56 protein-coding genes, 11 tRNA genes, 3 rRNA genes and 1 other RNA gene (1 of these 71 cut by a window edge) are annotated in these 56,305 nt (G+C 44.7%); 32 read left to right on the top strand and 39 right to left on the bottom strand.

Features of this window, described 5'->3' with window-relative positions; translation table 11 throughout:
- From CWO13_RS23550 to CWO13_RS21475, 6 genes are all read left to right on the top strand, one after another.
- Positions 1-994, top strand: a 23S ribosomal RNA gene (locus CWO13_RS23550); the annotation flags it as partial.
- Positions 995-1,126: 132 nt separating this feature from the next.
- A 5S ribosomal RNA gene (gene rrf / locus CWO13_RS21455) occupies positions 1,127-1,242 on the top strand.
- A 74-nt stretch (positions 1,243-1,316) separates the two neighbouring features.
- Positions 1,317-1,393, top strand: a tRNA-Thr gene (locus tag CWO13_RS21460).
- Between the two features lie 42 nt (positions 1,394-1,435).
- Positions 1,436-1,551: ribosomal RNA gene (gene rrf, locus CWO13_RS21465) — 5S ribosomal RNA — on the top strand.
- 30 nt (positions 1,552-1,581) lie between these two features.
- Positions 1,582-1,658, top strand: a tRNA-Asp gene (locus tag CWO13_RS21470).
- 956 nt (positions 1,659-2,614) lie between these two features.
- Positions 2,615-3,010 (top strand): DUF2391 family protein, encoded by a 396-nt coding sequence (locus tag CWO13_RS21475; protein WP_017060180.1) that lies wholly within the window; start codon positions 2,615-2,617, stop codon positions 3,008-3,010.
- Between the two features lie 345 nt (positions 3,011-3,355).
- Here CWO13_RS21475 and CWO13_RS21480 read toward each other — a convergent pair.
- From CWO13_RS21480 to mutY, 13 genes are all read right to left on the bottom strand, one after another.
- Positions 3,356-3,431: transfer RNA gene (locus CWO13_RS21480), tRNA-Asn, on the bottom strand.
- A 29-nt stretch (positions 3,432-3,460) separates the two neighbouring features.
- Positions 3,461-3,536: transfer RNA gene (locus tag CWO13_RS21485), tRNA-Thr, on the bottom strand.
- Positions 3,537-3,572: 36 nt separating this feature from the next.
- Positions 3,573-3,648: transfer RNA gene (locus CWO13_RS21490), tRNA-Asn, on the bottom strand.
- A 24-nt stretch (positions 3,649-3,672) separates the two neighbouring features.
- A tRNA-Thr gene (locus CWO13_RS21495) sits at positions 3,673-3,748 on the bottom strand.
- Positions 3,749-3,804: 56 nt separating this feature from the next.
- Positions 3,805-3,880: transfer RNA gene (locus tag CWO13_RS21500), tRNA-Phe, on the bottom strand.
- Between the two features lie 235 nt (positions 3,881-4,115).
- Positions 4,116-5,741 (bottom strand): methyl-accepting chemotaxis protein, encoded by a 1,626-nt coding sequence (locus tag CWO13_RS21505; protein ID WP_102530121.1) that lies wholly within the window; start codon positions 5,739-5,741, stop codon positions 4,116-4,118.
- Positions 5,742-6,135: 394 nt separating this feature from the next.
- Positions 6,136-6,211: transfer RNA gene (locus tag CWO13_RS21510), tRNA-Asn, on the bottom strand.
- A gap of 56 nt (positions 6,212-6,267) precedes the next feature.
- Positions 6,268-6,343: transfer RNA gene (locus CWO13_RS21515), tRNA-Phe, on the bottom strand.
- 7 nt (positions 6,344-6,350) lie between these two features.
- Positions 6,351-6,426 (bottom strand) — tRNA-Thr (locus tag CWO13_RS21520).
- A gap of 74 nt (positions 6,427-6,500) precedes the next feature.
- Positions 6,501-6,576: transfer RNA gene (locus CWO13_RS21525), tRNA-Phe, on the bottom strand.
- 103 nt (positions 6,577-6,679) lie between these two features.
- Positions 6,680-7,813: a membrane-bound lytic murein transglycosylase MltC gene (gene mltC, locus CWO13_RS21530; RefSeq protein ID WP_048659428.1), complete on the bottom strand. Its 1,134-nt coding sequence runs from the start codon at positions 7,811-7,813 to the stop codon at positions 6,680-6,682.
- A gap of 69 nt (positions 7,814-7,882) precedes the next feature.
- The gene (locus tag CWO13_RS21535; RefSeq protein ID WP_010435637.1) at positions 7,883-8,155 is read right to left on the bottom strand and encodes an oxidative damage protection protein; all 273 of its coding nucleotides are present in this window, start codon (positions 8,153-8,155) and stop codon (positions 7,883-7,885) included.
- 28 nt (positions 8,156-8,183) lie between these two features.
- Positions 8,184-9,245 (bottom strand): A/G-specific adenine glycosylase, encoded by a 1,062-nt coding sequence (mutY, locus tag CWO13_RS21540; protein WP_048659427.1) that lies wholly within the window; start codon positions 9,243-9,245, stop codon positions 8,184-8,186.
- A gap of 165 nt (positions 9,246-9,410) precedes the next feature.
- Here mutY and trmB point away from each other — a divergent pair, with 165 nt between their 5' ends.
- Both trmB and glsB read left to right on the top strand, forming a co-directional pair.
- Positions 9,411-10,130, top strand: coding sequence for a tRNA (guanosine(46)-N7)-methyltransferase TrmB (gene trmB, locus CWO13_RS21545; protein WP_010435641.1), 720 nt, complete (start codon positions 9,411-9,413; stop codon positions 10,128-10,130).
- A 185-nt stretch (positions 10,131-10,315) separates the two neighbouring features.
- Positions 10,316-11,236: a glutaminase B gene (gene glsB / locus CWO13_RS21550; protein WP_108083458.1), complete on the top strand. Its 921-nt coding sequence runs from the start codon at positions 10,316-10,318 to the stop codon at positions 11,234-11,236.
- Between the two features lie 111 nt (positions 11,237-11,347).
- Here glsB and hemW read toward each other — a convergent pair whose 3' ends face one another.
- The 7 genes from hemW to CWO13_RS21585 form a co-directional block, all read right to left on the bottom strand.
- Positions 11,348-12,535: a radical SAM family heme chaperone HemW gene (gene hemW, locus CWO13_RS21555; protein ID WP_108083459.1), complete on the bottom strand. Its 1,188-nt coding sequence runs from the start codon at positions 12,533-12,535 to the stop codon at positions 11,348-11,350.
- Positions 12,535-13,134 carry an XTP/dITP diphosphatase gene (locus tag CWO13_RS21560; RefSeq protein WP_108083460.1) on the bottom strand — a complete coding sequence of 200 codons (600 nt, stop codon included), beginning with the start codon at positions 13,132-13,134 and terminating at the stop codon, positions 12,535-12,537. The genes hemW and CWO13_RS21560 overlap by 1 nt, the downstream gene beginning before the upstream one ends.
- A 46-nt stretch (positions 13,135-13,180) precedes the next feature.
- The gene (locus CWO13_RS21565; RefSeq protein ID WP_108083461.1) at positions 13,181-13,612 is read right to left on the bottom strand and encodes a DUF4426 domain-containing protein; all 432 of its coding nucleotides are present in this window, start codon (positions 13,610-13,612) and stop codon (positions 13,181-13,183) included.
- 28 nt (positions 13,613-13,640) lie between these two features.
- Complete coding sequence (gene yggU / locus CWO13_RS21570) at positions 13,641-13,931, bottom strand: DUF167 family protein YggU (protein ID WP_009847703.1); 291 nt, start codon at positions 13,929-13,931, stop codon at positions 13,641-13,643.
- Between the two features lie 29 nt (positions 13,932-13,960).
- Positions 13,961-14,518, bottom strand: a complete 558-nt coding sequence (locus CWO13_RS21575) for a YggT family protein (RefSeq protein ID WP_017067798.1) — start codon at positions 14,516-14,518, stop codon at positions 13,961-13,963.
- A gap of 76 nt (positions 14,519-14,594) precedes the next feature.
- Positions 14,595-15,413, bottom strand: a complete 819-nt coding sequence (gene proC, locus CWO13_RS21580; RefSeq protein ID WP_108020953.1) for a pyrroline-5-carboxylate reductase — start codon at positions 15,411-15,413, stop codon at positions 14,595-14,597.
- A 76-nt stretch (positions 15,414-15,489) separates the two neighbouring features.
- Positions 15,490-16,194, bottom strand: coding sequence for a YggS family pyridoxal phosphate-dependent enzyme (locus tag CWO13_RS21585; protein WP_108020954.1), 705 nt, complete (start codon positions 16,192-16,194; stop codon positions 15,490-15,492).
- 26 nt (positions 16,195-16,220) lie between these two features.
- Here CWO13_RS21585 and CWO13_RS21590 point away from each other — a divergent pair, with 26 nt between their 5' ends.
- The gene (locus CWO13_RS21590; protein WP_048659419.1) at positions 16,221-17,258 is read left to right on the top strand and encodes a type IV pilus twitching motility protein PilT; all 1,038 of its coding nucleotides are present in this window, start codon (positions 16,221-16,223) and stop codon (positions 17,256-17,258) included.
- A gap of 14 nt (positions 17,259-17,272) precedes the next feature.
- Positions 17,273-18,382, top strand: a complete 1,110-nt coding sequence (locus CWO13_RS21595; protein ID WP_055319637.1) for a PilT/PilU family type 4a pilus ATPase — start codon at positions 17,273-17,275, stop codon at positions 18,380-18,382.
- Between the two features lie 69 nt (positions 18,383-18,451).
- Here CWO13_RS21595 and CWO13_RS23535 read toward each other — a convergent pair whose 3' ends face one another.
- The 9 genes from CWO13_RS23535 to metK form a co-directional block, all read right to left on the bottom strand.
- Positions 18,452-18,610, bottom strand: coding sequence for a hypothetical protein (locus tag CWO13_RS23535; protein WP_165886710.1), 159 nt, complete (start codon positions 18,608-18,610; stop codon positions 18,452-18,454).
- Between the two features lie 98 nt (positions 18,611-18,708).
- On the bottom strand, positions 18,709-19,131 hold the full coding sequence (gene ruvX / locus CWO13_RS21600; RefSeq protein WP_048659417.1) for a Holliday junction resolvase RuvX: 423 nt from the start codon (positions 19,129-19,131) through the stop codon (positions 18,709-18,711).
- A gap of 55 nt (positions 19,132-19,186) precedes the next feature.
- Positions 19,187-19,750 (bottom strand): YqgE/AlgH family protein, encoded by a 564-nt coding sequence (locus CWO13_RS21605; protein ID WP_048611435.1) that lies wholly within the window; start codon positions 19,748-19,750, stop codon positions 19,187-19,189.
- 104 nt (positions 19,751-19,854) lie between these two features.
- Positions 19,855-20,805 carry a glutathione synthase gene (gene gshB / locus CWO13_RS21610; RefSeq protein ID WP_108020956.1) on the bottom strand — a complete coding sequence of 317 codons (951 nt, stop codon included), beginning with the start codon at positions 20,803-20,805 and terminating at the stop codon, positions 19,855-19,857.
- 9 nt (positions 20,806-20,814) lie between these two features.
- Positions 20,815-21,546 (bottom strand): 16S rRNA (uracil(1498)-N(3))-methyltransferase, encoded by a 732-nt coding sequence (rsmE, locus tag CWO13_RS21615; protein ID WP_055319636.1) that lies wholly within the window; start codon positions 21,544-21,546, stop codon positions 20,815-20,817.
- Positions 21,547-21,698: 152 nt separating this feature from the next.
- A complete protein-coding gene (locus CWO13_RS21620; RefSeq protein ID WP_102321472.1) occupies positions 21,699-22,430 on the bottom strand; it encodes an endonuclease in 732 nt (243 codons plus the stop codon).
- A 151-nt stretch (positions 22,431-22,581) separates the two neighbouring features.
- Entirely contained in the window at positions 22,582-23,082 is a 501-nt protein-coding gene (locus tag CWO13_RS21625) for a SprT family zinc-dependent metalloprotease (protein ID WP_102321473.1), read from the bottom strand.
- 80 nt (positions 23,083-23,162) lie between these two features.
- On the bottom strand, positions 23,163-23,960 hold the full coding sequence (locus tag CWO13_RS21630; RefSeq protein ID WP_017067802.1) for a DUF2189 domain-containing protein: 798 nt from the start codon (positions 23,958-23,960) through the stop codon (positions 23,163-23,165).
- Positions 23,961-24,329: 369 nt separating this feature from the next.
- Positions 24,330-25,484 carry a methionine adenosyltransferase gene (gene metK, locus CWO13_RS21635; RefSeq protein WP_017062234.1) on the bottom strand — a complete coding sequence of 385 codons (1,155 nt, stop codon included), beginning with the start codon at positions 25,482-25,484 and terminating at the stop codon, positions 24,330-24,332.
- 358 nt (positions 25,485-25,842) lie between these two features.
- On the opposite strand from metK, the gene tkt reads away from it, so the two are divergent.
- The 6 genes from tkt to CWO13_RS21670 all read left to right on the top strand — a co-directional run bounded on the left by tkt (position 25,843) and on the right by CWO13_RS21670 (position 33,880).
- Positions 25,843-27,837 carry a transketolase gene (gene tkt / locus CWO13_RS21640; RefSeq protein ID WP_048605833.1) on the top strand — a complete coding sequence of 665 codons (1,995 nt, stop codon included), beginning with the start codon at positions 25,843-25,845 and terminating at the stop codon, positions 27,835-27,837.
- 213 nt (positions 27,838-28,050) lie between these two features.
- Positions 28,051-29,100, top strand: coding sequence for an erythrose-4-phosphate dehydrogenase (gene epd, locus CWO13_RS21645; protein WP_107899467.1), 1,050 nt, complete (start codon positions 28,051-28,053; stop codon positions 29,098-29,100).
- Between the two features lie 166 nt (positions 29,101-29,266).
- On the top strand, positions 29,267-30,430 hold the full coding sequence (locus tag CWO13_RS21650; RefSeq protein WP_017059064.1) for a phosphoglycerate kinase: 1,164 nt from the start codon (positions 29,267-29,269) through the stop codon (positions 30,428-30,430).
- A 155-nt stretch (positions 30,431-30,585) separates the two neighbouring features.
- On the top strand, positions 30,586-31,662 hold the full coding sequence (fbaA, locus tag CWO13_RS21655; RefSeq protein WP_060982706.1) for a class II fructose-bisphosphate aldolase: 1,077 nt from the start codon (positions 30,586-30,588) through the stop codon (positions 31,660-31,662).
- Between the two features lie 376 nt (positions 31,663-32,038).
- The gene (gene mscS, locus CWO13_RS21660) at positions 32,039-32,905 is read left to right on the top strand and encodes a small-conductance mechanosensitive channel MscS (protein WP_102431282.1); all 867 of its coding nucleotides are present in this window, start codon (positions 32,039-32,041) and stop codon (positions 32,903-32,905) included.
- 453 nt (positions 32,906-33,358) lie between these two features.
- The gene (locus tag CWO13_RS21670; protein ID WP_102431280.1) at positions 33,359-33,880 is read left to right on the top strand and encodes a TetR/AcrR family transcriptional regulator; all 522 of its coding nucleotides are present in this window, start codon (positions 33,359-33,361) and stop codon (positions 33,878-33,880) included.
- Between the two features lie 66 nt (positions 33,881-33,946).
- Here the strand turns inward: CWO13_RS21670 and CWO13_RS21675 are convergent, their stop codons facing one another.
- On the bottom strand, positions 33,947-34,576 hold the full coding sequence (locus CWO13_RS21675; protein ID WP_102431279.1) for a LysE/ArgO family amino acid transporter: 630 nt from the start codon (positions 34,574-34,576) through the stop codon (positions 33,947-33,949).
- Between the two features lie 142 nt (positions 34,577-34,718).
- Between CWO13_RS21675 and CWO13_RS21680 the strand changes: the two genes are divergently transcribed.
- A complete protein-coding gene (locus CWO13_RS21680) occupies positions 34,719-35,615 on the top strand; it encodes a LysR family transcriptional regulator ArgP (RefSeq protein WP_102478912.1) in 897 nt (298 codons plus the stop codon).
- A 111-nt stretch (positions 35,616-35,726) separates the two neighbouring features.
- On the top strand, positions 35,727-36,440 hold the full coding sequence (locus tag CWO13_RS21685; RefSeq protein ID WP_048611414.1) for an oxidative stress defense protein: 714 nt from the start codon (positions 35,727-35,729) through the stop codon (positions 36,438-36,440).
- A 117-nt stretch (positions 36,441-36,557) separates the two neighbouring features.
- On the opposite strand, the gene serA is transcribed toward CWO13_RS21685, so the two are convergent.
- From serA to zapA, 5 genes are all read right to left on the bottom strand, one after another.
- Positions 36,558-37,787 (bottom strand): phosphoglycerate dehydrogenase, encoded by a 1,230-nt coding sequence (gene serA / locus CWO13_RS21690; protein ID WP_055319631.1) that lies wholly within the window; start codon positions 37,785-37,787, stop codon positions 36,558-36,560.
- 261 nt (positions 37,788-38,048) lie between these two features.
- Complete coding sequence (gene rpiA, locus CWO13_RS21695) at positions 38,049-38,705, bottom strand: ribose-5-phosphate isomerase RpiA (protein WP_048605825.1); 657 nt, start codon at positions 38,703-38,705, stop codon at positions 38,049-38,051.
- Positions 38,706-38,807: 102 nt separating this feature from the next.
- Entirely contained in the window at positions 38,808-39,407 is a 600-nt protein-coding gene (locus CWO13_RS21700) for a 5-formyltetrahydrofolate cyclo-ligase (RefSeq protein WP_102431719.1), read from the bottom strand.
- Between the two features lie 6 nt (positions 39,408-39,413).
- Positions 39,414-39,596: non-coding RNA, 6S RNA (ssrS, locus tag CWO13_RS21705), on the bottom strand.
- An 11-nt stretch (positions 39,597-39,607) separates the two neighbouring features.
- Positions 39,608-39,916: a cell division protein ZapA gene (zapA, locus tag CWO13_RS21710; protein ID WP_004735366.1), complete on the bottom strand. Its 309-nt coding sequence runs from the start codon at positions 39,914-39,916 to the stop codon at positions 39,608-39,610.
- A gap of 308 nt (positions 39,917-40,224) precedes the next feature.
- Here zapA and CWO13_RS21715 point away from each other — a divergent pair, with 308 nt between their 5' ends.
- The 3 genes from CWO13_RS21715 to CWO13_RS21725 are packed head-to-tail and all read left to right on the top strand — an operon-like array spanning position 40,225 to position 43,237.
- Entirely contained in the window at positions 40,225-40,800 is a 576-nt protein-coding gene (locus CWO13_RS21715; protein ID WP_107899444.1) for a YecA/YgfB family protein, read from the top strand.
- A gap of 23 nt (positions 40,801-40,823) precedes the next feature.
- Entirely contained in the window at positions 40,824-42,002 is a 1,179-nt protein-coding gene (ubiH, locus tag CWO13_RS21720) for a 2-octaprenyl-6-methoxyphenyl hydroxylase (RefSeq protein ID WP_107899445.1), read from the top strand.
- 11 nt (positions 42,003-42,013) lie between these two features.
- Positions 42,014-43,237 (top strand): FAD-dependent 2-octaprenylphenol hydroxylase, encoded by a 1,224-nt coding sequence (locus CWO13_RS21725; protein WP_108083462.1) that lies wholly within the window; start codon positions 42,014-42,016, stop codon positions 43,235-43,237.
- A gap of 99 nt (positions 43,238-43,336) precedes the next feature.
- On the opposite strand, the gene CWO13_RS21730 is transcribed toward CWO13_RS21725, so the two are convergent.
- The 3 genes from CWO13_RS21730 to ygfZ form a co-directional block, all read right to left on the bottom strand.
- The gene (locus tag CWO13_RS21730; protein ID WP_009847660.1) at positions 43,337-43,543 is read right to left on the bottom strand and encodes a DUF1107 domain-containing protein; all 207 of its coding nucleotides are present in this window, start codon (positions 43,541-43,543) and stop codon (positions 43,337-43,339) included.
- A 562-nt stretch (positions 43,544-44,105) separates the two neighbouring features.
- Positions 44,106-44,567 carry an aminoacyl-tRNA deacylase gene (locus CWO13_RS21735; RefSeq protein ID WP_107899447.1) on the bottom strand — a complete coding sequence of 154 codons (462 nt, stop codon included), beginning with the start codon at positions 44,565-44,567 and terminating at the stop codon, positions 44,106-44,108.
- Between the two features lie 4 nt (positions 44,568-44,571).
- A complete protein-coding gene (ygfZ, locus tag CWO13_RS21740; protein ID WP_108083463.1) occupies positions 44,572-45,543 on the bottom strand; it encodes a tRNA-modifying protein YgfZ in 972 nt (323 codons plus the stop codon).
- Positions 45,544-45,711: 168 nt separating this feature from the next.
- Here ygfZ and CWO13_RS21745 point away from each other — a divergent pair, with 168 nt between their 5' ends.
- Positions 45,712-45,972 (top strand): FAD assembly factor SdhE, encoded by a 261-nt coding sequence (locus CWO13_RS21745; protein WP_004735374.1) that lies wholly within the window; start codon positions 45,712-45,714, stop codon positions 45,970-45,972.
- Entirely contained in the window at positions 45,920-46,339 is a 420-nt protein-coding gene (locus CWO13_RS23790) for a protein YgfX (RefSeq protein ID WP_307862880.1), read from the top strand. Before CWO13_RS21745 ends, CWO13_RS23790 begins: the two co-directional genes overlap by 53 nt.
- A gap of 118 nt (positions 46,340-46,457) precedes the next feature.
- On the opposite strand, the gene nadB is transcribed toward CWO13_RS23790, so the two are convergent.
- Positions 46,458-48,074 (bottom strand): L-aspartate oxidase, encoded by a 1,617-nt coding sequence (gene nadB / locus CWO13_RS21755; RefSeq protein ID WP_019826282.1) that lies wholly within the window; start codon positions 48,072-48,074, stop codon positions 46,458-46,460.
- Between the two features lie 389 nt (positions 48,075-48,463).
- On the opposite strand from nadB, the gene rpoE reads away from it, so the two are divergent.
- From rpoE to recO, 9 genes are all read left to right on the top strand, one after another.
- Positions 48,464-49,042 carry an RNA polymerase sigma factor RpoE gene (rpoE, locus tag CWO13_RS21760; RefSeq protein ID WP_008223963.1) on the top strand — a complete coding sequence of 193 codons (579 nt, stop codon included), beginning with the start codon at positions 48,464-48,466 and terminating at the stop codon, positions 49,040-49,042.
- 26 nt (positions 49,043-49,068) lie between these two features.
- Positions 49,069-49,692 carry an RseA family anti-sigma factor gene (locus tag CWO13_RS21765; protein ID WP_048659401.1) on the top strand — a complete coding sequence of 208 codons (624 nt, stop codon included), beginning with the start codon at positions 49,069-49,071 and terminating at the stop codon, positions 49,690-49,692.
- On the top strand, positions 49,689-50,651 hold the full coding sequence (gene rseB / locus CWO13_RS21770; RefSeq protein WP_048659400.1) for a sigma-E factor regulatory protein RseB: 963 nt from the start codon (positions 49,689-49,691) through the stop codon (positions 50,649-50,651). The genes CWO13_RS21765 and rseB overlap by 4 nt, the downstream gene beginning before the upstream one ends.
- Positions 50,648-51,118 (top strand): SoxR reducing system RseC family protein, encoded by a 471-nt coding sequence (locus CWO13_RS21775; protein WP_048605807.1) that lies wholly within the window; start codon positions 50,648-50,650, stop codon positions 51,116-51,118. The genes rseB and CWO13_RS21775 overlap by 4 nt, the downstream gene beginning before the upstream one ends.
- 137 nt (positions 51,119-51,255) lie before the next feature.
- Positions 51,256-53,049, top strand: a complete 1,794-nt coding sequence (lepA, locus tag CWO13_RS21780; RefSeq protein ID WP_048615653.1) for a translation elongation factor 4 — start codon at positions 51,256-51,258, stop codon at positions 53,047-53,049.
- Between the two features lie 245 nt (positions 53,050-53,294).
- The gene (gene lepB, locus CWO13_RS21785; RefSeq protein ID WP_108083464.1) at positions 53,295-54,191 is read left to right on the top strand and encodes a signal peptidase I; all 897 of its coding nucleotides are present in this window, start codon (positions 53,295-53,297) and stop codon (positions 54,189-54,191) included.
- Between the two features lie 26 nt (positions 54,192-54,217).
- Complete coding sequence (gene rnc, locus CWO13_RS21790) at positions 54,218-54,895, top strand: ribonuclease III (protein WP_017059043.1); 678 nt, start codon at positions 54,218-54,220, stop codon at positions 54,893-54,895.
- Positions 54,888-55,859: a GTPase Era gene (gene era, locus CWO13_RS21795; protein WP_108083465.1), complete on the top strand. Its 972-nt coding sequence runs from the start codon at positions 54,888-54,890 to the stop codon at positions 55,857-55,859. The genes rnc and era overlap by 8 nt, the downstream gene beginning before the upstream one ends.
- A gap of 102 nt (positions 55,860-55,961) precedes the next feature.
- On the top strand, positions 55,962-56,305 hold the 5' end (the start) of the coding sequence (recO, locus tag CWO13_RS21800; RefSeq protein WP_048659398.1) for a DNA repair protein RecO. Its footprint extends 385 nt past the window's final position; 344 of the gene's 729 nt are visible here — the first part of the coding sequence; the start codon lies at positions 55,962-55,964; its stop codon lies off the right edge, out of view.

The raw sequence follows: 56,305 nt of genomic DNA on the forward strand, positions 1-56,305 counted from the left end.
TACTATAACGGTCCTAAGGTAGCGAAATTCCTTGTCGGGTAAGTTCCGACCTGCACGAATGGCGTAATGATGGCCACGCTGTCTCCACCCGAGACTCAGTGAAATTGAAATCGCTGTGAAGATGCAGTGTACCCGCGGCTAGACGGAAAGACCCCGTGAACCTTTACTACAGCTTGGCACTGAACATTGAACCTACATGTGTAGGATAGGTGGGAGACTTTGAAACCGCGTCGCTAGATGTGGTGGAGTCGTCCTTGAAATACCACCCTTGTAGTTTTGATGTTCTAACGTTGGTCCCTGAATCGGGATTACGGACAGTGCCTGGTGGGTAGTTTGACTGGGGCGGTCTCCTCCCAAAGCGTAACGGAGGAGCACGAAGGTGGGCTAAACACGGTTGGACATCGTGTGGTTAGTGCAATGGCATAAGCCCGCTTGACTGCGAGAATGACAATTCGAGCAGGTGCGAAAGCAGGTCATAGTGATCCGGTGGTTCTGAATGGAAGGGCCATCGCTCAACGGATAAAAGGTACTCCGGGGATAACAGGCTGATACCGCCCAAGAGTTCATATCGACGGCGGTGTTTGGCACCTCGATGTCGGCTCATCACATCCTGGGGCTGAAGTCGGTCCCAAGGGTATGGCTGTTCGCCATTTAAAGTGGTACGCGAGCTGGGTTTAGAACGTCGTGAGACAGTTCGGTCCCTATCTGCCGTGGGCGTTGGAAAATTGAAAGGGGCTGCTCCTAGTACGAGAGGACCGGAGTGGACGAACCTCTGGTGTTCGGGTTGTCATGCCAATGGCATTGCCCGGTAGCTAAGTTCGGAATCGATAACCGCTGAAAGCATCTAAGCGGGAAGCGAGCCTTGAGATGAGTTTTCCCTGACGCTTTAAGCGTCCTAAAGGGTTGTCGTAGACTACGACGTTGATAGGCAGGGTGTGTAAGTGCTGCGAGGCATTGAGCTAACCTGTACTAATTGCCCGTGAGGCTTAACCATACAACACCCAAGGGGTTTTGTGGACTCAAAGAAATACCAAACGCTTGAATGAGTTTGAAGAGACTTTTAAATCAGTTTTCCAGATTATTTTGCCTTCAGTTTTTAAAAAACTGAAAGTAAAAGCAAAATTTGCTTGGCGACCATAGCATTGTGGACCCACCTGATTCCATGCCGAACTCAGAAGTGAAACACAATAGCGCCGATGGTAGTGTGGGGCTTCCCCATGTGAGAGTAGGACATCGCCAAGCTCCAAATTTATTTTCACTTTTTAAAAAGTGAAGACAAAAAGTTTTCAGAATCGTTTTTAAACGATATTTGAATTGCTGATATAGCTCAGCCCGGTAGAGCGCACCCTTGGTAAGGGTGAGGTCCCCAGTTCGAGTCTGGGTATCAGCACCACTATTTAGTTGATTTGATTCATCAAGTTAACAACAGAATTTGTTTGACGACCATAGCATTGTGGACCCACCTGATTCCATGCCGAACTCAGAAGTGAAACACAATAGCGCCGATGGTAGTGTGGGGCTTCCCCATGTGAGAGTAGGACATCGTCAGGCTCAAATTGCTTTAAGCTGAATAGACACTGCGGAGTGGTAGTTCAGTTGGTTAGAATACCGGCCTGTCACGCCGGGGGTCGCGGGTTCGAGTCCCGTCCACTCCGCCACTTATTAGAAAGCCTAGTCTTACGACTAGGCTTTCGCCGTTTCTGGGTGTTGATAATTTGGTCTTTGACCAAGGAGTCCCGGTCGGCTACGACCCCAGTCACTCCATTACTTATAAGAAGCCTCGCTAGAAATAACGGGGCTTTTTTGCATCTAAATCATAGTGCTTCGCACGTCAGTCGAATAACTTGCACAAAAGACTTTCCTGTAGCCTACGTGTTACCCAAACCCAAACCCAAACCCAAACCCAAACCCAAACCCTACGATTAGGGTGACATCATTTCTGACTCCAGTTGTGAGTTGGCACTAGCATGACTTCAAACGCGGCTGAGTGCTCAAACACTCGAGCTATACGACGTTGTAAGTTAGGTTCATGAGACTGTTCTAATCAGCATGTCCATTTCAATACCTGTGGCTCTATAAGCCTTACAACTCATCCTACGTGCCCTGCGTTTGTGGATGTTTGCTTTATCAAGTTCAAGTATTAGCTAACAGCCCTTCGTCTACGAAACCTGATTTCTGTTCAATCTATGAATCTAGAGGGTAGTTCTGATGTGTAATTAGGAATCCATCATGGATGTTTCTGCTAAGAACACTATAGCCCTTAATGAGTCGACTTAATGCATTAAGCTTAAACCACTATTAATTGTATTGATCACCCAACCGGATTGAGATTCTCTGGTTCTAAGTGTAGGTCCTTAGGGGATGTTTACCGGTCTCTCTTCGACTCTGATGTGTTTGTTGACTCGACATGAATCTGTTGTGTTGACCACTTTACTCTGAGCATATTGATTTCTTGCTGGTTAGTTCAAGCTATGTTTTGGCTATTGCGACTAATATGAAATTAGAAAGGTCATTACTGTTTACTTGGTAGGAAGAAAATCCCTCAAGCCATCGGCGGATAGTTTTGTGATTATTTTAAGAAATAGATAAAGCCTTAAACCTAGTGGGTCGAACTATGAAATTGAGTTTTAACTTTGAAGATGCGAGCCAGATCTTTGTGGGATCTTTTGCTTTGGCCGTGCCAATTTCTTTTTCTGAAGAGGCTTGGAAGTTAGGGGAGACTTTACCTACCGCTAATCTATTGCTGTTATTTTTACTGTCTGCGGTGTTCTTAGGCTTCTATACGTATGAGAGTGTCTTTCAAAAAGATGTTGTTGCACGGTTGCCGGTGTTTATTTTCAGAATAGTTATTGCTTATGTTATGACGGCATTGGTCGTTGCTTTGGTACTGACTTGCTTGGACAAATTACCTCTGTTGAGTGACCCAGTTGTATCGATCAAAAGAGTGATTGTTATTTCAATGCCAGCCTCTATGGGCGCTATTGTAGTGGATAGTTTTGATAAAGAGTGACTTGTGTATCATTTGGATTGAAGCGCCTTACAGAGTTTTTCTAGCGCTTATTTGATTTGTTATTTAGCTTTGTCATCTCTAGGCTTAGCATTGATTTGTTCAGCCGATCTTCTCAATAATAAAATGAGTAGTAACGTACTATGAGTGACTCTTACGTGAATGTGTCGTTTGTTGTTGGACGATTTTGAAGGGAGTTAAGTGGCGAAGATTTGTAGCTTTGGATGGATATAAAAACGGTTGGTTTTTGAATTGAATATGATATTTGAAATGTGAGGGTAGTTGTATTGAGAAGTTATGCATCTTTAGATGCAAAAAAGCCGCATCAATGATGCGGCTTTTTTTAATTGGCTCCCCTTGCAAGACTTGAACTTGCGACATACGGATTAACAGTCCGCCGTTCTACCAACTGAACTAAAGGGGAATTGATTTTTTAGTCTCTAATCAAGAGAATGGTGCCGACTACCGGAATCGAACTGGTGACCTACTGATTACAAGTCAGTTGCTCTACCTACTGAGCTAAGTCGGCATCATGAATCAAAAAGCTTATGCTTGATGATTAACTTGGCTCCCCTTGCAAGACTTGAACTTGCGACATACGGATTAACAGTCCGCCGTTCTACCAACTGAACTAAAGGGGAATTATTCTTAAAGCTTTAAAGAAATGGTGCCGACTACCGGAGTCGAACTGGTGACCTACTGATTACAAGTCAGTTGCTCTACCTACTGAGCTAAGTCGGCACATAATATTTCTTTGTGCTTTATTGTTGTTGTCTAGGACACCAACAAATAAATTGTGGTGCCCGGAGGCGGAATCGAACCACCGACACGAGGATTTTCAATCCTCTGCTCTACCGACTGAGCTATCCGGGCGACGAGGTGTATTAAACGTGTTTTCGCGTTCTGGGTCAACATTAAATTGCAAAAAAAGTATCGTTTGATGTTTTTCTATACTTAGTGGGTTGTTTTTGCTCGTTTGGGGTGAAAAACCTAGGTCTAGCATGCCCTAAAAGATAGTAAAACTACGGTTAACTACACTGAATGGGCGCCGAAATAAAAAAAGCACGTATGAAAACGTGCTTTTTTATTTAAAAATTTTCTAGGGAGTTTAGTGTTTTACTTCAAACCTATTAACCCAAGCTTCTAATTCGTTTGAAAGAGAGGCAAGAGTTTGGGTACTGCTATGACTTTCTGTTACGACATTGCTCAGTTGGTTACCGCTCTCTTCGATCATATTAATACGCTTCGATATATCATCGCTCACCTGAGTCTGCTCAGCGGCCGCAGTTGCGATTTGATGACTCATTGATGAAATGGACTCTAATGCGACAACAATCTGTTGTAGTGCTTCAGAGGCGTTTTGAGACTCTGTTACGGTACTTTCACTGGTCGCGGCACAAACTTCCATGGTTTGAATTGCGTTGCGAGATCCTTCTTGAAGGTTGTTAATCATTAATTGGATTTCTTTGGTGCTCGATTGTGTTCGGCCTGCAAGGTTACGAACCTCATCTGCTACAACCGCAAATCCACGACCTTGTTCGCCAGCTCGAGCTGCTTCAATGGCAGCGTTAAGTGCCAACAGGTTAGTTTGCTCCGCTATATCACCAATCACATCCAATACTTTCGCAATGTTGTTTACATCGTTATCTAGGTTAGCGACCGCTTCGCTTGCTGTGCCTAGTTGGCCAGCTAGGCCTTGAATGTTGTCCACTGTGTTGTGAATGAGTCGTTGGGTATGCTGGCTCTGTTTATCGGCCTCATCGGTGTTGCGCGCGGTATCGCTAGCTGAATCAGCGACATTATTAGCTGAAGAGGCCATTTCGGTCATTGCTGTCGCGATCATCTCTGTTGATTGTTGTTGGGTCTCTGTCAGTTGAGCAATTGACCCAGCACGGTCTTCTACGCGCTGCAGTTCTCCCCTTAATGCCAGCATTGAAGCGTCCAGGTTTGATACCAACTCAGCCAGTGACTTACTCATTTGTTGTACGGCGTGGTAAATACTGCCGTCTGTCGCCTGAGTTTCGAAAGAGGTTTGAATTCGACCTTGTGCTACGGCTTGTACAGCTTCTCTTACATCTTTAGGTTCGCCACCAAGAAGCGCTAGCATGCGTTTAATAGATACAATTAGGCTCGATAGAATAAGACCAGCAATCACGACACAAAGGAACAGCTGCCATTGAGCGGTAGACCAGAAACGAGCGTTAACTTCATTGAACCCGATACCTGTTCCGACAACCCAGCCCCAATGTGGTGTTTTCTCTGCTATAGACAGTTTTTCTTCAATCGTTCCATCTGGCAGTTTTTGTGTCCAGGTGTACTCAATGATCTGCCCAGTACGATTACCAAGTACTCTTTGGATTAGCTGACCAACACTATTCCCGTTGCCATCTTTAAAGTCGTTAAAGCTGGTTCCGTGTAATTGAGGATCTAATGGTGTCGCGACAAACGTCATGTTCTCATCGGCTACGTAAACATATTCATTATCTTTATAGATGTTGTTACGTAGAAGGCGAGTAGCTAGTTGCTTAGCTTGCTCTTCTTCTAGAGTGCCATCAATCGCCATTTTTTCGACTTCAGTAAGGATGCTGTATGCACTCTTAAATAGCTCGGTCACGCGAGCTTTGTTGTCCATGTTGCTCGCGACTCTCAATGTCCATAAACCAGTAGCGGTCAGTGCTAGCAGGGCGATCAAGATGATGCCCGATAATAAGTAAGCTTGCGTTTTTAGTTTCATGTTTCCCCGCGCAGCGATTCAATAATTAGTATTAGGTATAGTTCATCGAATCTTAATCTAAGTCGTGTATGGCAGATATTAGAAAGATATCAAAACATGATAGAGATTAAATTTTCGAAGAAAAAAAAGTAATGAAATGGAATTCTGTTTGTTTTGATGTGACGGCTTACGGAGTTAAGGTGGGGAAGGGGATTTCTGGGATTAGTTGGTTCTGTTGGAATAGAGGTTCTTTATAGAACTTAGAATCAACTGCTGTAGTGAAGGTACTAGAAGGATATAACTCAACTTATCGAGACTGATTAAGAGTTGCGTTGAGCTGATGTGTCTATTGAATAGAGTTTGTTTTTGTTCAAACGAAAAAAAGCCAAGTCTTTCGACTTGGCTTTCTTGAATGTGGCTCCCCTTGCAAGACTTGAACTTGCGACATACGGATTAACAGTCCGCCGTTCTACCAACTGAACTAAAGGGGAATTATTTGTTTCAACATCAGGTCTATAAAGACCATTATTTGTTAAGCACCAAATAATGGTGCCTCGAGGCGGAATCGAACCACCGACACGCGGATTTTCAATCCGCTGCTCTACCGACTGAGCTATCGAGGCAAAAGAATGGTGCCGACTACCGGAGTCGAACTGGTGACCTACTGATTACAAGTCAGTTGCTCTACCTACTGAGCTAAGTCGGCACACTAAATTCTTTATGCTTTCGTCCGTGCTACCACTCCCTGTTAAAGAGTGTTGACACCAACAAATCAAATTGTGGTGCCCGGAGGCGGAATCGAACCACCGACACGAGGATTTTCAATCCTCTGCTCTACCGACTGAGCTATCCGGGCAACGGAGCGCTATTAAACGGATTTTCTGCATAACCGTCAACACCTTTTTTGAAAATAATTAAAAAAAACGTTCGTTAGTTGTTTTTTTATTCAAAAGTGAGGCTTACGTTTTACCTTGGTTAAAATCTTTCTTGAATTTTGTTACTTTTTCTAAGTATCGGCGCGACTCTTTGTTTGGGTGTTTCTTAGTAAGAGCCCAGTACGCTTGGCTAGGTTGCAGCGAGTTTAAGTCTCGCATTGCTCGTTTTCTGTCCTTACTGAAGGTGTTGAGCACGCCACCCGTGCCGCCGTTGTATGCTGAAATCATACTGTATTCGAGCGTTGTCGGATGTTTTACGTCTTTCAAATAACGATTTTTAAGGATGTAAAAATATGCGGTGCCAGCATCAATGTTGTTTTCTGGATTGAATAAATACTCTGGGCTGGGCTCTCCAGGCTTGTTCTTTACTAGTTTAAAGACATCTCGACCTGCGGTTTTAGGCACCACTTGCATCAGACCGTATGCATTTGCCCAACTCACCGCGTATGGGTTGAAACTACTCTCTGTCTTGATTATTGCGTAGATCAAGTCTTCAGGAATGTCGTAACGCTGAGATGCTCGTCGAACGATGTCGGCGTATTGGTAACTACGCTGGCTAGCGTGATCGGCTACCATTGGGATCTCAACGTAATAGGCTTTTTTAAAGTCGACTTCTTTGGTTTTTAGGTTGTTAGCGATCAGGTAATCCGCGAATTGGTTAGCGCGCCATGTCCATTGAATGGGCTTTTTATCTTGGTCTACAACTTGATTATAGAGGAAAGGTTTGCCTTCTAACTTGATGCTTTTGGAAGAGAATAGATCGACATGCGCCGGATCATCAGGCGTCAAAAGCGTTGTCATGATCGCGTTTTTGAGGTGTTTTTTAGGCTCAGTAGAGGAGACGGTTTCTACCGTTATGAGGCCTTCGCTAAAGTTTACTTCTGAACGGCTTAGGTAATTATCTATGTATTTCACATAGTTACTTTTACCGGCCATCTTTACTTCACTGCTGCCCCAGCGCTTTTGGATATTGCCAGAAAAGCTATTAATCAAAGAGTCTAGTGCTCCGGTGTCTTTTTCAAACTGACCGGGTAGCTCTGCCAAATTGCTTACAAATCGGTTGGTCGGCTCATAATTAACATCATAAATGCTTTCGACAAATTCACGGCTGCAGCCAGTTAATAACATGGCTGTTAGGAAGTAACTTAGCTTTTTCATAGTTCCTCATACAAAAATGACATCGCAGCGTTAACCATGATGTCATTAAAAATTGCTTAAATAAATGTCTTATTCGCTTGGTGGAGTATAGCCATCAATTACGACATCTTTACCTTCGAAAAGGAAGTTAACCATCTCAGTTTCAAGAAGTTTACGATGTTCAGGATCCATCATGTTTAGCTTCTTTTCATTGATCAGCATTGTTTGCTTGCTTTGCCATTGTCCCCAAGCTTCTTTAGACACGTTGTCAAAGATACGTTTACCTAAGTCACCTGGGTAAAGTTGAAAATCTAGGCCTTCAGCATCTTTTTGAAGGCGAGCACAAAATACAGTGCGGCTCATAGTGGTTCCTCTTATGGCGTTCGTTGATTCAAACGGCGTCGTTCAGTTCAAAGGGTAGGCTCTCAATAAGCTGCTTTACAGGAGCGGCTAGGCCAATTTCTTCCGGTTTTGATAAGTTATACCAGAGACCTTTAGTCCCTTCCATTATCAAATCTGGTTGTTTATCTAATTTCACTAATACTGGCGTGATATCTAAGTGGTAGTGGCTGAAAGTATGTCGAAACGCAATCATGGTCTCGATTGAATCGGTTTCACTGTCTTTGATCGAGCGAAGATCTAACTGATGTTCGATCTCTGCATTTTCATTTTGAGGGAAACAGAATAGCCCTCCCCAGATACCAGATTGAGGGCGTTGTTCGAGCCATACTTGATTGTTGTGGTACAGAATCACAAACCATGTTTCTTTTACTGGTTTTTCTTTCTTAGGTTTCTTACCTGGAAAGTCGAGTTGTTTATCAAGTTTCTTGGCTTCACACATGCTTTCAATCGGGCACAACGCACATTTAGGCTTGCTACGGGTGCAAACCATCGCGCCCATATCCATCATTGCTTGATTGTACTTATCGACATCTTTCTTCGGTGTGTGTGCTTCGGCGTGTTCCCAGAGCTGGTTCTCGACTTTCTTTTGTCCTGGCCAACCTTCAACGGCAAAGCTTCTCGCAAGTGTTCGTTTTACATTGCCATCAAGAATCGCATGAGGAAGTTTGTGAACCGAAGACAGCACTGCAGCTGCCGTCGAGCGACCTATGCCCGGTAGCGCGTTCATCTCTTCGATAGAAAGCGGAAATTCACCACCATATTGCTCAGCAACGATCTTGGCTGCTTTATGTAGATTGCGAGCTCGTGCGTAGTAACCAAGCCCTGTCCATAAGTGCAGAACCTCATCTTGTTCGGCGTTCGCTAGGTCGATAACCGTTGGAAAGCGTTCTAAGAATCGCTGGTAGTATGGAATCACCGTGGCGACTTGAGTCTGCTGAAGCATAATTTCAGATAGCCAAACGGTGTAGGCGGTTTTGTTTTGTTGCCAAGGTAATTCTTTACGCCCGTAGGCGTCATACCACTTTAATATGGCGGTTGCGAAAGGAGTCACGACATGCTCTATGCTTTGCTATTATTAGAAGCGAAATTGCACCACACTTAACGTTGGATGTAAAACAGACAAATTGTGTGGGAATTTATCCACGGAAAGACTTGCACCGAAGGCAATTCTTTGGATAATCCCCGCTTTGATTAATCAATGTGCAGGCAAAAATCAATGAGTGAAGTGACCACTAACGAATATACTGAAGACGGCAAACTGGTTCGTAAGATCCGTAGTTTTGTTCGCCGCGAAGGCCGCTTAACAAAAGGCCAAGAAAACGCGATGAATGAATGTTGGCCAACAATGGGTATCGACTACAACCCAGAGCTTCTTAACTGGAAAGAAGTATTTGGCAACGATAACCCAGTTGTACTAGAAATTGGCTTCGGTATGGGTGCATCACTGGTTGAAATGGCAAAGAACGCACCTGAGAAAAACTTCTTAGGTATTGAAGTTCACAGCCCAGGTGTTGGTGCTTGTTTAGGTACAGCGCGTGATGCTGGCGTAACTAACCTGCGTGTAATGTGTCACGATGCAGTAGAAGTATTTGAACACATGATTCCAGATAGCAGCCTGCATACACTGCAACTGTTCTTCCCTGACCCATGGCACAAAGCTCGTCACCACAAACGTCGTATCGTTAAGGCTGAGTTTGCAGAAATGGTTCGCGGTAAGCTTCAACTTGATACTGGTATTTTCCACATGGCAACAGACTGGGAAAACTACGCAGAGCACATGATTGAAGTGATGAACGTTGCTCCAGGCTTCGAGAATATCGCTGAAGATGGTGATTACATTCCTCGCCCAGATGAGCGTCCACTGACTAAATTTGAAGCTCGTGGCCACCGTCTTGGTCATGGTGTTTGGGATATTAAGTACAAGCGTACTAAGTAATTATCGAGCACAACAAGTGAAGGTAAACCTGCTTTAGGTTAAACCTTACACTTTGTTGGATTGATTAAAGCCAACATTATTGTAATGTTGGCTTTTTTGTCCTTAGGCTTTTATTGCGATAAAGGTTTAAGGACAGAAAGTAATGTTAGAACCCTACAAAAATAACAATATAGAAGTAAGCATACATGAAACCAACTCAAGCTATTTTAGCCGAGATTTTAGACGAAGTTCGTCCCCTAATTGGTCAGGGAAAGGTTGCTGATTATATCCCTGCATTGGCTCGCGTATCGAACCAGAAACTGGCGATTGCGGTATACACCAATGAAGGTGATGTGATTCAAGCGGGTGATGCAGAGGAAGCCTTTTCTGTGCAATCCATCTCTAAAGCCTTGAGCCTGACATTAGCTATGGTGTTATACAAGCCTGAAGAGATTTGGCAACGCGTAGGCAAAGAGCCTTCTGGCCAAGCCTTTAACTCTATGATTCAGCTTGAGATGGAGCATGGGATTCCCCGTAACCCGTTCATTAATGCGGGCGCAATTGTCGTTGCAGACCTACTACAAAGCCGCTTATCTGCGCCTAGACACCGCTTATTGGAGTTTGTGCGTCAGTTGTCGGGCGACACCCATATAGTCTATGACAAGATAGTAGCGGCTTCAGAAATGATGCACAGCGATCGTAATGCGGCTATCGCTTACTTGATGCGTTCATTTGGTAACTTTGAAAATGATGTTATCCCTGTTTTGAATAACTACTTTCATGCCTGTGCGCTTAAAATGACGTGTGTGGACTTGGCAAAAACCTTTAGCTATTTGGCAAACAAAGGTGTGTCGGTTCAAACCAAGAAAGAGATCATCACGCCAGTTCAAACCAAGCAGTTGAATGCTTTGCTTGCGACATGCGGTTTGTATGATGGGGCTGGTGAGTTTGCTTACCGTGTTGGGATGCCAGGTAAATCGGGTGTGGGTGGCGGTATTATCGCTATCGTTCCTGGCGAAATGACTATTGCGGTGTGGTCTCCAGAGCTTGACCCTTCTGGTAACTCTTTAGCAGGTACTAAGGCGCTAGAGTTGCTTTCTGAGCGAATTGGTCGTTCTATTTTCTAAGAGAAAGATGCGAGCACGGACTTCGTCCTGTAGAACGCTTCGCTCCGAGAGGGGGCTATAAAATAAAAAGGGTTGGCCCTAAAACCAACCCTTACACAATATCTCTCGAATCTATTCGTCCTCTTCTGCCATAAAAGCTTCCAGCAAATCGTTGAGGAATAGCTTCCCTTTTTCTGTTATCTGCCAGTGAGTGTCGGTTTCATTCAAGTAGCCTAGCTCTTTTGCCCATTCAATAGTTTCTTGAATCGAGTCAAAACCAAGCCCAGTCGTATCGATAAAATCTTGCTTTGGACATGCTTCCATTAGCCTAAAGCGGTTCATGAAGAACTCAAAAGGGCGGTCTTCATTGGGCACTTCAAATTCGTCTGATAGATAAGGCTTCACCATGTTCTGGTACGCTGCTAGGTAGCCTCTAGGATGCTTAACCTTAGTGGTGCGAACAATGCGCCCATCAGCAAAGCTCAGCTTGCCATGAGAGCCACAGCCAATACCTAAGTAGTCACCGAAGCGCCAGTAGTTGAGGTTATGTTGGCATTGATATCCAGGCTTGCTGTAGCCTGAGATTTCGTACTGTACATACCCTGCGTCTGCGAGCTTCTTATGGCCTAGGTCGAATATATCCCAAAGGTCATCATCGTCAGGTAGCTTTGGCGTTTTATAATAGAACATGGTGTTAGGTTCTATTGTTAGCTGATACCAAGATAAATGCGGAGGATCGAGCTCGATCGCTTTGTCTAAATCAGACAGTGCCTGATCAATGCTCTGATCGGGTAAGCCGTGCATTAAGTCTAGATTGAAGCTATTCAATTCAATTTTATGCGCTAAATGAGCGGCATTCACAGCTTCGTCTTGACCATGAATACGCCCAAGTCTTTCAAGCTTATCTTGCTCAAAACTTTGCACACCCACCGAGATTCGACTCACTCCTGCCTTTTGGTAACCTGCAAAACGCTCAGCTTCGATAGTTCCCGGGTTGGCTTCCATGGTGATTTCTATTTCAGGTTTGAACGGAATACGTTGCTCAATACCTTGTAGTAACCGCCCGATGCCTTCAGGAGAGAATAAACTCGGAGTTCCTCCACCTATAAAGATTGAGTGCAATGGACGAGGCATACCATTGAGCTGATATTTTTCGATATCGGTATCGAGATCCTCAAGCAGTGCATCGATGTACTCTTTCTCTGGGATCTCGGCTTTGAGGGCGTGAGAGTTAAAATCACAATACGGACACTTTTGTACACACCATGGGATGTGGACATAGAGGCTAAGTGCGGGTGGTATTAGCGCTGCATTGTGCATTACAGAGCTTGCTCCTTGAGAGTCTTTAATAGTGACGCAAGCGCTTTACCACGGTGTGATAGTTGCTTCTTACGTGAAGATTGAAGCTCTGCTGATGCGCAGTTATCTTCTGGAACAAAGAATACGGGATCGTAGCCAAAGCCATTCTCACCATGTTCTTCGGTAAGGATGCGACCTTCCCATTTCCCGTGACACACTAGAGGTGTTGGATCATTCTCGTGACGCATTAGCACCAACACACAGTGGAAACGCGCAGTACGCTTTTCAGTTTCGACACCTTGCATCGCGTTTAGCAATTTTTCGATGTTCTGTTTATCGGTTGCCCCTTCACCTGAGTAACGCGCTGAGTAGATGCCCGGAGCACCATTTAAGTAATCAACCTCTAAACCTGAGTCGTCAGCAATCGCTGGCTGTCCTGTTTCTTTCGCGGCGTGGCGAGCTTTGATGATGGCATTTTCAATGAAAGTTGTCCCCGTTTCAGCGACTTCTGAAACGTTAAATTCACTTTGTGCGACCACGTCAAAGCCAAACTCAGACAGAATATCTGCCATCTCGCGAACTTTACCTTGGTTGCCTGTTGCTAAAACAATCTTGCTCATGGGAATGTGACTCTAATAAGTGAATAAATGAAAAGTAAGGGATAGCTTACTCTTCTATATAGAATTTCTGTGTGAAGCGCAGTGGGCCAGTGCCTTTCAAGCCTGCGTTAACATCGATGTTAAAGGTGATGTTCTCTTCGTGAGTGATAGGGAACTCAGCAAGGTAATAAATCGCATCACCTTCTTTGATTTCTCGAAACTTCAAAGTTCGGGTGTTTCCAACGAGGTTCTTCGTTGTTCCCGTAATTTTAGCCGTTGTAGCAGGCTTGCCTAGGGAAGCCTTGTCTAACACGCTGATGTTGAGGATTGCTGAGTATCCATTTCGCTTAAGTTTGTATTGCTTAGCGACTTGCGCAGTTAGAAACGTGGAATTAAAAGCCGAGTAGTGAACCTCGACATCTTTGATGTTTTTAAACTGCCCTGCCCAACTAGGTAGGGCAATAAGAGCAGTGAGTAGTGCTGTAATCCATAGACGCATAGTGACTCCAATAAATAGCAAAAAGCCATCATAGGATGGCTTTGACTTCAGTTGGGATTTGGCTTGGCGAGCATATTCGAACTTGCTTATGCCGACCGAGCTCTCCCTTCTCTATCTTAATTTGCCCTTTTGCGACCTTAAACTGTTTCGCTAAGTATTTCGCTAAATGGGCATTGGCTTTGCCATCTACCGGTGGGGCGGTAATGGCAATTTTTAGTTCCTCACCATGCAAGCCAACAATTTTGTCTCGGCTTGCTTTAGGTTGGATATAGAGCCTAAGAAGAATATCGTCTTCCTCGGCCCAAACCGCTTTTGGCATCGTCAAAGTACCTGATGTTTGTACTTGAATTATAGCTGATACCAAATAGGACCAATCATGTCGCCCATTAGGAAGTTCGCAAATTGCAGAACAATGAACAGAACCAGTACGCTTAGGTCGAAACCACCCATGTCCGGAAGGATACGGCGGATAGGCACTAACATTGGTTCAGTCAGTTGATGGAATACGTACTCGATTGGGCTACGACCTTGGCTTACCCAGCTTAGGATTGCACGGATAAGTAGAACCCAGAAAATTAAACCACCAGCCGCTTTGAGCAGAGACAGTGCACCAAAGATTAGGAAGCTAATATCGAAAACGGCAGCGCCGCCAGAGATAATCAGGTTTAGCGCAACGAACTTAAGTACACACAGCACATAAGCAAAAACAACCGTCGCAAGATCAAGGCTGCCGATTGACGGAATAACTCGGCGTAGTGGGGCAACAACCGGTTGTGTCGCTTTTACGATGAATTGTGAGAATGGATTGTAGAAATCTGCACGTGATGCTTGTAGCCAGATACGCAAGATCACAACCATGATGTAAAGATCAAAAACAGTCGAGATCAGAAAGCTCATCGAGTTCATATTGTTTCCTTTTTCGGATTTACTTGCCGCTTAGATATAACCTGAGCGGCAAAATGCTTGTTTACCTTGATTGGTACTAAAACAGTTTTTCCATCTCTTCAGCTCGAGCAACCGCCGCTTGCATGGCTTTGGCTACGATGTCTGATAGTTGATGTTCATTAAACGTGCGTAGTGCTTCTGCGGTCGTGCCGCCTTTTGATGTCACTTGTTCACGCAGTGTTGATAATTCAGTCTCTTGGTTTGCTACCACCATCTCTGCCGCGCCTAACGCAGACTGCTGAACTAATTTACGAGCGGTTTCTTGGTCGAAGCCTTGGTTGACTGCTTCTGCTTGCATCGCTTCCATAAACAGGAAGAAGTAAGCCGGAGCACTACCCGCCGCCGCAATAATGTTATTGATACCAGACTCTTGCTCAACCCAGCTTACTTCACCTACAGCTTGCATCAGCTGAGAAGCAAAGTCTTTATCATCTTGGCTAACGGTTGAATCGGCATAAAGACCGCTCATCCCCTTCCCAAGTAGTGATGGCGTGTTTGGCATCACACGAACAAGGTTTAGCTGGCAGTTTAACATCTCATTGAGTCGATTCGCATTAATACCCGCGGCAATTGAGATAACCAGTTTGTTGCTGAAGTCGATATCTTGTAAGGGCTTACATACATCAGCCATCATTTGTGGCTTCACGGATAACACAACAACGTCTGCTTGCTCTGCTGCTGCAATATTATCGCTGGTGGTATTGATGCCGTATTCTTGTTCTAACGGCAACCTTCTGGTTTCTGAAGGTGCGGTTGCCGTAATCTTTTGCGTTGGGTAACCACTCGCGACTAAGCCCGCTACAATTGAGCGAACCATGTTTCCCGCCCCAATAAAGGCGATGTTCTTATGTTCCATATATAAAATCCTGAGCGTGTCGCTGCGCGGATAAGGCGAAGCGGTATCAATACTTGTCGTTGGTTAGCTACTACGGCTATTTCGCGTAATCACGAGCGCCGAAAATAGCCGTTCCAATACGAACCATTGTGCTGCCAGCCTCAACTGCTGCATCCATATCACCACTCATTCCCATCGAAAGGGTATCAATGTCTGAATACTTCGCGGATAACTTATCTTTAAGCTCTGCCAGTTGAGAGAAAGCATTAAGCTGTGATTGATAGTCAGAGACGTTTGCAGGAATCGACATCAATCCTCTTAAGGTGAGGTTAGGGAGCGACGAAATCAACTCCGCAAGTGCAAAAACTGTCTCTTCTGAGGTTCCTGACTTGGACTCTTCACCACTGGTGTTTACCTGAATCAGCACCTGTAGAGGTGGAAGTTCGCTTGGACGTTGATCATTAAGTCTTTGTGCGATCTTATCGCGATCAACGGAATGTACCCATTGGAAGCTTTCCGCAATTGGACGAGTTTTATTGGACTGAATTGGACCAATAAAATGCCACTCTAAATTTAGGTTAGAATGTTGTTCTGAAAAGTGTTTTACTTTATCAACACCTTCTTGAACATAGTTTTCACCAAAGGCAACTTGGCCTCCGAGTGCGGCTTCTAGAATCGCATCAATAGGTTTAGTTTTGCTGACTGCTAAAAGTTGCACGGACTCTGGAGCTCGTCCGCACTTTTGCTCAGCACTACGAATCTGTGAGGTGATTTGTTCGATATTTTGTTGAATACTACTCATAGCTGACTTTACTTAAGGGAAAATAAATGGATATCACTGAGTTACTAGATTTTAGTGTAAAGCATAACGCGTCAGATCTACATCTTTCTGCGGGTGTATCTCCAATGGTACGTATAGATGGTGAAGTAAGGAAGCTTGGAATACCAGCTTTGAGTCATGCTGATGTGCACCGTTTAGTTTTTGAGATCATGAGCGACTCGCAGCGCGGCGAGTTCGAGGAAAAACTGGAAGTCGACTTCTCTTTTGAATTACCCAATGTTGGTCGCTTCCGTGTTAACGCTTTTAACCAAGCTCGTGGTTGCTCAGCTGTCTTTCGAACTATCCCTGTAGAGATCCCAACTTTAGATCAACTAGGTGCGCCTGAAATCTTTGAAAAGATTGCCAACTACGAAAAAGGTTTAGTGCTCGTTACTGGCCCAACTGGCTCTGGTAAATCAACGACCCTTGCGGCGATGGTTGATTACGTAAACCGTAACCACAACAAACATATCCTGACGATCGAAGACCCGATTGAATTCGTTCACACCAACAATAAATGCCTTGTTAATCAGCGTGAGGTCCATCGTGATACTCACAGCTTTAAAGCGGCGCTGCGCAGCGCGTTACGTGAAGACCCAGATGTTATCCTTGTTGGTGAGCTTCGTGACCAAGAGACGATCAGCTTAGCGCTAACCGCAGCGGAAACCGGTCACTTGGTTTTTGGTACCCTACATACCAGCTCTGCAGCAAAAACGATTGACCGTATCATTGATGTTTTCCCTGGTAGCGATAAAGACATGGTGCGTTCAATGCTGTCTGAATCGTTACGATCGGTGATTGCACAGAAGCTGCTAAAACGTGTAGGGGGTGGTCGTGTGGCTTGCCATGAAATCATGATGGCGACACCAGCGATTAGAAACTTGATTCGTGAAGACAAGGTCGCTCAGATGTATTCGATCATTCAAACGGGCGCAGCACATGGCATGCAAACCATGGAGCAAAACGCGAAGCAGCTGATGGCTCAAGGCTTGGTTGACTCGGAAGAGGTTGAGAAAAAAATCGAAATTGAAACCTCAATGTTTTAATCAAGGTGCACATAATGGAATTGAATCAAATCCTTGAGGGAATGCTGTCTCAAAAAGCGTCCGATCTTTATATCACCGTCGATGCGCCTGTCTTGTTCCGTGTCGATGGTGAACTACGACCGCAAGGCGAGAAGCTGAATTCGGTTCAGGTCGCTCAACTACTTGATGCGATGATGGATCAAGACCGACGTGATGAATATCAGCAAACGCGTGAGGCTAATTTTGCCATAGTGCGTGACTTTGGGCGTTTTCGTGTCAGTGCATTCTTTCAACGAGAGCTACCTGGAGCGGTCATTCGACGTATCGAGACTAACATCCCAACCTTTGAGCAATTAAAGCTTCCAGATGTACTGCAGGACCTTTCAATCGCTAAGCGCGGACTTGTGTTGGTGGTTGGGGCGACAGGCTCTGGTAAATCGACCTCAATGGCTGCGATGACTGGTTATCGCAATACCAACCGCTCGGGGCATATCTTGACGGTTGAAGACCCAATTGAATTCGTTCACGAACATAAAAAATGTATCGTGACTCAACGTGAAGTTGGGCTCGACACCGAGAGCTATGAAGTCGCACTTAAGAACTCGTTACGTCAAGCGCCAGACATGATCTTGATTGGCGAAATCCGTAGCCGTGAAACCATGGAATACGCGATGACCTTTGCTGAAACGGGTCACTTGTGTATGGCAACTTTGCACGCCAATAACGCTAACCAAGCGTTAGAACGTATTCTCCACTTGGTACCGAAGGAACAAAAAGAGCAGTTCTTGTTTGATTTGTCGATGAACTTGCGTGGTGTGGTGGCTCAGCAATTAATCAGAGATAAGAATGGCAGCGGTCGCCATGGTGTGTTTGAGATTCTACTCAACAGCCCTCGTGTGTCTGACTTGATTCGTCGTGGTGAACTACATGAACTGAAAGCAACCATGGCAAAATCAAAAGAGATTGGTATGCAGACCTTTGACCAAGCTTTATATGATTTAGTTGTAGCAGGCAAGATCAGCGAAGAGGATGCGTTTCACAGTGCTGACTCTGCTAATGACTTACGTTTGATGCTAAAAACCAGACGTGGCGATGATGACTACGGGACTGGTGCTTTGGCCGGGGTAAAGATAGACATGGGTTAGGTTGAATGCCTAGTGTCTGGTGCCAATAAAAAACCCGCTGAGATGCGGGTTTTTTGTAAAGTGAATAAATTAGTGATTAGCAAAACGGTTGTTGTCGTTCGAGTAGCCACGCTCTTTCTCTAATTTAATTTTAGTTGGATATTGTTCGCCAGTGTAACCCGCTGAACCACCCATTGAACTGCATGCTGAAATGGTTAGAGCGGTGAAGATTGCTAGAAAAATTTTCATTTGAACTCCCACGTTCTGATTTTGAATTGCATCGACATTACGGCGTGAAATTCGTGTGGGATCACAAATTAGTTCAAATTTTGCTCACTTAATTTTCGTTACGAATATTGCGCTTCAAACCAGCTCTCTAAAATGACGACTGCAGACTGGTTATCTACATTGCCTTTACTTAATGCTTTATAGCCACCCATGTCAAAAAGATCGGCTCTTGCTTCTGCAGTCGATAGCCTCTCATCATGCAGTTCAACATCAACACCAAAGCGCCCTTTAAGGCGGTTAGCGAACTTCTTCGCTCTAGGTGTGATGGTGGCTAGATCTTTGCCATGAAGGTCGGTAGGAAGGCCAACCACAATCAGGTTCGGTTGCCACTCCTTAATTTGCTTTTCGATATCGTCCCAGTTAGGAATTCCGTCTTTGGCTTTAAAGGCTTTCAGTGGGCTTGCTGTGCCTGTGATTTCTTGTCCTATCGCACTGCCGATACTTTTTGTACCGTAGTCAAATGCCATAATTGTTCGTGACATGGGGGTTCCAAATTTATCTGTGTTTGAGAGTGTCTGTTTATTTAGCTGATTTGAGCTAGGCGTGACCAGCGTCTGCTGAAAGCTGAGCCGCATTAATGCCTAACATCTGCACGGCGACTTTCCAGCGGTCAGAAATCGGTGTATCGAAGATGACCTTTGGATCGGCTTCAACGGTTAACCATGAGTTCTCGGTAAGTTCGGTTTCTAGTTGTCCCGGTTCCCATCCTGCATACCCAAGTGCGACTAAATAATTCATCGGCTCATCTTCTGTGCCCAACACCATCAAGATATCTTTTGAAGTAGTCACTGAGATTTGATCTGTCATGTTGATGCTGGATTGATAGCTGCCTTTAGGTTTGTGCAAAATAAACCCACGGTCTTCTGCGACCGGCCCACCGTTCAATACTGGCTTATCAAGACTTGCTTGGTTGGATTTCGGCTGCTCAGAATCAACCTCAACTTGTTTAAGCATGCTTCCGACAGTGACATCGATAGGGGCGTTGATCATTAAGCCCATCGCACCTTCGTCGTTGTGCTCACAAAGGTAAATTACCGAATTTTGAAAGTAGGGATCTTTCATTCCGGGCATAGCAACCAGAAAGTGGTTCGTTAAATTCATAGAGCCTCCTGCCAGTGTGTTCCCAGTAAAGGAAAAAGAGCGGCGTGAAGCCGCTCATTGATTCTGTGCCGTTTGCGAATAGCTAAGGCTTTCTTTAGTTTAGGCTATTTAGCGTTAACGCGACGCTCGATTGCGTCCATTAATTTACCTGTTACCGAAATATCAAAAGCAGCTTCAATTTCACGGATACAAGTAGGGCTGGTCACGTTAATTTCTGTCAGCTTGTCGCCGATAACATCCAGTCCGACAAAGATTAAGCCTTTTTCTTTTAGTGAAGGAGCCACTGATCGTGCAATAGCCCAGTCTGTTTCACTTAATGGACGAGCTTCACCTGTACCGCCAGCGGCTAGGTTGCCGCGTGTTTCGCCTTTAGCTGGAATACGAGCTAGGCAGTAAGGCATTGGCTCACCGTCAACCACAAGAATACGCTTATCACCATTGCTGATGTCAGGAACAAAGGTTTGTGCCATTGCGTAGTTTTGACCATGGTTGGTCAGCGTTTCAATGATCACCGATACGTTTGGATCGCCTTCCTTCACGCGGAAGATAGACGCACCACCCATACCATCAAGTGGTTTTAGGATCACGTCACCATGCTTCTCACGAAACTCTTTAATCTTTTCAGCTTTACGAGTCACGATGGTAGTTGGTGTTAGCTCTGGGAACCAAGCCGTGAACAACTTTTCGTTACAGTCACGTAGGCTTTGTGGCTTGTTTACGATCAGTGCGCCGTTTTCTTCAGCACGCTCAAGAATGTAGGTCGCGTAAATGTATTCAGTATCAAACGGAGGATCTTTACGCATCAATACTGCATCTAAATCAGATAGCGCGATAGTCTGTTCTGACTTGAATTCATACCAACCGTTTGGGTCTTCCTTTAGTTCTACAACCTTAGTGTCAGCAATGGCTACGCCTTGATCTAAGTGTAGATCATCCATTTCCATGTAATGGATTTCGTAACCACGACGCTGAGCTTCAAGCATCATGGCAAAGCTAGAGTCTTTTTTGATGTTAATGGATGAAATTGGATCCATTACGATGCCAAGTTTGATCATTTTTTTCTCCTAGCCTAGATCGCCAAAACGGACTTGTAAGGCAGTAATTGCGGTTAGAGCAGCTGTTTCGGTACGAAGTACACGTGGGCCGAGTAGCGTCTCTTCAAATTTGTATTGCTCTGTCATGCCGATTTCTTCAGCCGACAAGCCACCTTCAGGACCAATCAATAGGCGTACCTTGCTGATAGGTTCTGGAAGGGTGTTAATTGAGTACTTTGCTCGAGGGTGCAGGTTTAGCTTTAGTGCTTCGCTTGGTTCGCTGCACCATTCTTCAAGCTGCATAATTGGACGAATGACTGGAACCGTATTACGGCCACACTGTTCACACGCCGCGATAGCAATCTTTTGCCACTGTGCGAGTTTTTTCTCAAAGCGTTTTGTATCAAGTTTAACGCCACATCGCTCTGAAATTAGAGGGGTAATGGTGTTCACACCAAGCTCAACCGATTTCTGAATGGTGAACTCCATTTTGTCACCACGTGAAATCACTTGGCCTAAATGTAAGTCTAACGGAGATTCGCTGCTGCGCTCGATGCGTTCAGAAACATTAACGGTGACATTTTTCTTTGACACTTCAGTGATTGTCGCTGGAAATTCAGCACCACTGCCATCAAATAGAAGGACTTCTTGGCCTTCTTTCATGCGAAGGACACGACCAACATGACCCGCGGCATCTTCGCCTAAAGCGAGTGAACCTAACTGATGAATGCGTTCTGGGTGATGGATACGAGGGATTCTCATGCTGGTAAACCTATAAATATGTTCATTTGGGTATTTTGTCTCTGCCTAACATGGATGCTTTTGGTTGAAAAAACAAGGGTAGAGCAAGAGTTTCAGGGGCAATTCTGAAACTCTTGTTTGAGATAGTTGGAATGTTGATTGTACGAGTGACGTTATTTACAAGCAGGGTAAACAAATGGGTTGTGATTTCCTTGGATGGCATAGATTCGCTCATCCCGAGTACATTCCCACTTGTCGACAGGAAATTGCTTGTTCCACGCCATCATCAGGTTGGTTTGCTGCTTAGATAGCTTGAAGCCATACTCTTGGCTCATGTAAAGGTAGGTGCGCGCGATAGAGCCTTTTGCTCTGTCTGGCGGCATCACCTTACGCTGCTTGAAGTTGACCTGCATTTCGCACTGACCATAGCTCACGCCATCCATTCCATTCCACTGGCTGAAGTTGTAGTTCGAACGGTCACCATTTACTTCACCGATAGCTGGCGTTAGGTTGTGGAGATCGGCTTCCATGGACTTGAATACTTTGTCATTGCGAGTGCAGTTCTTGCGCCCGCCATCTTGCCAGCACTGACGCTGGTGGCCGAATTGCCAAGCTGGAACCACGTGTTCCCACTCAATTCGACTCGCTCGCTTTTGTTGTTTTCGGACTTGATAACCACAGCCGTCAAGGTCGGGAATCCCTTTCTTTTTGTCCTTCCATGTAATGTCACAACCACAATAAAATGAAGTCGGGTGGTCGAGATAAATCTTCACCGCTTCTCTTTTTGCTTTGGAGAATGAGCTCAGTGGTGCGGCGAAAACGCTTTGGGTTACCAGTAGGCCAAATACTATTGATAAGTAAAAAGACACAGGTAGGCCAAATGCTTTGATGGTGAGTTTTTGCATAGAAAAAGACTGATAAAAGTATGATAAACATCAGTCTAGCACTCAAAGGATGAGTTTCTCCATTACATTTCTATCATCAACTTAATCGAGTGTTGCTTTCTGAAATAAAAAGGATGGGGTTACCAAATCGAATAGGTGCGAGTCTAGGACTTTAGCTGAGCTGTGTGCCTGTGAAGGATAAGGTTTGATAGCACAGCTGGCAGCGATAGGTCGATTGATTTCGAAGCACTTTATTGTGTCGTCTGATTGATAATGGGTAAGTGGTGCACTCACATCGATATTCAAAGGTTTTCCCTTGAACTGAAGCTATTTCAAAGCTGTGAGTTGTTTTGGCTGGAACGTTGAATACCTTTTCCATCACGTATTTCCACTCGTTTCCGTGAGGCCTAACACGTCCGAAAACCTGATGCGTGATTAGGTGTGCTAGCTCATGCGGCACAACTTCGTTGATGAAGGCGTCTTCATTTTCAGAAAATAGTACGTGGTTGAGCTTAATTTCGTTGAGCTGAAGGTAGGCCTTTCCCGCTGCTTTACCTCTTAACTTGAAGGTGATAGTTGGGTGTGGAAATTCACGAGAGAAATGTTGATTTGCGATAGCTAGGCACTCGGCCAATTTCTTATTTGCTCGATGTTGTTGCGGGGTGTAAGACAAACGTTGTTAACTCCAAATAAAAGACCTCAGCGTTTAAGCCAAGGCCTCATCATAACATTGCTTTTTGATCTAGCGATGCTTTACACGTGATGTTTTTTCTTAATGATCTCGTGATAAGCGTGCCATGTACCATAACCAAGTAGCGGCATGGTGACGATCATTCCGATGCCGTAGGTGGCAAAACCCACCAGAATACCGGCACAAATAATACTTGCCCAAACCACCATTGCAGGAATGTTCGATTTCACGGCATTAAAGCTAGTGAAAATTGCGCTCATCACATCAACGCGTCTCTCCATCATTAACGGAATTGAAAATGCTGAGATGCTAAATATGAGGCTTGCGATAACAAAACCAATCACAGAACCCGTAATTAAGAAGGGAGCGAACTCAGCCAATGGTGCGCCTTGCACTGAAGGGTAGAGCGCGTGCAATAACGCAGCGATACGCATCCAGAATATCATCGCAACCATCAACACAATCGCAAAGGCCCATTGGTGGGTGGAGTTGCGAGTGATGGCTTTCATTGAGTGGAGTAGGCTGGCGTTATGGCCTTTTTCTCTTTCCCAAGCTGCGTCATACAAGCCTAGGGCAAGAAACGGCCCTATCAGCATGTACACGATCAGGCTTGGCATCACGACTAAGTGTGTTCCTTGCCATTGGACAAGTTGAACAATCGCAATTGCTGCTCCCATAAAGCACAATCCGTAAAATGCGCTGATTAATGGCATTCTTACTAAGTCATGCAGAGCAAGCGACAACCAATGAAAGGGTGCGGAAATACTGATTTGGTTGCAAGGAATGGTGCGAGCGTAATCCTTATCGCTAACCTTGTGTTTTTTATCGTTCAGTTCGGATGGGTGCGCGGTACGAGGCATAGATCCCCCTAGTTAAATAACGTCCTAGTTATAATTCCATAAGGCTCATCGATGTGGCTTGTGTGAGAGTTATGGTGTTTGAGCTAAATTGCTCTTTGTCATCCCAGTTATTGTTCTAGCGTGCATTTAACGAGTGTTATCAGACTGAATTAATTTAAGTTAAATGTGAGCTTGATCGCCTAGGAGTTACCTTAACTATTGTCAGTAGTGCTAGAAAACACAAATTATCAGCGGCTTTTTATACTAAGTGGTTAACGGTAAAGAAGGGCGTTGGAGAAGGGTATTGTGAGTGAAAGTTCGGTAAGTACATAAAAATAAAGCCCTTACTAAGCAGTAAGGGCTTTAAAGAAACAAATCGCAGTGGCTAAATTATTTTAGGCCAGCGAAGTCCGCAAGGATTGCTGCTTTGTCAGTCGCTTCCCAAGGGAACTCTTCACGACCGAAGTGGCCGTATGCAGCAGTTTGCTTGTAGATAGGCTGAAGAAGGTTCAGCATCTCTTGAAGGCCGTATGGACGTAGGTCGAAGTTTTGACGAACTGCTTCAATGATGATTTCGTGCGCTACTTTCTCAGTACCGAACGTTTCAACCATGATAGATGTTGGATCAGCAACACCAATAGCGTAAGACAGTTGAATCTCACAACGATCAGCCATGCCAGCAGCAACGATGTTTTTCGCAACGTAACGAGCCGCGTAAGCTGCAGAACGGTCAACTTTTGATGGATCTTTACCTGAGAATGCACCGCCACCGTGACGAGCTGCGCCGCCGTAGGTATCAACGATGATCTTACGACCAGTTAAACCACAGTCACCCATTGGGCCACCGATTACGAAACGGCCTGTTGGGTTGATGAAGAAGTTAGTATCTTTGTTGATCCACTCAGCAGGAAGTACTGGCTTGATGATTTCTTCCATTACTGCTTCGCGTAGGTCAGGCGTTGTTACTGAATCACAGTGTTGAGTAGAAAGAACAACAGCATCGATACCAACGATCTTACCTTGGTCGTATTGGAAAGTAACTTGAGATTTCGCATCTGGGCGAAGGAAGTCAAGTTTACCGCTCTTACGTACTTCAGCTTGCTTCTTAACAAGAAGGTGAGAGTAAGTAATTGGAGCTGGCATTAGGATAGGAGTTTCGTTAGTCGCGTAACCAAACATGATGCCTTGGTCGCCTGCGCCTTGCTCTTTAGGGTCTTCTTTATCAACACCTTGGTTGATGTCTGGAGACTGCTTACCAATTGTGTTTAGAACAGCACAAGAGTCAGCGTCAAAGCCCATATCAGAATGAACGTAACCAATTTCACGTACTGTTTCACGAGTGATTTCTTCGATATCAACCCATGCAGACGTTGTCACTTCACCGCCAACCATAACCATGCCGGTTTTAACGTAAGTCTCACAAGCAACACGTGCTTTTGGATCTTGTTCCAAGATGGCATCAAGAACAGCATCAGAGATTTGGTCTGCAATTTTATCTGGATGACCTTCTGAAACAGATTCAGAAGTGAATAGGTGCTTAGCCATGAGAGCTCCACTTTTAAGTTTTTGGTGTAAATAGTTTATGGCGTCGCAAGCTAGGAAGCGCCGCCATTAAATACAGTATATTTTGTAGGTGTTTCTACATCTAGACGGCTATTCTAAATTCCAGCGGTCGAATTACAAGCTCTTTTTTATGATATGTCATAACTAATCGTTTGCGTATCGATCGAGATAAGCCACTGCTAAGTGATGTAAATGTTCGAAAATTGCGAAAAATGACCGTTAAAATGCCAGTAAAACGTTTGCAGTCGCAATAGTCGTTTGAGAGAATACCCGCGCTAATAAAAATGAAAACTTTAGCAATTATCTCTTTTTTAAATCGCTTATGTATCCAGGAGCAGACATGCCTTCTCGTAAAGATCTAGCCAATGCAATCCGCGCACTTAGCATGGACGGTGTTCAACAAGCAAATTCAGGCCACCCAGGCGCACCTATGGGCATGGCTGACATCGCTGAGGTTCTTTGGCGTGGCCACTTGAACCACAACCCAGCAAACCCAGAGTGGGCTGACCGCGACCGTTTTATTCTGTCTAACGGCCATGGTTCAATGTTGATTTATTCTCTGCTTCACCTTGCAGGTTACGAGCTTTCAATTGAAGACCTGAAAAACTTCCGTCAACTGCACTCTAAGACTCCAGGTCACCCTGAGTACGGTTACGCTCCTGGTATCGAAACAACGACTGGTCCTCTAGGTCAAGGCATCACTAACGCTGTTGGTATGGCAATGGCTGAGAAAGCACTGGCGGCACAGTTCAACAAAGAAGGCCACGACATCGTAGACCACTACACTTATGCATTCATGGGTGATGGCTGTCTGATGGAAGGTATCTCTCACGAAGCATGTTCTCTAGCAGGTACGCTAGGTCTTGGTAAGCTGGTTGCTTTCTGGGATGACAACGGCATCTCTATCGATGGTGAAGTTGAAGGTTGGTTCTCTGACGATACACCTAAGCGTTTTGAAGCATACGGCTGGCACGTAATCCCAGCAGTAGATGGTCACGACTCTGACGCTATCAACGCAGCGATTGAAGCGGCTAAAGCGGATCCTCGTCCTACGCTTATCTGTACTAAAACTATCATCGGTTTTGGTTCTCCAAACAAAGCGGGTACGCATGACTGTCACGGTGCTCCACTAGGTGCTGATGAAATCACAGCAACTAAAGCAGCATTGGGTTGGGAACACGGTCCTTTCGAAATCCCAGCAGATATCGCAGCTGAGTGGAATGCGAAAGAAGCAGGCGCAGCGAAAGAAGCAGCGTGGAACGCGAAGTTTGACGCATACGCAGCGGCTTACCCAGAGCTAGCAGCTGAATTCAAACGTCGTACTAACGGCGAGCTACCCGCTGAGTGGGAAGAGAAAGCAAACGCAATCATTGCTGATCTTCAAGCTAACCCAGCAAACATCGCTTCACGTAAAGCATCTCAAAACGCACTAGAAGCGTTTGGTCAAATGCTTCCAGAATTCATGGGCGGCTCTGCTGACCTTGCGCCTTCTAACCTGACTATGTGGTCTGGTTCTAAGTCTCTTGAAGCAACTGACTTCTCTGGTAACTACATCCATTACGGTGTACGTGAATTCGGTATGACGGCTATCATGAACGGTATCGCTCTGCACGGTGGTTTCGTGCCATACGGCGCAACGTTCCTAATGTTCATGGAATACGCGCGTAACGCAATGCGTATGGCTGCTCTGATGAAAGTTCAGAACATCCAAGTTTACACGCACGATTCTATCGGCTTAGGCGAAGATGGCCCTACTCACCAACCGGTTGAGCAGATCGCTTCTCTACGTCTGACTCCAAACATGAGCACATGGCGTCCATGTGACCAAGTTGAGTCTGCTGTTGCTTGGAAACTGGCTATTGAGCGTAAAGATGGTCCTTCATCTCTAATCTTCTCTCGTCAAAACCTTGCACAACAAGATCGTAATGCTGAGCAAGTTGCTAACATCGCTAAGGGTGGTTACATCCTGAAAGATTGTGAAGGCAAGCCAGAGCTAATCATCATTGCAACTGGTTCTGAAGTTGAGCTTGCAGTTGAAGCTGCTGCACAACTAACCGCTGAAGGTAAAGCAGTACGCGTAGTATCTATGCCTGCAACTGACGCGTTCGACAAGCAAGACGCTGAATACCGTGAGTCTGTACTTCCATCTGACGTTACAGCGCGTATCGCAGTAGAAGCTGGCATCGCTGACTTCTGGTACAAATACGTTGGCTTCGGTGGCAAGATCATCGGTATGACAACGTTCGGCGAATCTGCACCAGCAGGTGAGCTATTCAAGATGTTCGGTTTCACTACTGAAAACGTAGTAAACACAGCGAAAGAGCTTCTTGCTTAATCATTGACTGATGGCCTTGTGCTAACAGTTAAATGAAGGAAAAAACCGAGCGCTGAGCTCGGTTTTTTGTATCTGGGATTTGTTTCTTCTAGGCTTATCTCTACAAGCAACAGATTAACCTGTCTTAACTAAACGGCGTTATTCAAGTAATGCCTTTTGGGTAGGATTCAGTTATCATCTGTTGCACGAAATTTTGGTTAGATGTACGGAACTATGCTAAAAGTCGCGATAAACGGATTTGGAAGAATAGGGCGTAATGTATTACGCGCTGTCTATGAAAGTGGCAAAAGCCAACAAATCAAAGTAGTAGCTGTTAATGAGCTTGCTCAGCCTGACGCTATGGCTCATCTATTGCAATACGACACTAGTCACGGCCGCTTCGGCAAGAAAATCTCCAACGATCAAGAGCACATCTATGTCCATCACGGCATTGGTGCGGAAGATAAAGGTGAGTTCGATACCATTCGTATCTTACATCTTGCTGGTATTGAGCTGTTGCCTTGGCGTGACCTAGAAGTGGATATTGTTCTCGACTGTACCGGAGTTTATGGTTGCCGAGATGACGGCCTAGCGCACATTGCTGCTGGGGCAAAAAAGGTACTGTTTTCTCACCCTGGTGCCAATGACCTCGATAACACCATTATCTATGGTGTGAATCACGATACCATTGAAGCGGACCACCGAATCGTTTCCAATGGCTCATGCACCACCAACTGTATTGTCCCTATCATTAAGGTTCTTGATGACGCCTTTGGCATTGAGTCCGGTACTATTACGACTATTCACTCTTCAATGAATGATCAACAAGTTATCGATGCGTACCACAGCGATTTGCGTCGTACTCGAGCGGCAAGCCAATCGATCATTCCTGTCGATACCAAGTTGCATAAAGGTATTGAAAGAATCTTCCCGAAATTTTCCAACAAATTTGAAGCTATATCTGTGCGTGTGCCGACGGTAAACGTAACAGCGATGGATTTAAGTGTCACAATTAATGCAAATGTGAAAGTTAATGACGTAAATCAAACCATTGTTAATGCATCCCAGTGTACATTACACAATATAGTTGACTATACTGAAGCGCCGCTCGTTTCCATCGACTTTAATCACGATCCCCATAGCGCAATCGTTGATGGTTCACAAACTCGAGTGAGCAACGGCCACTTAGTTAAAATGCTAGTGTGGTGTGACAATGAATGGGGCTTTGCGAACCGAATGCTAGATACGGTTCTTGCAATGCAAGCTTCTGAAGGCAAGAAGTAAGACCTAGAAGCAAATGTGCGGATTATTTATTTTTTAGCTTGAAATAAATACTAAGAGTCCACATATTATTGGTAGTGAAAGAATTACCAGTTGAATAATTTATAGGCTTAGCAGGGTTGCTGAGTTTCCAAAACTTTATATTTATTTAAATTTGAGAGGACAAATCATGTCTGTGATCAAGATGACTGACCTGGAACTTGCAGGTAAACGCGTATTTATCCGTGCTGACCTAAACGTACCAGTAAAAGACGGTAAAGTAACTTCAGATGCACGTATCCTTGCATCTCTACCAACTATCAAACTTTGCCTAGAAGCTGGCGCAAAGGTAATGGTTACTTCTCACCTTGGTCGTCCTACTGAAGGCGAATACAACGAAGAGTTCTCTCTAGCTCCTGTAGTTAACTACCTAAACGACGCACTAGACTGCGAAGTTAAACTAGCTAAAGATTACGTAAACGGCCTAGAGCTAAACGCTGGTGAACTTGTTGTTCTTGAAAACGTTCGCTTTAACAAAGGCGAAAAGAAGAACGAAGAAGCGCTTTCTAAGCAATACGCTGCACTATGTGACATCTTCGTAATGGATGCATTCGGTACAGCTCACCGTGCTCAAGCTTCTACACACGGTGTTGGTACTTACGCTCCTGTAGCATGTGCTGGCCCTCTTCTAGCTGCTGAGCTTGAAGCGCTTGGTAAAGCAATGGACAACCCAGCTCGCCCACTAGTGGCTATCGTTGGTGGTTCTAAGGTTTCTACTAAACTAACAGTTCTAGAATCTCTTTCTAAAATTGCTGACCAGCTTGTTGTTGGTGGTGGTATCGCGAACACATTCATCGCTGCTGAAGGCCACAACGTAGGTAAGTCTCTATACGAAGCTGACCTAGTTGAAACGGCTCAAAAACTAATGAAAGAGTGTGCTATCCCAGTAGCGACTGACGTTGCATGTGCTAAAGCATTCGACGAAAACGCAGAAGCTGAAATCAAGCACGTTTCTGAAGTTCAAGACGACGACATGATCTTCGACCTTGGTCCAGATTCAACTGCGGCACTAGCTGAAATCATCGGCAACGCTAAAACTATCCTTTGGAACGGCCCTGTAGGCGTATTCGAATTCAAAAACTTCGAAGCGGGTACAGCTGGTATCTCTAAAGCAATCGCTGAGTCTGCAGGCTTCTCTGTAGCAGGTGGTGGTGACACGCTAGCAGCTATCGACAAGTTCGGTATCAAAGCTGACGTTTCTTACATCTCTACTGGCGGTGGCGCTTTCCTTGAATTCGTTGAAGGTAAAGTACTTCCTGCAGTAGCAATGCTTGAAGAGCGTGCTAAAGCATAATTGATTTAGAAAGGCGAGATGTGAATCTCGCCTTTTAACGTTTGCTGCATATCACACTTTTTTGCTAGAATGACATAAGTTGTGAGCAAACGATTGCAAGTTTTTGAACTTAAGTTTTTTAATCTTAAAACGATAGAATAAATAGGACTATTTCCATGTCTAAGATCTTCGATTTTGTAAAACCTGGTGTAATTTCTGGCGATGACGTACAGAAAGTATTTGAAATCGCAAAAGAGAACAAGTTTGCACTTCCTGCTGTAAACGTTGTTAACACTGATTCAATCAACGGTGTTCTAGAAGCAGCTGCTAAAGTTAAAGCTCCTGTTGTTGTTCAGTTCTCTAACGGCGGTGCTGGTTTCTTCGCTGGTAAAGGCGTTAAACTTGAAGGTCAAGGCGCACAAATCCTTGGCGCTGTTGCTGGTGCAAAATACGTACACGCTGTTGCTGAGTCTTACGGTGTTCCAGTTATCCTGCACACTGACCACGCTGCTAAGAAACTTCTTCCATGGATCGACGGTCTACTAGACGCTGGTGAAGAGTTCTTCGCACAAACTGGTAAGCCTCTTTTCTCTTCTCACATGATCGATCTTTCTGAAGAGTCTCTAGAAGAGAACATCGAAACATGTGCTAAGTACCTAGAGCGCATGGCTAAAATGAACATGACTCTAGAAATCGAACTAGGTTGTACTGGTGGTGAAGAAGATGGCGTTGATAACTCTGATATGGACGCATCTGAGCTTTACACTTCTCCTGAAGATGTAGCTTACGCTTACGAAATCCTAAACGCAGTTAGCCCTCGTTTCACTATCGCGGCTTCTTTCGGTAACGTACACGGTGTTTACCAAGCTGGTAACGTTGTACTTACTCCAACTATCCTACGTGACTCTCAAGCATACTGTGCAGAGAAGTTCGGTATTGCACCTAACGCTCTAAACTTCGTATTCCACGGTGGTTCTGGTTCTTCTGAAGCAGAAATCCAAGAGTCTATCGGCTACGGTGTTATTAAAATGAACATCGATACTGATACACAGTGGGCAACTTGGGATGGTATCCGTACTTACTCTGCTGAAAACTTCGATTACCTACAAGGTCAAATCGGTAACCCTAAAGGCGAAGACCAACCAAACAAGAAGTTCTACGATCCACGCGTATGGCTACGTGCTGGTCAAGCTTCAATGGTTACTCGTCTTGAGAAAGCATTTGCTGACCTTAACGCTATCGACGTACTATAATTCTTTGAATTAGGTACTCTTTAAGTTTTAAAAACCCGCTCATTGAGCGGGTTTTTTTATGTCTGATAAAAACTTGTATTAAATATGTGAAAAACCTAGCGTGTGGTGAATAAATTTCCTAGGATTGAGTTATCGGTATTTGTATTTATTGGTAAGTTTCAATAATTCAAAAGCTTACATAAATATGACTTTGCAATCTGTCAAAGATAGGATATCGTGCCGAAAAACTGAACTTGGTTCAGTTTATAAAAAGGACTTGGCTTTAATTTACTTTGAACACAATGACTTAACGGTCATTAAACTGTTTATTATATTGTAGAGTAAATTAGGCTTAAGGCAGTTTAGCCCATAGCATATTATATAGAGGATGCACATTATGGCTGAGAGTTCGACAGCGGTTGAGACTCCACTTGTGGATGGTTTGTCTCAAGCAGAGCAGTGGTTAACAAATAATTCAGATTTATTTATCCAATATGGCGTAAATATCATTTCAGCACTGATAATTCTATTTATTGGTAACCTTATTGTTAAAGCAGTAGCGAATAGCGTGTCTAAGGTTCTTCAGAAGAAGAAAATGGACCGAGCGGTTGTGGAATTTATTCACGGCTTAGTTCGCTACCTATTGTTTGTTATTGTTTTAATTGCTGCACTAGGTCGATTAGGTGTTCAAACGGCATCTGTAGTTGCTGTTATTGGTGCGGCTGGTTTAGCCGTTGGTCTTGCATTACAAGGCTCACTATCTAACTTTGCTGCTGGTGTACTTATCGTTGCATTCCGTCCATTTAAGTCTGGTGACTATGTGGAAATTGGTGGTGTAGCAGGTTCAGTGGATTCAATTCAGATCTTCCAAACGGTTCTAACAACGCCAGATAACAAAATGGTAGTGGTACCAAACGGTAGCGTTATTGGTAGCCCAATTACTAACTACTCTCGTCATGACACACGTCGTATCGACCTAATGATCGGTGTTTCTTACGGTGCTGATCTACAAAAGACCAAAGAACTTCTGACTAAGATCTGTGAATCTGACGAGCGCGTGTTGAAAGAACCAGGCGTTCAAGTGGGTGTTCACACACTTGCTGACTCTTCTGTTAACTTCGTGGTTCGCCCATGGGTTAGCACCGCAGAGTACTGGAATGTTTACTTCGACCTGATGCAAGCAATCAAAGAAGGCTTGGATAAAGAAGGTATCGAAATTCCATTCCCACAAATGGATGTTCACATGAACAAAGTTGAGGGCTAATAAAGCTTCGACAAGTTGAATAAAAAGGCGGATAACTTAGGTTATCCGCCTTTTTTGTTGTCTTCAATATCATTCCTTTTACTCGTTAGTTGTTGTTACTGCTTAGCTTCTTTTCTTTGTATATCCCTATTTCGTGTTCTACTCGACGTCGGCCACAACGATGTTTTTAACATCGCATATAAGGGCTTTCTTACTTCTTGTCCTCCCAAAATAGCCAATAAACATAAACCGCCAGGAATCAGAATCATCATCAGTAGCGGTCGAAGTAGATAAGAGAAGCAAAAGATCGTGGGCAGAAAAATCAGCACTTGTCCCAGTCGGTTTAATATATTCATCATGTCCGTATCTCCAAAGTTAAATTGAGCGCGCTCATTTTATAATTGAGCGCGCTCAATTTGTCAAATTAGAGCACTAAGAGTATGATCAAGCTTGATTAGAGAAGGATGTATTTTCGTGAGTAAGAGAGAGATAACGAAACAGAAGATCTTAGCGTCTGCTTGGGAGTTGTTTGGGGAAAATGGTTATGACAACACCACAACTCGACAGATCGCTCGCCACGCGGGTGTGGCAGATGGCACGGTGTTTAGTCATTTTGAAACCAAGCTGACTATTCTTCGAGAAGGAATGCTATCACAGTTGGAAAAGATTGGTCAGGAGGTGTTAGCGGCTGAGCAAGATAAACGTGCTGTGGATATCGGTATCTCGCTAATTGGACACTACTACAGCTATTATTTTGATAATGTTGAGTTAAGTCGAGCGTTACTCAAAGAGGTCATTTGGGATCTAGACTATTACCGTACCTTTGATCAGGCACTCTTTCAGACTGTTAATGTCGATGCATCTATTTCTGAAAAAATGCCATTGATTATGGATAGCTATTTCATGACCTTGATAAATCACTTGAGCCAACCGGAACCAAGCCTTGAAGCTGCGCTGAGTGAACTTAACAGTAAAATTCGAGTCATTCTAGCGTAACTCATTATATTAATGAGTTACTGATGTCATCTTTGGCTTGGTCGACAGTCTTTGTTCTTTAATTGCTTACCAGTATTGCTCAACCAGTCCATTGGTAAGCACAGCAGCAATTGCGAACATCATAGTTGCTACAGCGATATCAATGCCTTTCTTAACATTCGGTTTAGATAGCGTTGGGCCTAGCTTTGCCGCGCCCAGTGACAAAGAGTAAAACCAAACAAATGAAGCCAAGATGGTTCCCATAGCAAAAGCAATTCTGTCGTTACCTTCAAACTGCCCGCCAATCGACCCAAGAATCACCACCGTATCTAAGTAGAGATGTGGGTTTAACACAGTAACCGCCAATGCGCCCAAAATAACGGTGCGCTTACCACGAGCCAGTATCTCTCCTTTTGACTCCTCGCTTGAGGGCGCTTTAAAGGCACTGCGTAGTGATAACAAACCATACACGGTTAGAAAAGCGATGCCGCCTAACGTGACCGAGGTGAGTAGCAATTCATTTTGCGACAGAATCGCACCGCCACCAAAGATACCCAATGAGATAAACAGAGTGTCGAGCAGGCTACAGATTGTTGCAGTGGTTAAATGGTGGTTGCGCTTTATCCCTTGATTTAGGACGTACGCATTCTGAGCGCCAATAGGGATAATCATGCTTGCCCCTAGACCAAAACCTTGTAATAAAACCCAAAAACTCATTTTAACCTCCACTTATTTAACGATATTTACGTGCTATATGGCGAAGATACTCCGACCCTTTAAATAAGTATAATTAATGATTTTAATCTATTATTAGAGTTGCTAATGTGGCATTGAGTTAGCTTAAAAAGGAAGCAAATTGATGCGTGGATTGGATTATAAGTGGATAGAAGCACTGGATGCCGTAGTAAAACAACGTAGCTTCGAAAGGGCTGCTGAGCAGTTATATATCTCCCAGTCGGCGGTATCTCAGCGCATCAAACAGCTGGAAAAGTGGTTGGCTCAGCCTGCCTTAGTGAGAGAAAGCCCGCCTAGGCCAACGCCTGCGGGTAAAAAATTACTGGGCTTATATCGTCGTGTTCGTTTGTTAGAGCACGAACTTGTGCCTGAGTTGATGAATGAAGAGGGAACTCAGCCACTATCGATATCCATAGCCACCAACGCTGATAGTTTGGCGACATGGCTGCTACCGGCTTTGTCGGATGTGATGAAATCTCGCCAAGTCGAGTTGAACCTCGCGATTCATGGTGAGTCGAGAACCATTGAAAAGATAAAAAGTGGCGAGGTGGCCGGTGCAATCAGTTTGGAGTCTCAAGCGATTCCAGGCTGCAGTGCCGATTATCTCGGTAGGATGGATTATGTTTGCGTGGCTAGCCCTGATTTTCATCAGCGTTACTTTTCAGAGGGCGTAAATTACGCCACGTTAAGCAAGGCGCCTGCGGTTTCCTATGATCAATACGATGACCTGCATAAGAAGTTTTTGCATGATCATTTTAACGTCCCGAGAGACAGTGTGATTAATCATACTGTCGGCAGCTCGGAAGCATTTGTGCGTTTAGCGTTGTCGGGTGTTGCCTATTGCTTGATTCCTCGATTGCAGATTATCGATGAGCTAGAGTCTGGTGATCTTATTGACATTACCCCTGGCTTTCTGCTGTCTTATCGCATTTATTGGCACCATTGGCAGCTCGAGAGTGGGGTGTTAAAAGAGGTATCCCAAGCGGTATTAAGTTTTGCTCACAATCACTTGCCTCAGTAAGCTGTTGATTTTTTCAGCGTCAAAGTTCTGTTAGAAGTGCGTGCTCTGGATTGGCTAAACGATAAATTGCTCTATGATGAAAGTACATTTGTTTAGCATAGGTCATACCTAATGAAGCTTGTACCAAAGATGTTAGCAACGTCTCTTACTCTTACTGCGGCCTTGAGTGCTGTGAGTTTTCCATCATTGGCAGACTCTCCATCCTTTCCTCATATTTCAACGACAGGCTATGGTGAAGTGATCGCGACACCTGATATGGCGACATTCTCTGTGAGAGTCGTGGAATCTACGATGACTGCTGAACAGGCTAAAAATACCGTTGATAAAGTCGTGACAGGCTTTCTAAATAAGTTGCATCAAGCTGGTGTTGATGAGGCGAGTGTTCACAGCTCGAACCTGTACCTATCTCCTCAATACCATTATCCAAAAGATGGTAAACCTGAACTGGTTGGCTACCGCGCCTCACGTAATGTGACCGTTCAAGTTAATGAGCTAGCGAACCTTAATGAATACATGGATATTGCTATCGGGCAGGGCATTAATCAGATCGATAACATTCAGCTGCAAGTTCGCGACCAAGCTAAGTATCAAGAGCAAGCGCGCTTAGAAGCTATTAAAGATGCGACATCAAAAGCCAAATCATTAGCGAGTGGTTTTGAGCGTGAGCTAGGTGATGTTTGGCGTGTTGATTACAACGCACAATCTTCTCAGCCTGTGCTCATGCGTTCAATGGCGATGGATGCGAGAACTGAATCGAACTCTTATGAAGACTCAACGATCACCATTCGCGATCGCGTTAATGTGATCTACCAAATCGAAGAGTAATGACATCGCTATAGAGGCTTTTGGATCATGATGATCTAATTACCTACGATAGGCCAAATACTAAAAAGGCTCTCATAATGAGAGCCTTTTTGTTTTTACTAATATCGAGTTCGATGATTAGTGAAGTAGACGAGCACGGATTGTGCCTTCGATCTCTTTCAGTTTAAGCAATGCTTCTTCTGAACGATCCGCTTCTACATCGATAACTACATAACCCATATCAGCCGCAGTCTGTAGGTACTGACCCGCGATGTTAATGCCTTCTTCAGCGAAGATGGTGTTGATCTGAGTTAGGATACCTGGGCGGTTTTCGTGAATGTGCAGCAAACGAGACGTGCCCGTGTGTAGCGGTAGAGATACCTCTGGGAAGTTAACACTTGATAGCGTAGAACCGTTATCAGAGTATTTCGCTAGCTTGCCAGCCACTTCAACACCGATATTCTCTTGTGCTTCCTGAGTTGAACCACCTACGTGAGGTGTAAGAATCACGTTGTCGAACTGCATCAATGGCGACTCAAACGGGTCTGCATTGGTTTTTGGTTCTGTTGGGAAAACGTCGATCGCTGCACCTGCAAGGTGACCAGAATCTAGAGCGCCACACAGAGCTGGAATATCTACCACTGTGCCACGTGCTGCATTGATAAAGATAGAACCAGGCTTCATGCGCTCGAACTCTTCTTTACCCATCATGTCTTTTGTTTCGTTGGTTTCAGGGACGTGTAAAGAGATCACATCACACTTATTCAGCAGTTCGGTCATGGTATGAACTTGCGTTGCGTTACCCAAAGACAGTTTGTTTTCAATGTCGTAGAAGTAAACACGCATGCCAAGGTTTTCAGCAATAATACCCAGTTGAGTACCGATGTGACCGTAGCCAATAATACCTAAACGCTTACCTCGGGCTTCGTAAGAGTTGTCTGCACTCTTTTTCCAGATGCCACGGTGAGCAAGAGCGTTCTTTTCTGGAATGCCGCGTAGTAGTAGTAAAACCTGGCCAAGAACAAGTTCAGCAACGCTTCGAGTGTTTGAGAACGGTGCGTTGAACACAGGGATACCGCGTTTTGCTGCTGCTTGAAGGTTGACTTGATTAGTACCAATACAGAAACAACCAACGGCAACCAGTTTTTCAGCTGCATCAATAACTTCTTGGGAGATGTTAGTGCGAGAACGAATACCAATGAAGTGAGCATCTTTAACTGCTTCAAGAAGTTCATCTTCCGGTAGCGAGCCTTTGTGGTACTCAATGTTTGTGTAACCAGCGGCTTGCAGTACTTCTACAGAAGAAGGGTGAAGACCTTCTAGAAGTAGAATTTTTATTTTTTCTTTTTCCAGTGAAACTTTGGCCATTGTTCTCGTCCTTAAAATGGAAAGGTTGGGCAAATGCGGCGCACGTGCTACAAAATGGCTGAAAGGGGAACAAATTCACCACTTTGTTAGGAGACAAACGTTTTCCCTGTGCGTCTTCTGAACAATAAAGTAACAAAAAAAAAATGTTTTGGGTAAGAAAATTACGGAATAAGACATAATTTTACAGCAATAAAGCAAAAAAAACGGCGCCCTAGGGCACCGTATGTAATGAAGTAACAGAAAAACTCAATCTTCCATTATTTATTCTTCGATTTTTGCACCTTCAGGCGTGCCAGTGATAACCACATCAGCGCCACGGTGAGCGAACAGACCAACCGTCACCACACCAGCAATACCATTGATGATATCTTCTAGTTGTTTCGGGTTTTCGATCGCCATGCCGTACACATCTAGGATCACGTTGCCATTATCGGTTGTGCAGCCTTCGCGGTAAACTGGGTCACCACCAAGCTTAACTAACTCACGAGCAACGTACGAACGTGCCATTGGGATTACTTCAACAGGCAGTGGGAATTTGCCCAACACATCAACTGCTTTAGTACCGTCAACAATACACACAAACTTATCAGAGATAGCCGCTACGATTTTTTCACGAGTCAAAGCAGCGCCGCCGCCTTTGATCATATCGCGTGAAGCGTTAATTTCGTCTGCACCATCAACATAGATGTCTAACTTGAATACGTCGTTGCACTCAAATACTTTGATTTCTAGTGCTTCTAGTTTTTCAGTAGAGGCTACAGAGCTTGAAACCGCACCTTTGATTTTGTCTTTCATTGTGCCAAGTGCGTCGATGAAGTGATTTACTGTTGAGCCAGTACCTACACCTACAATGCTGCCTTCTTCAACATATTGAAGTGCTGCCCAGCCAGCTGCTTTTTTCATTTCATCTTGAGTCATGCCATTCTCCTGAATAAGGTCTTGCGCTTTGAATTAATCGTTCGCGTATTGAAGTTAACGTTTATATATCGAGGTTAACGTTTGCGGCGCGATTATAGCGCTTTAATGGTTGTTTTCCCATTGCCAAGTTTTACTTGGAGTCACGATTTTAGGTAACGGAATGTCCCATTCTTCAATCGGTAGGGTATCAACATGTTGGCAATCATGAGCCAAACCAATAGGAGTTGCGCCTTCGCCCGTTTCGAACCACTTCGCCAAGGTGCGATCGTAATATCCGCCGCCCATACCTAAACGATGGCCATGAGAGTCAAAGCCGACAAGGGGCGTAAGAATGAGATCGAGTTGCTGGCAAGGTTTAACCAGCATTTGATTAAGTTGGGGTTCAACGATTCCGTACTTATTCAAAACAGTGGGTGTGGTTGGAGAATAATGTAGAAACAACAGGTGTCCGGCAGAGAAGGGGTGTAATACTGGTAAATAAGTTTGCTTACCTTGCGCCCATAACCATTCGATCAAAGGCTGGGTATCGAGTTCGCCATCGATAGAGATGTAGAGGGCAATATGTTGAGCTGACTGAATCTCATTGAGCTGAGAACACTGCTTAACTAAGTCTATACCGGATTGAGTTTGCTGGTCGCCAGATAAGGCATTGCGTTTGATACGGATCTGTTTGCGAAATTCGCTGCGTGTGAGCGTCTTCATAAGAAGGGATACCCCAAAGTGCCGTTGAGAATAGATGGCCCTTGAACCAGCGAGTTCAAGGCGGATCAGCAATGATTACCGTAGGCTTCTCGGCGGACCGAGCATGCTCAATAGCACTCAAGTACTAACCCTTAGGGATTGCTTATCGGCTCGGGGACGTGAATCCTCTGACAAACACTCCAGGGTAAATTTTGTGTACGCTATTGCTGTCCGTGCTTAACTTTACTGAGGACATCTGAAAGTGATGTCGTGAGCTGTTCCATTCGCTCGGTCAGTGCGTTTTGTTCATCATTTGCTTCAAACTTCTTGGTTTGTAATTCGTAGCAAATATTCAGAGCTGCGATAGTCAGCAGCTTCACTTCATTGGTTACCTTAGTACGTTCAGCCATCTCTTTCAATCGATTATCAAGATCGGCCGCCGCTGCAATCAATGACTCTTCTTGCCCTGGTGGACAATTCACTCGAGTCAGTTTTCCTAATATTTCAACGTCTACCGCTTGATTACTCATGATGGATGAACTCTTTAACGCGCTATTTTAAGGCTATTGCCCTTCGCCATTTTTTGAGAAAGAAAAAGTGCAAGTACCGATGAGGAAGCAATCTCCTCTGAGGGAGAAACTATAGGTAAACCGCTATTAAGATTCAAGCTTTTCAGAGTGACTGTTTGTAAATGAGAGCTTGAGCACACAGTAATTCAGCAAATTGAACAATTGGTAGTCAGTCATCCTTCAATTGCTGGGGATCGATGCTTACCAGAATTGGGGTGAAGTGGTACGATTATACTATCGATATAAAGAATAACTGAGCGAGCTATCTGATGAGCGAAACTACTTTACCTGATTACCTAACGGTTGCGACTGAACTTCAATCGGCAAGTTTAGCCGTAACCCCTGCTGAGATGCATGGTTTATTAACGGGTATGTTAAGCGGAGGCTTAAGCCTAGCAGATAAGAGTTGGCAACCGCTGATCTTTGATTACACCAACGAAGGTATGGGCTGGCCAGATAGCGCGTTAACGCTAGCGGAAGCGACATTGAAAGTAACGACCAGTGAAATCACAGGTTCAGGCATGGAATTGTCTATGTTGCTGCCTGACGAAGACGCAAGCGCAAGCCTGTTTGACTTGGCTGACGGTGTGTCTGATTGGATTAACCATTTCATCTCTGGTTTAGGTCTTGTTGGCGCTCAATTGAACAAAGCGTCTGAAGGCACGAAAGAAGCGTTGGCTGATCTTGAAGAGATGGCAAAGCTAGGCATTGATGAAGAAGATGATCTGGAAGAACAAGCACAACTTCTAGAGCACGTTATTGAGCACGTAAAAGCGTGTGCATTAACGATTCATGCTGAATTTGGTGCACGCCCATCTGAAGATGCGGCGCCAACCATTCACTAATCGTTTGTCGGTTTGAGGTTATGATGGCTCAATATGATGTTGTAATTGCTGGTGGTGCAATGGCGGGGGCGACGTTAGCCCTTGCTCTGAACCGCCTAAGCCAAGACTCGTTGTCGATTGCGGTGGTTGAGCCTTATCAGGTTGATCATCAAGCTCATCCTGGGTTTGATTCTCGTTCGATCGCTTTGTCTTATGGCACGGTACAGATCCTTGACTCTCTGCACCTGTGGCAGTCTATCGCTCCGGTAGCGACCCCGATTAAAGATATCCATGTATCGGATCGTGGGCATGCAGGGATGACGGATATCTATAGTGAAGAACTGGCTGTAGATGCACTTGGCTATGTAGTCGAGTTAGCCGATGTTGGTCGAATTTATCAGCAGAAGCTGGAATCAGAAGCGGCAATTACGATGTTGTGTCCGGACTCGGTAGCGAAAGTTGAGCGAAGTGAGTCACTGACAACTATCGAACTCAACAGTGGGCAAACCATAACGACTAAGTTACTGGTTGCGGCTGACGGTGCAATCTCAACCTGTTGTCAGCAACTCAATATCCCACTGAATGAACATGACTTTGAACAGGTTGCTGTGATTGCCAATATCGTGGCGAGCGAACCCCATCAAGGTCGCGCATTTGAGCGCTTTACCCATCATGGGCCAGTCGCTCTATTGCCGATGAGTGATAACCGTTTGTCTCTGGTTTGGTGTTTACCGCCGGAGCAAATCGATAAAGTTATGGCTTTTAACGACGACGAATTCCTTGAGCAGCTTCAGAGCGATTTTGGTTGGCGACTTGGCCGATTAGAGAAAGTCGGCAAGCGTGCGAGCTATCCACTGATTCTTCGTCACCGACAGCAAAATATCTCTCATCGATTTGCCATTGTTGGTAATGCTGCTCAAACGCTTCACCCCATTGCGGGGCAAGGCTTTAACCTAGGTATCCGAGACGTGGCTTCCTTGGCAGAAGAGTTGTGTACTCAGTTGGATGATGTGGGTCGTTACCGTGGTCTTGTTAACTTTAGAAAACGTAGAGAACAAGATAGAGACGCAACGATCACGTTGACTTCAAGCCTAGTTCACCTGTTCTCAAACGATTTTATGACCGCTCGCATTGGGCGTAATCTTGGGTTAGCCGTAATAGATAACCTTCCACCACTTAAAGGTCCACTTTTGCGTCATACGCTTGGCCTAGTAGAAAGATAAGGTAATAAATAATGATGCAAAGTGTTGATATCGCGATTGTTGGTGGTGGCATGGTTGGCTTAGCGCTTGCTGCTGCCCTGAAAGACAGTGACCTAAGAATTGCTGTCATTGAAGGTACAGCTCCCAGTGAAGGGCTTAGTGAGCTGCCTGACGTACGTGTATCCGCGTTGAGTCGTTCTAGTGAAGTGATTCTTCGCAACTTAGGTGCATGGCAAGGTATCGAACAAAGACGTGCAGCACCGTATCAAGCGATGGAAGTGTGGGAGCAAGACAGCTTTGCCCGTATTGAGTTTGACTCGACACGCTTGGCTCAGCCGAACTTGGGTCATATCGTTGAAAACAGTGTGATTCAATTAGCGCTGCTTGATCAGGTTAAGAAGCAAGACAACGTCAGCCTGTATATGCCTGCAACGTGTAAAACGATGGCGATTGGTGAAAGTGAAGCTTGGTTAACATTGGACAATGGCCAAGCGCTGACAGCTAAGTTAGTTGTTGGAGCAGACGGCGCAAACTCTTGGGTTCGTAAGCAGCAAGATATCCCATTAACACATTGGGATTACGGACACAGTGCGATTGTCGCGAACATCAAAACCACAGAGCCGCACCACAGCGTTGCTCGTCAAATATTCACACCTCAAGGCCCATTGGCATTTCTACCAATGCAACCAAGCCACATGAGCTCGATTGTTTGGTCTACGGAACCAAATCGTGCCGAGAAGTTGGTATCCATGTCGGATACTGATTTTAATAAGCAGCTAACGGCAGAGTTCGACTCAAAGCTTGGATTATGCGAAGTGGTTGGTGACCGTTTTGCATTCCCACTACGCATGCGTTATGCACGTGACTTTGCGGTAGAGCGTGTGGCTTTGGTTGGTGATGCTGCTCATACCATTCATCCATTAGCGGGGCAGGGCGTTAACCTTGGCCTATTAGACGCAGCAAGCTTAGCACAAGAGCTGTTAAAGCTATGGACTGCGGGTGAGGACATTGGCACCAAGCGTAATCTTCGCGGCTACGAGCGCTGGAGAAAAGCAGAGGCGGCGAAAATGATTGCTTCAATGCAGGGCTTTAAAGAGCTGTTTGAAGGCGATAACCCAGCTAAGAAGCTGATTCGTGGTATCGGTATGAAGCTAGCAGGTCAATTACCGGGTGCGAAAGATGAGATCATGAAGCGCGCACTGGGTTTATCTGGCAATCTTCCTGATTTAGCTAAGCGTCCAGTGACTCATCGATAGTGACATAGTGTTCTGGTGATTTATCGAATCATCATTGATACGAAAAAAGGGTTGGCATAATGCCAACCCTTTTTGTTTTTAATTCTGTAGATAATCAGGTCATGCGTACGCGCAGCGCAGTTTCATGATTTCACTATTTATTTCTTTCACTGTTTGAAAGTGACGCTTTTCTGCTCGGTCTGGTAGCACTAGCTTACCGTTATCAAACTCAAATTTTCCTACGCCGTAAATGTAGATTCGTCCTTTGAAAAGTCGACTTACATGTTTAGCTATCATACTCGGTGTATAGCGCTTAAACAGTCTCATTTTTTATTATCCTTATATTTACCTAGCCTGCATATTATAGAAAAACTCCGAGATAATAATTGTGATAAGCATGGAGTAATATGCAGTAGAGTTGACGTTAATTAGATATTTGTGCTGTTCTAAGCACTTTCTTCAGTAAATATCTATTTTTACGTGAGCTCCTCCCCAAAATAATACTGAGTAGTGAACTGCCGTGAACTTTCCTGTTCGGTATTAAGCAGTCATAATGTTACAAGTATAAGAATAGGCGGGATTTTTTTGTTTGTGTAATCAAATTGTAAATTTCTGACAAAAAAAAGCCCGTCTAAAACGGGCGAATAGTCACAGATGCATTACACAAAAGTGGATACTGATGTTACTCAGTGGATTCACTTGTACTGATTTGCTTAATAGCTAGTCAGTAAATTTACAATAACGCAAATTTAACTTTGTGACTACTTATGCTTTTATTTTGAGTAAGTATTTACTGGTGATGTGTTCTTCTTATGACGAAGTTCACACAAAAAATGTACTCAATGAAATATTCAAATGAAGTTTGCGAAGCATGATCTGATCGAAACGATCATCGACTGATATCTGCGACGGTCGGTGCACATAGCGCCATAAGATCATTGAGATCCAACGCAACGCCAGCCATTCGAACACCCGAGCTAATGGTTACGGTCGAGTTGTTCTGAATGGAAGGATCAAAAATGATCGGCATGTGTCTCTTGAGAGCGAGCGGACCAACGCAACCCACTTTAAAGCCAGTGACCGCTTCAACATCAGTGAGCGACACGCAGGTCATCCGACGGCAATTCAGCACCGAGCGTACTTTCTTGGGGGCGACAGAACGATCGCCAGCAGTACAGGCCAGTGCATACTGATTACCCATATCCTTGAGCAGGATGCACTTGACCATTTGAGATGGGTCAATGCCTCGCTCTTGCGCGGTTTCTTCGATGCTGGTGGTGGGTTTACTTTGCATCAGCAGGCGATACTTCACCTGCTGTTGATCCAGCCATTGTGTAATCAGTGTTTCCACGTGGTTACTCGTCTTCGAGGCTGTAAGGCAGTGGCAGGATATTCCACACTTGATCAGGCTGCGCAGTCAATCGAAGCTGAACATCGTCATCCAGGTTGTTTGGCAATACCATTAAACCAATCGCTTGGTTATCAGCAAATTGATATACGTTTAATAGTCGGCCTGCGCCACGCCAGTTTTCACCCACGCTACGTTCTAGTTCAATAGGGTTACCTAGAGACAGTACGTCCGCAGTTGTGCCCGACACAATGCGCATCTCACGCTTGTTCATGCCGCGGTACTTAGCACGAGCAACCGTTTCTTGACCTGTGTAACAGCCTTTTGAAAAGCTGATACCGCCAATCGCTTGCAGGTTAAGCGCTTGAGGGATGTGCTCGTTTTGCTCATTTTTCGATAGATTCGGCTGAGCATCAATAATTTCATGATATTGCCAAAGTGCTTCTGATACTTTCTCAGCAGAGCTGTTGGTGACTAAAGCTTCTGCAGCTTCTTCTGTCACAAGTAAAGCCCAGCGGTTGTCTGATACTAAAACGGCCGTACCGCCAGAAATCGCACGCACATTACCTTGGCTTTCTGAAATCGAATCAATGTATTGATTTGCAGACGCACCCATCACACCGATAACAACGTCAGACGTTTGCTCGATATCGACCTTAGAGAACACTGCGTACTTTTTGATTTCAACGAGCTCGACTTCAATCGCAGATTTAGGTTGCATGAGTGCGTAGCCACCGTTGTGGTGGAACAAACGAAAGATACTCCATACCTTTCCTTTTGCATCACAGTGCGCGCCTAATGTGGATTCATCATTAGGAAGAGTCACCACGTCGCACGTTACTTGACCTTGCAGGTACGACTTTTTGTCATCGCCTATCATGGTGATTGCACTCCAGTCTGACACGTGTGTCATCATCAGTTCTGGAAGCGATTCATTTTGTGTATGAGCGAGTGGCTGAAATGTGTTTTTCCAATCCATTTTATCTTTCCTAAGAATTTTATTTGGCTCTATGTTAATCCGGTTCTGTTTCTTTGTCAGCTTAGGTTTTTTTTGTGAGCTGAGATAGGGACTGTGACTCACATAGTAGTTGCAGGGCGTATGACTTGTTACACTCCGAGAAAGAAAAATTATAGGTGAGGATAGCCAATGTACACTGCAGAGCAGAAAGCACGAATTAAATGGGGTTGCCGTCGCGGCATGTTAGAACTTGATGTAGTCATCATGCCATTTTTCGAAGAGTGTTTTGATTCATTGCAAGAGCAGGAACAGCGTGAGTTTGTTTCTCTACTAGAGTGTGATGACCCAGATTTGTTTACTTGGGTGATGGGACACGGACGCAGTGAAAACCTAGGTCATGCATCAATGGTTGATAAAATTGTCGCACACAACCTCAGCAAGGTTCGTTAAGCTCCAGCTTAACCCTTCATATTCCGCATTATTCGCAAAAGGCACTGTTTTCGGGTGCCTTTTGTTTTTCATCGTCCTATCTTCTATTCCACTTGCCGCCAGCCTTTATTGTTTAGCACTGCTGATCCATCTGTTTAAAACCAACCATCTGATTTTGAATAGTGCTCATGGTCGTTTTGATTATAAAGAAGATGGTGAGATCCGATTGAATGACCGACGTTATATTCTAAAGTCCGTGGATAAGATCTGGGCGCAGTTCTTTGTTAAATTGCAGTTTGAGTGTGGGTACTCGGTATTGCTTTGGCGCGACAGCTGTTGCGAGAATGAATATCGTCACTTTCTGGCAAACTTACAACGAGCGTGTTAGGTCAGCCAAAGTATTAGATAAAAGAAAGCATTAGACAAAAGAAAAGGGAGCACTCGGCTCCCTTTCGTTTAATTACTTTTCGCTGACGACTAATTAGCTAAGCACGCTTAACCCATAATTATGATTGGCGCTTTTCTGGCGTCAGAATCGTTGGGCCGCTGTCTTCTGCAAGTTCTGGATAGTCCAACGTGTAGTGTAGGCCGCGGCTCTCTTTACGTTGCATTGCACAGCGAACCATTAGCTCAGCCACTTGTAGCAAGTTACGCAGTTCTAATAGGTTATTCGAAACTTTGAAGTAGCTGTAGTACTCATGAGTCTCTTGCTGCAACATCTGAATACGGCGCAGTGCACGTTCAAGGCGCTTATCCGTTCGAACAATGCCCATGTAATCCCACATGAATAGACGTAGCTCGTGCCAGTTATGCTGAATGATAACTTCTTCATCACTGTTGGTTACTTGGCTTTCATCCCATGCAGGCAGTTCAGCACACAATTGAGATTGGTCGATGTTCTCAACGATATCTTTTGCTGCTGCCCATGCGTAAACCACACACTCAAGCAGTGAATTAGAAGCCATACGGTTTGCACCGTGTAAGCCGGTATAGCTCACTTCGCCAATCGCATACAAGTTAGTCAGGTCGGTTTGACCTTGCTTATTAACCATGACACCACCACAAGTGTAGTGAGCAGCTGGTACGATAGGGATTGGCTCTTTGGTCATATCGATGCCCAAGTCCATCAAGCGAGTATGGATCATTGGGAAGTGCGTTGTGATGAATTCTTCAGGCTTGTGGCTGATATCAACATACATGCAGTCGGCACCCAAGCGCTTCATTTCGAAGTCAATTGCCCGAGCAACCACATCACGTGGAGCCAGCTCACCGCGCTCATCGAAGTCCTTCATAAAACGAGAACCATCTGGGCGGCGCAAGTAAGCACCTTCACCACGCAGTGCTTCCGTCAGTAGGAAGTTACGCGCTTCTGGGTGGAATAAACAAGTTGGGTGGAACTGATTGAACTCAAGGTTTGCCACACGACAACCCGCACGCCAAGCGATAGCAATACCATCACCTGAGGAGACATCTGGGTTAGAGGTGTATTGGTAAACCTTTGAAGCGCCGCCTGTTGCTAATACAACAAATTTAGCGCGCACGGTTTCAACGTGTTCTTGGTTACGGTTCCAAATGTAGGCACCGATCACCTTGTCTTTTGAACCACCAATCTTATCTTCAGTGATCAAATCCAGCGCATTGTGGCGCTCGAAGATCTCGATATTTGGGTGGTTGTTGACGTTATCTTGTAGTGAGGTTTGCATCGCCATGCCCGTTGCATCGGCAGCGTGCAGAATTCTGCGGTGACTGTGGCCACCTTCACGAGTGAGGTGATATTTTGGTTGGCCTTCTGTGCTGTTTTCATCTTTATCAAATGGAACACCACCATCAATCAGCCATTGCACACACTCTTTCGCATTTTCAGCAATGAATTGAACTGTATCTTCTTCGCATAACCCAGCCCCAGCAATTTGAGTATCCTCTACATGAGACTCAATACTGTCCGACTCATCGAACACCGCGGCGATACCACCTTGTGCGTAATACGTCGATCCTTCGCTGCGTGGTCCTTTGCTTAATACAATTACTTTTGCATGTTCTGCTACGCGTAAGGCTAATGACAAGCCTGCCGCACCACTTCCTACCACTAATACATCACACTGATGTTCACGGTTTGCGTTCATAAAACTTATTAAATCCCGGGCTATAGTCGAGTTGTCCACTCTCAATTGACTTTGTCTTGTTTTAGGAGTTTGGGTAAGACTGTTATAATCTCTCCAGAGTCATCCTTAAACGCTATGCAAAATCAATATATAGACAGCTATCTAGAAATATTTAATTGCTCAATACCATTGCTTTTGCTCAAGTTTCCCCAAATTGATAGGGATAGCTATTTTTATTACATCACATTGTGAAACAATAATGGCAAATAATTTTAAGAAAGTTGGAACTTTCGGTATTTGGCTTAGTCACAATAGTGCTCTTGTAGACGGTGGTGTCAATACTACATTTCGCATAATTAGTACCCATATCTGCGAAGGTAAGGGTTATAACAATAGGAGTACCCGCTCGAATGAACGAGCAGCTAACCGATCAAGTGTTGATTGAGCGAGTTCAGAGTGGAGATAAGCAGGCATTTAACTTACTAGTGGTTAAGTATCAAAACAAAGTTTGTAATCTTATCTCTCGATACGTGAATAATTCCGGTGATGTACCTGATGTAGCACAAGAAGCTTTTATTAAAGCTTACCGCGCGATACCTAACTTTCGTGGCGAGAGTGCCTTCTATACATGGTTGTACCGAATTGCCGTGAACACCGCTAAAAATCATATCGTTGCCCAAAGCCGTAGGCCGCCAGCAACCGATGTAGATGCAGAAGATGCAGAATATTACGAAACAGGCAGCGCGTTAAAAGAAATATCGAACCCTGAGAACTTAACGCTGTCAAAAGAATTGAAACAAGTCGTTTTTGGAGCGATTGAAGCGTTACCAGAAGACTTAAAAACTGCAATGACGTTGCGTGAGCTCGAAGGTTTGAGCTACGAAGAGATTGCAGAAGTAATGGATTGCCCTGTAGGAACCGTACGTTCGCGTATTTTCCGAGCTCGTGAAGCAGTGGAAAAGAAAATCAAACCTCTTTTGCAACGCTAGAACTTGTAATAATTATGGTGAAAATAATGGCTGATAAAGAAAAGCTTTCGGCACTCATGGATGGTGAAACGATCGATAAAGCTCTCATTGTAGATCTTGAATCTGATCAAGAAAGCATGGATACCTGGCAGAGTTACCATTTAATTGGTGATGTTATGCGTGGGGATGCGCCAGAAACTCAAGATTGGAACATTGCTAACAATGTGGCAGCAGCGCTTGAAGCTGAGCCTGCACATAGTGCAATGCCGAACCTGCACCAAGTGAATGTTGAACCTACTGTTGCTCCAATTGAAGAGCAGCCTAAACCTCAGCAAGCGAAGCGTCAGCTTCCGGCTTGGTTACAACAGTTTGGACAAGTTGCCGTAGCAGCGTGTGTTTCATTGGCGGTTGTATTAGGTGTTCAACAATATGGTGGCAGCGACCCTGCAGCTCCAGAGCAGTTGCCTGTACTCCAGACGATTCCATTTGCGGGTTCTGCGGAACCAGTAAGTTTAACGCGTGACTCTGTTGAGAAGCCGGCATCGGAAGCTAACTTGCAAGAGCAGCGTAAACGCGTTCATGCAATGCTAGAAGATTATGAGCTTCAGCTAAGACTAAACAGTGATGCATCGCCAATGCAAGATGCACATCTAGAATCGGACATTGAATGAAGAAAATCCTGGTCAGTGCACTGACACTGTTCAGCTTGATGTCTCCAACAGCCTTTGCAGAGGAAACCACTGCAAAGGCCTTGTTGCATCAAATGAACGAGGCCAGTCAGCATCTAAATTACGAACTCTCCTACATATTGATAAAGAAGAGCAGTATTGAACCTCTTGTTTATCGCCATGCAGTTAACGACGACCAACAACTTGCACACCTTGTTTACCTAAGCGGCCCTGTTCGTGAAGTCATTCGACGTGGCAATGAAGTTAGCTACATCGAACCGGGTACAGAGCCATTTACGATTCAGTCTGGCAGTATGGTTGCACCTGTTATTCCGATGATTAATAGAGATATCGAATCACTGAATCAGTACTACGACTTCGTAAAAGTTGGGCGCTCTCGTGAAGCGGGCAGCACTACTCAAGTACTGCGGGTCGTGCCGAAAGATGGCCTTCGCTATTCTTACGTGGTTTGGGTAGACGAGAAAACAAGCCTTCCTTTGCGTGCCGACCTTTTGGACCGTGATGGCGAAGTGCTTGAACAGTACCGCACGATCTCTTACGTGGTGAACGACAAGATTGCTGAGGCGATGGGTGGCTTGAACCAAGCTCAATTACCAAAAGTCTTATCACTGCCGGAAGGCTTAGTGAGTGAAACTAACTGGCAAGCGTCTTGGATTCCTGAAGGGTTTAAGTCAAAAGAGCTTAGCCGCTATCAAATGGCTGCGACCGATAAAATGGTTGAAAGTCAGCTTTTCAGTGATGGATTGTTTAGCTTTTCGGTTTATATCGCCGATAAAGACGAGCATTCATTGAAAGGGCAATTGGTACGCCAAGGACGCAGAACCTTACACAGCTTAGTGATTGGCGATAAAGAAATTTCTGTGGTTGGTGATATTCCGCCAGCAACCGCCAAACGTATTGCTCAATCAGTTACGTTTAATAAATTGGAACCAGCGCAATGATGACCGCGCTGGCGACCGTTAGCTCGGTTGAACAAAAAGGTAAGCAATATTTTGTTCAACTGAGCTGCGAGCAACAAACCAGTTGCAGCAGTTGTTCTTCTCAAAAAAGCTGCGGAACAGGTATTGTGACTAAGGCTGTTGGCAATAAATCTTTGTTTTGGCAGCTTAAAACCAAAAGCTTAGTCAAAGCAGGACAAATCGTAGAAATTGGCTTTCCAGAAAAAAGCCTACTTCAGTCGGCGGCGATCGTTTATCTGATCCCACTTTTCATGTTGATGATTGGTGCTGGTTTTGGACAACTCTTGTTGCAACCCTTACTTCAAGGGGGCGAGGGCATTGTTATCTTAAGTGCAGCACTGTTTACTGCTGGTGGGATTGCCTTAGCGAAGCGGTTAGCCAAACCCATGGAAGACAAATCTAAGCAAGAAGTCGTCTTGATTCGAATCCTTGGTGAGTCTCTCGTCTAATTTATGATGCTTCTTGCCCTTAAATTGGGTAGAATCTGCCAACTTGATTGAAATGCCGCCACCAATGCTGACTGTAGATTGGACGTGTCGCGGCTTTCTTATTATCCCTATTCAAAGAGTTTAGTCACACCAAGCCTATGAAGCACATTCGTAATTTTTCGATTATCGCCCACATCGACCACGGTAAGTCGACCCTTTCTGACCGCTTAATCCAAGTTTGTGGAGGATTAAGTGAACGTGAGATGGCAGCTCAAGTCCTCGATTCTATGGATATAGAACGCGAGCGTGGTATTACAATTAAAGCGCAGAGTGTGACTTTAGATTACAAAGCTAAAGATGGTGAAACTTACCAACTTAACTTTATCGACACTCCTGGACACGTAGACTTCTCTTACGAAGTATCTCGTTCTCTAGCGGCTTGTGAAGGCGCACTACTTGTAGTGGATGCAGGCCAAGGTGTTGAAGCACAAACTCTAGCAAACTGTTACACAGCAATCGAAATGGAGCTGGAAGTAGTGCCAATCTTGAACAAGATTGACCTACCAGCTGCTGAACCAGAGCGTGTTGCTGAAGAGATCGAAGAGATCGTTGGCATCGATGCGATGGAAGCGACTCGCTGTTCTGCTAAAACAGGTTTAGGCGTAGATGATGTTCTAGAAAACATCGTAACGGCTATCCCACCACCGGAAGGTGATCCTGAAGCGCCTCTACAAGCGTTGATCATTGACTCTTGGTTCGATAACTACCTTGGCGTAGTTTCTTTGGTTCGTATTAAAAACGGTAAGCTGAAGAAGAACGACAAGATTCGAGTAATGTCGACAGACCAAGTTTGGGGTGTTGACCGTCTAGGTATCTTCACGCCTAAGCAAATCGACACGACAGAGCTAAATACTGGCGAAGTAGGTTGGGTTGTTTGTGGTATTAAAGACATCCTAGGTGCACCAGTTGGTGATACGTTGACGCTTGCAAAAGGCGGCAGCACTGAACGTCTGCCTGGTTTCCAAAAAGTTAAGCCTCAGGTATACGCAGGTCTATTCCCTGTATCATCTGATGACTACGAAAACTTCCGTGACGCGTTAGGCAAGCTAAGCCTGAACGATGCGTCATTGTTCTTTGAACCAGAAAGTTCAGCAGCACTTGGTTTTGGTTTCCGTTGTGGCTTCTTAGGCATGCTTCACATGGAGATCATCCAAGAGCGTCTAGAGCGTGAATACGACCTAGACCTAATCACGACGGCACCAACAGTAGTGTATGAAGTTGTAAAAACAGATAAAACGGTTCTTTACGTTGATAGCCCGGCTAAACTGCCAGCGGTTAATGACCTAGAAGAAATTCGTGAACCAATTGCACGCTGTAATATCCTGGTACCTTCGGATTACCTAGGTAACGTAATCACACTGTGTGTAGAGAAGCGTGGCGTACAAGTAGACATGGTTTACCACGGTAATCAAGTTGCTGTGACGTACGATCTTCCTATGGCTGAAGTAGTTCTCGACTTCTTCGACCGTCTGAAGTCAACGTCTCGCGGTTACGCATCATTGGATTACAACTTCCAACGTTACGAGCCATCAAACATGGTACGTGTAGACGTACTGCTGAATGGCGAAACGGTTGATGCTCTAGCGATCATTACGCACAAAGATATTGCTCAGTCTCGTGGTCGTCTACTGGTAGAGAAGATGAAAGAATTCATCCCTCGTCAGATGTTCGATATCGCGATTCAAGCAGCGATTGGTAACCACATCATTGCTCGTTCTACAGTAAAACAACTGCGTAAGAACGTAATCGCAAAATGTTACGGTGGTGATATCAGTCGTAAGAAGAAACTTCTTAAGAAACAAAAAGAAGGTAAGAAGCGTATGAAGCAGATCGGTAACGTTGAACTGCCTCAAGAAGCGTTCCTTGCAATCCTTCACGTTGGAAAAGACTAGGTATCAATCGCACTAACTATCTGCTGAATATTACTGGTTAAAATCGTTTATTTCTTTGTTGCAAAGATTGCAATTAGGCCCACTAGTCACTGCACTTTGCGCCTCGAACTAAACGATTTTTCCTGCGTAATCTTCCCAGCATTTAGTCAGCATGATTGATACAAATTAGAAATATTAAGCAGAGTGAAAGAGTTATGCTCTTTCACTTTCGTTATTTTTAAAGAAATGAAATTTAAGGGATATCAATGGCTAATACATTTTCGCTTATCTTAGTGATCGTAACTCTAGTGACCGGCATTGTATGGGCGTTGGAAAAGTTTGTGTGGGCGAAGAAGCGCCAGCAAAAGCTTGCTGACGTTGAAGCACAATCGAATGGCCTAGACGCTGAAACCAGCGCAAAAGTTACGGCTCAGCCTTGGTGGGTTGAGAACAGTGTGTCCATTTTCCCGGTAATTGCATTTGTTTTGATCTTGCGTTCATTCATCTATGAACCGTTTCAAATCCCATCAGGCTCGATGATGCCAACCCTTTTGGTTGGTGATTTTATCTTGGTAGAGAAGTACGCGTACGGTCTAAAAGACCCAGTATGGCGCACTCAATTGGTAGAAACAGGCAAGCCAGAACGCGGTGATTCAATCGTATTTAAGTACCCACCTCAGCCAAACATCGACTACATTAAGCGTGTTGTTGGTATGCCAGGTGACACTATTCGTTACAGCAGTCGTAAAGAGATCTGTATTCAGACGAAGGGTACGAGTAGCTGTGAACCAGTGAAACTAAGTCACGTTGAAGAGAGCCAATTTATTCAAGATGGTGTGCCTCTGATTCAGCTGAATGAACAGCTTGGAGATGTTGAGCACCAAATTTTAGTTAACCCATTACGCCGTGATCGTGTGCAAGCATATCAGCCTCGCAATGGTGTTAACGAGTGGGTCGTTCCAGAAGGCCAGTACTTTGTGATGGGTGATAACCGTGATAACAGTGCTGATAGCCGTTACTGGGGCTTTGTCCCTGAAGCAAACCTTGTTGGTAAGGCCGTTGCTATTTGGATAAGCTTCGAATTCGAACGCGGTTCAGACAGTGTACTTCCAACATGGATTCCTACTGGTGTGCGTTTTAATCGCATCGGTGGGATTCATTAATCGATCAATTAACACATCGAGAGAGCATGAATTCTCCAATTGATAAACTAGAGAGAAAGATTGGCTATCAGTTTAATGATGCCGATCTTATCCACTTGGCGCTGACTCACCGCAGCGCCGCAGGTAAACATAATGAACGTCTTGAGTTTCTGGGCGATTCAATTTTAAGTTTTGTTATCGCTGATGATCTTTACCACCGTTTCCCTAAAGTAAACGAAGGTGATATGAGCCGCATGCGTGCAACATTAGTACGTGGTCATACATTGGCAGAACTAGGTCGTGAATTCGAACTAGGAGATTACTTAAAATTAGGTCCAGGTGAGTTGAAGAGTGGCGGTTTCCGTCGTGATTCTATTCTAGCGGATGCGGTTGAAGCGATCATCGGTGCTGTCTATTTAGATAGTGATACCGAGACGGTTCGCGGCATTATTTTAAGCTGGTACCAATCTCGCCTAGATGCTATTCAGCCTGGAGTATCTCAAAAAGATCCGAAAACTCGCCTACAAGAGTTTTTGCAAGGTCGAAGAAATCCTCTGCCTGTCTACACAGTGACTAATATTAAAGGTGAAGCACACAACCAAGAGTTTACGGTTGAGTGTGAAGTGGCAGGTGTGGATAAACCTGTTATCGGTAAAGGCACTAGCCGCCGCAAGGCAGAACAAGCGGCTGCTGAAACAGCATTAGAGCAACTAAGCAATGTCTGATAACAACCAAGATTTCGATATCGATGCATTCTTTTCATCTGATAGCAAAAAAACAGGCCTACCGGAAAACCAACACTGTGGCTTCATCGCTATTGTCGGTCGCCCAAACGTAGGTAAGTCGACGCTTCTGAACCATATTCTGGGTCAGAAGATTTCTATTACATCACGTAAACCACAGACGACACGTCACCGTATTATGGGCGTTGAAACTGAGGGTGATTACCAAGCGATCTTTGTTGATACTCCTGGACTTCATATTGAAGAAAAGCGTGCAATTAACCGCTTGATGAACCGTGCGGCGAACAGCTCACTGAGTGATGTGAATCTAGTATTCTTCCTTGTTGATGGTACTCACTGGACTGACGACGATGAGATGGTTCTGAACAAGCTGAGAAAAACAGATTTCCCAGTCGTCCTCTGCATCAACAAAGTAGATAACGTTCAAGACCGTACTAACGTGATGCAGCACATGATGGAAGTCTCTAAGAAGATGGACTTCATTGACGTTGTGCCAATCTCAGCGAAGCAAGGTAAAAACATTGATGTACTGCGTAAGCACGTACGTGAACATTTACCTAAAGCGACACACCACTTCCCGGAAGAATACGTGACAGATCGCTCGCAACGTTTTATGGCCTCTGAAATTATCCGTGAAAAGCTGATGCGCTTTACGGGTGATGAGCTACCGTACTCGGTAACGGTTGAAATTGAACGTTTCGATTACAACCCAGATAATGATGGCTTCCATATCAATGCACTGATTCTTGTTGAGCGTACAGGTCAGAAGAAAATGGTGATTGGTAAAGCGGGCGAGAAAATCAAAACGATTGGTCGTGAAGCGCGTATCGATATGGAAGAACTGTTCGGCCGTAAGGTTTACCTAGAGACTTGGGTTAAGGTTAAATCTGGCTGGGCTGATGATGAGCGTGCACTTCGCTCGTTAGGCTACATCGACGATCTATAATATATTGAACGTCACTTTCTGAGATTAAGAAAGTTGAACTGAAGATAAATCCAAGAGAGAGTGCGAACTCTCTCTTTTTGTATCTGTAATAAGGGTAAGTGATTGAGCGAAGGGTTACAGCGATGCTTTGTGTTGCACCGTCGACCATATAGTGAGTCGAGCCTGATCTTGGACGTCTTCAGTGAAGAGTTCGGTCGGGTGACGTTGATGTCTAAAGGTGCTCGCAGCAAGCGTTCCAATTTGAAAGGTGCACTACAACCATTTACGCCACTACTGCTTAAGTGGTCTGGTAATGGTTCGATGAAAACCTTACGCCAAGCTGAACCTATTAGCTTGGGGCTTCCTCTCGCCGGTATCAATCTGTATTCAGCCATGTATGTGAACGAGTTAATTGGTCGCGTATTGATGGCTGAAGTGCCGATGCCAGCACTTTTTCACGACTATCT

This window comes from Vibrio sp. ZF 223, from assembly GCF_003050585.1.
GTDB classification, from domain to species: Bacteria; Pseudomonadota; Gammaproteobacteria; order Enterobacterales; family Vibrionaceae; genus Vibrio; species Vibrio crassostreae.

Coding starts and splice junctions, on each gene's coding strand:
- zapA (WP_004735366.1), bottom strand. CDS start 39,916: ATGAGTAATCAAGCGGTAGACGTTGAAATATTAGGAAAACTGACTCGA.
- CWO13_RS21595 (WP_055319637.1), top strand. CDS start 17,273: ATGGAATTGAATCAAATCCTTGAGGGAATGCTGTCTCAAAAAGCGTCC.
- fbaA (WP_060982706.1), top strand. CDS start 30,586: ATGTCTAAGATCTTCGATTTTGTAAAACCTGGTGTAATTTCTGGCGAT.
- rpiA (WP_048605825.1), bottom strand. CDS start 38,705: ATGACTCAAGATGAAATGAAAAAAGCAGCTGGCTGGGCAGCACTTCAA.
- CWO13_RS21685 (WP_048611414.1), top strand. CDS start 35,727: ATGAAGCTTGTACCAAAGATGTTAGCAACGTCTCTTACTCTTACTGCG.
- rnc (WP_017059043.1), top strand. CDS start 54,218: ATGAATTCTCCAATTGATAAACTAGAGAGAAAGATTGGCTATCAGTTT.
- tkt (WP_048605833.1), top strand. CDS start 25,843: ATGCCTTCTCGTAAAGATCTAGCCAATGCAATCCGCGCACTTAGCATG.
- ruvX (WP_048659417.1), bottom strand. CDS start 19,131: ATGTCACGAACAATTATGGCATTTGACTACGGTACAAAAAGTATCGGC.
- CWO13_RS21675 (WP_102431279.1), bottom strand. CDS start 34,576: ATGAGTTTTTGGGTTTTATTACAAGGTTTTGGTCTAGGGGCAAGCATG.
- CWO13_RS21475 (WP_017060180.1), top strand. CDS start 2,615: ATGAAATTGAGTTTTAACTTTGAAGATGCGAGCCAGATCTTTGTGGGA.
- CWO13_RS23535 (WP_165886710.1), bottom strand. CDS start 18,610: ATGAAAATTTTTCTAGCAATCTTCACCGCTCTAACCATTTCAGCATGC.
- rpoE (WP_008223963.1), top strand. CDS start 48,464: ATGAACGAGCAGCTAACCGATCAAGTGTTGATTGAGCGAGTTCAGAGT.
- CWO13_RS21725 (WP_108083462.1), top strand. CDS start 42,014: ATGATGCAAAGTGTTGATATCGCGATTGTTGGTGGTGGCATGGTTGGC.
- CWO13_RS21700 (WP_102431719.1), bottom strand. CDS start 39,407: ATGAAGACGCTCACACGCAGCGAATTTCGCAAACAGATCCGTATCAAA.
- CWO13_RS21590 (WP_048659419.1), top strand. CDS start 16,221: ATGGATATCACTGAGTTACTAGATTTTAGTGTAAAGCATAACGCGTCA.
- CWO13_RS21560 (WP_108083460.1), bottom strand. CDS start 13,134: ATGAGCAAGATTGTTTTAGCAACAGGCAACCAAGGTAAAGTTCGCGAG.
- proC (WP_108020953.1), bottom strand. CDS start 15,413: ATGGAACATAAGAACATCGCCTTTATTGGGGCGGGAAACATGGTTCGC.
- era (WP_108083465.1), top strand. CDS start 54,888: ATGTCTGATAACAACCAAGATTTCGATATCGATGCATTCTTTTCATCT.
- lepA (WP_048615653.1), top strand. CDS start 51,256: ATGAAGCACATTCGTAATTTTTCGATTATCGCCCACATCGACCACGGT.
- CWO13_RS21765 (WP_048659401.1), top strand. CDS start 49,069: ATGGCTGATAAAGAAAAGCTTTCGGCACTCATGGATGGTGAAACGATC.
- serA (WP_055319631.1), bottom strand. CDS start 37,787: ATGGCCAAAGTTTCACTGGAAAAAGAAAAAATAAAAATTCTACTTCTA.
- CWO13_RS21575 (WP_017067798.1), bottom strand. CDS start 14,518: ATGAACTCGATGAGCTTTCTGATCTCGACTGTTTTTGATCTTTACATC.
- metK (WP_017062234.1), bottom strand. CDS start 25,484: ATGGCTAAGCACCTATTCACTTCTGAATCTGTTTCAGAAGGTCATCCA.
- CWO13_RS21565 (WP_108083461.1), bottom strand. CDS start 13,612: ATGCGTCTATGGATTACAGCACTACTCACTGCTCTTATTGCCCTACCT.
- CWO13_RS21730 (WP_009847660.1), bottom strand. CDS start 43,543: ATGAGACTGTTTAAGCGCTATACACCGAGTATGATAGCTAAACATGTA.
- rsmE (WP_055319636.1), bottom strand. CDS start 21,546: ATGAGAATCCCTCGTATCCATCACCCAGAACGCATTCATCAGTTAGGT.
- trmB (WP_010435641.1), top strand. CDS start 9,411: ATGAGTGAAGTGACCACTAACGAATATACTGAAGACGGCAAACTGGTT.
- lepB (WP_108083464.1), top strand. CDS start 53,295: ATGGCTAATACATTTTCGCTTATCTTAGTGATCGTAACTCTAGTGACC.
- gshB (WP_108020956.1), bottom strand. CDS start 20,805: ATGATCAAACTTGGCATCGTAATGGATCCAATTTCATCCATTAACATC.
- mscS (WP_102431282.1), top strand. CDS start 32,039: ATGGCTGAGAGTTCGACAGCGGTTGAGACTCCACTTGTGGATGGTTTG.
- CWO13_RS21585 (WP_108020954.1), bottom strand. CDS start 16,194: ATGAGTAGTATTCAACAAAATATCGAACAAATCACCTCACAGATTCGT.
- CWO13_RS21630 (WP_017067802.1), bottom strand. CDS start 23,960: ATGCCTCGTACCGCGCACCCATCCGAACTGAACGATAAAAAACACAAG.
- CWO13_RS21745 (WP_004735374.1), top strand. CDS start 45,712: ATGTACACTGCAGAGCAGAAAGCACGAATTAAATGGGGTTGCCGTCGC.
- CWO13_RS21535 (WP_010435637.1), bottom strand. CDS start 8,155: ATGAGCCGCACTGTATTTTGTGCTCGCCTTCAAAAAGATGCTGAAGGC.
- glsB (WP_108083458.1), top strand. CDS start 10,316: ATGAAACCAACTCAAGCTATTTTAGCCGAGATTTTAGACGAAGTTCGT.
- CWO13_RS21775 (WP_048605807.1), top strand. CDS start 50,648: ATGATGACCGCGCTGGCGACCGTTAGCTCGGTTGAACAAAAAGGTAAG.
- CWO13_RS21620 (WP_102321472.1), bottom strand. CDS start 22,430: ATGCAAAAACTCACCATCAAAGCATTTGGCCTACCTGTGTCTTTTTAC.
- hemW (WP_108083459.1), bottom strand. CDS start 12,535: ATGCACAATGCAGCGCTAATACCACCCGCACTTAGCCTCTATGTCCAC.
- ygfZ (WP_108083463.1), bottom strand. CDS start 45,543: ATGGATTGGAAAAACACATTTCAGCCACTCGCTCATACACAAAATGAA.
- CWO13_RS21605 (WP_048611435.1), bottom strand. CDS start 19,750: ATGAATTTAACGAACCACTTTCTGGTTGCTATGCCCGGAATGAAAGAT.
- CWO13_RS21715 (WP_107899444.1), top strand. CDS start 40,225: ATGAGCGAAACTACTTTACCTGATTACCTAACGGTTGCGACTGAACTT.
- yggU (WP_009847703.1), bottom strand. CDS start 13,931: ATGCCAAAAGCGGTTTGGGCCGAGGAAGACGATATTCTTCTTAGGCTC.
- nadB (WP_019826282.1), bottom strand. CDS start 48,074: ATGAACGCAAACCGTGAACATCAGTGTGATGTATTAGTGGTAGGAAGT.
- CWO13_RS21680 (WP_102478912.1), top strand. CDS start 34,719: ATGCGTGGATTGGATTATAAGTGGATAGAAGCACTGGATGCCGTAGTA.
- rseB (WP_048659400.1), top strand. CDS start 49,689: ATGAAGAAAATCCTGGTCAGTGCACTGACACTGTTCAGCTTGATGTCT.
- CWO13_RS23790 (WP_307862880.1), top strand. CDS start 45,920: ATGCATCAATGGTTGATAAAATTGTCGCACACAACCTCAGCAAGGTTC.
- CWO13_RS21650 (WP_017059064.1), top strand. CDS start 29,267: ATGTCTGTGATCAAGATGACTGACCTGGAACTTGCAGGTAAACGCGTA.
- ubiH (WP_107899445.1), top strand. CDS start 40,824: ATGGCTCAATATGATGTTGTAATTGCTGGTGGTGCAATGGCGGGGGCG.
- CWO13_RS21505 (WP_102530121.1), bottom strand. CDS start 5,741: ATGAAACTAAAAACGCAAGCTTACTTATTATCGGGCATCATCTTGATC.
- mltC (WP_048659428.1), bottom strand. CDS start 7,813: ATGAAAAAGCTAAGTTACTTCCTAACAGCCATGTTATTAACTGGCTGC.
- epd (WP_107899467.1), top strand. CDS start 28,051: ATGCTAAAAGTCGCGATAAACGGATTTGGAAGAATAGGGCGTAATGTA.